General features: G+C 70.5%; 47 protein-coding genes (1 of these 47 running past the window's edge). 24 read left to right on the forward strand and 23 right to left on the reverse strand.

Annotated features, from left to right (window positions below; genetic code table 11):
- From VF139_05265 to VF139_05285, 5 genes are all read left to right on the forward strand, one after another.
- On the forward strand, window positions 1-1,087 hold a 1,087-nt coding region (locus VF139_05265; protein HEX6850798.1), incomplete at its 5' end, for a type II asparaginase.
- A gap of 2 nt (window positions 1,088-1,089) precedes the next feature.
- Complete coding sequence (locus VF139_05270; GenBank protein HEX6850799.1) at window positions 1,090-2,424, forward strand: anaerobic C4-dicarboxylate transporter; 1,335 nt, start codon at window positions 1,090-1,092, stop codon at window positions 2,422-2,424.
- Window positions 2,425-2,449: 25 nt separating this feature from the next.
- On the forward strand, window positions 2,450-2,827 hold the full coding sequence (locus VF139_05275) for a hypothetical protein (protein HEX6850800.1): 378 nt from the start codon (window positions 2,450-2,452) through the stop codon (window positions 2,825-2,827).
- An 11-nt stretch (window positions 2,828-2,838) separates the two neighbouring features.
- Entirely contained in the window at window positions 2,839-3,306 is a 468-nt protein-coding gene (locus tag VF139_05280; GenBank protein ID HEX6850801.1) for a hypothetical protein, read from the forward strand.
- 16 nt (window positions 3,307-3,322) lie between these two features.
- Entirely contained in the window at window positions 3,323-4,678 is a 1,356-nt protein-coding gene (locus tag VF139_05285) for a DUF2252 domain-containing protein (protein ID HEX6850802.1), read from the forward strand.
- 4 nt (window positions 4,679-4,682) lie between these two features.
- Here VF139_05285 and VF139_05290 read toward each other — a convergent pair whose 3' ends face one another.
- The 6 genes from VF139_05290 to VF139_05315 all read right to left on the reverse strand — a co-directional run bounded on the left by VF139_05290 (window position 4,683) and on the right by VF139_05315 (window position 14,689).
- On the reverse strand, window positions 4,683-6,119 hold the full coding sequence (locus VF139_05290; protein ID HEX6850803.1) for an efflux transporter outer membrane subunit: 1,437 nt from the start codon (window positions 6,117-6,119) through the stop codon (window positions 4,683-4,685).
- A 1-nt stretch (window position 6,120) separates the two neighbouring features.
- Complete coding sequence (locus VF139_05295; GenBank protein ID HEX6850804.1) at window positions 6,121-9,285, reverse strand: multidrug efflux RND transporter permease subunit; 3,165 nt, start codon at window positions 9,283-9,285, stop codon at window positions 6,121-6,123.
- A gap of 6 nt (window positions 9,286-9,291) precedes the next feature.
- Window positions 9,292-10,449, reverse strand: coding sequence for an efflux RND transporter periplasmic adaptor subunit (locus tag VF139_05300; protein HEX6850805.1), 1,158 nt, complete (start codon window positions 10,447-10,449; stop codon window positions 9,292-9,294).
- 159 nt (window positions 10,450-10,608) lie between these two features.
- Window positions 10,609-11,922: an esterase-like activity of phytase family protein gene (locus VF139_05305; protein ID HEX6850806.1), complete on the reverse strand. Its 1,314-nt coding sequence runs from the start codon at window positions 11,920-11,922 to the stop codon at window positions 10,609-10,611.
- Window positions 11,919-13,784 (reverse strand): glycerophosphodiester phosphodiesterase, encoded by a 1,866-nt coding sequence (locus tag VF139_05310; GenBank protein HEX6850807.1) that lies wholly within the window; start codon window positions 13,782-13,784, stop codon window positions 11,919-11,921. Before VF139_05310 ends, VF139_05305 begins: the two co-directional genes overlap by 4 nt.
- Window positions 13,781-14,689, reverse strand: a complete 909-nt coding sequence (locus VF139_05315; protein HEX6850808.1) for a transporter — start codon at window positions 14,687-14,689, stop codon at window positions 13,781-13,783. Before VF139_05315 ends, VF139_05310 begins: the two co-directional genes overlap by 4 nt.
- 95 nt (window positions 14,690-14,784) lie before the next feature.
- Between VF139_05315 and VF139_05320 the strand changes: the two genes are divergently transcribed.
- The 3 genes from VF139_05320 to VF139_05330 all read left to right on the forward strand — a co-directional run bounded on the left by VF139_05320 (window position 14,785) and on the right by VF139_05330 (window position 17,227).
- Entirely contained in the window at window positions 14,785-15,387 is a 603-nt protein-coding gene (locus tag VF139_05320; GenBank protein HEX6850809.1) for a hypothetical protein, read from the forward strand.
- Between the two features lie 135 nt (window positions 15,388-15,522).
- On the forward strand, window positions 15,523-16,140 hold the full coding sequence (locus tag VF139_05325; protein ID HEX6850810.1) for a DUF3455 domain-containing protein: 618 nt from the start codon (window positions 15,523-15,525) through the stop codon (window positions 16,138-16,140).
- Between the two features lie 55 nt (window positions 16,141-16,195).
- A complete protein-coding gene (locus tag VF139_05330; protein ID HEX6850811.1) occupies window positions 16,196-17,227 on the forward strand; it encodes an AraC family transcriptional regulator in 1,032 nt (343 codons plus the stop codon).
- Here the strand turns inward: VF139_05330 and VF139_05335 are convergent.
- Window positions 17,219-18,655, reverse strand: a complete 1,437-nt coding sequence (locus tag VF139_05335) for an FAD-binding oxidoreductase (protein ID HEX6850812.1) — start codon at window positions 18,653-18,655, stop codon at window positions 17,219-17,221. The two genes, VF139_05330 and VF139_05335, sit on opposite strands and share 9 nt — an antisense overlap.
- A 212-nt stretch (window positions 18,656-18,867) precedes the next feature.
- Between VF139_05335 and VF139_05340 the strand changes: the two genes are divergently transcribed.
- The 6 genes from VF139_05340 to VF139_05365 all read left to right on the forward strand — a co-directional run bounded on the left by VF139_05340 (window position 18,868) and on the right by VF139_05365 (window position 26,702).
- Window positions 18,868-22,320, forward strand: a complete 3,453-nt coding sequence (locus tag VF139_05340; GenBank protein ID HEX6850813.1) for a protein kinase — start codon at window positions 18,868-18,870, stop codon at window positions 22,318-22,320.
- Complete coding sequence (locus tag VF139_05345; protein ID HEX6850814.1) at window positions 22,317-22,874, forward strand: hypothetical protein; 558 nt, start codon at window positions 22,317-22,319, stop codon at window positions 22,872-22,874. The genes VF139_05340 and VF139_05345 overlap by 4 nt, the downstream gene beginning before the upstream one ends.
- A 6-nt stretch (window positions 22,875-22,880) precedes the next feature.
- Window positions 22,881-23,474 (forward strand): hypothetical protein, encoded by a 594-nt coding sequence (locus VF139_05350; protein ID HEX6850815.1) that lies wholly within the window; start codon window positions 22,881-22,883, stop codon window positions 23,472-23,474.
- Window positions 23,474-25,075, forward strand: coding sequence for a M64 family metallopeptidase (locus VF139_05355; protein HEX6850816.1), 1,602 nt, complete (start codon window positions 23,474-23,476; stop codon window positions 25,073-25,075). Before VF139_05350 ends, VF139_05355 begins: the two co-directional genes overlap by 1 nt.
- Window positions 25,076-25,149: 74 nt before the next feature.
- Window positions 25,150-25,722: a hypothetical protein gene (locus VF139_05360; protein HEX6850817.1), complete on the forward strand. Its 573-nt coding sequence runs from the start codon at window positions 25,150-25,152 to the stop codon at window positions 25,720-25,722.
- A gap of 17 nt (window positions 25,723-25,739) precedes the next feature.
- A complete protein-coding gene (locus tag VF139_05365) occupies window positions 25,740-26,702 on the forward strand; it encodes a DUF481 domain-containing protein (protein HEX6850818.1) in 963 nt (320 codons plus the stop codon).
- An 18-nt stretch (window positions 26,703-26,720) separates the two neighbouring features.
- On the opposite strand, the gene VF139_05370 is transcribed toward VF139_05365, so the two are convergent.
- From VF139_05370 to VF139_05390, 5 genes are all read right to left on the reverse strand, one after another.
- Window positions 26,721-29,402 carry a protein kinase gene (locus VF139_05370; GenBank protein HEX6850819.1) on the reverse strand — a complete coding sequence of 894 codons (2,682 nt, stop codon included), beginning with the start codon at window positions 29,400-29,402 and terminating at the stop codon, window positions 26,721-26,723.
- Window positions 29,403-29,437: 35 nt separating this feature from the next.
- Complete coding sequence (locus VF139_05375; GenBank protein HEX6850820.1) at window positions 29,438-30,088, reverse strand: TlpA disulfide reductase family protein; 651 nt, start codon at window positions 30,086-30,088, stop codon at window positions 29,438-29,440.
- Window positions 30,089-30,113: 25 nt separating this feature from the next.
- Window positions 30,114-30,719 (reverse strand): DUF4382 domain-containing protein, encoded by a 606-nt coding sequence (locus tag VF139_05380; GenBank protein HEX6850821.1) that lies wholly within the window; start codon window positions 30,717-30,719, stop codon window positions 30,114-30,116.
- A 76-nt stretch (window positions 30,720-30,795) separates the two neighbouring features.
- A complete protein-coding gene (locus VF139_05385; protein HEX6850822.1) occupies window positions 30,796-31,953 on the reverse strand; it encodes a protein kinase in 1,158 nt (385 codons plus the stop codon).
- A gap of 18 nt (window positions 31,954-31,971) precedes the next feature.
- On the reverse strand, window positions 31,972-33,195 hold the full coding sequence (locus VF139_05390) for a hypothetical protein (protein HEX6850823.1): 1,224 nt from the start codon (window positions 33,193-33,195) through the stop codon (window positions 31,972-31,974).
- Window positions 33,196-33,371: 176 nt separating this feature from the next.
- Between VF139_05390 and VF139_05395 the strand changes: the two genes are divergently transcribed.
- Window positions 33,372-34,070: a DNRLRE domain-containing protein gene (locus tag VF139_05395; GenBank protein HEX6850824.1), complete on the forward strand. Its 699-nt coding sequence runs from the start codon at window positions 33,372-33,374 to the stop codon at window positions 34,068-34,070.
- A 102-nt stretch (window positions 34,071-34,172) separates the two neighbouring features.
- Window positions 34,173-37,277 carry a multicopper oxidase domain-containing protein gene (locus tag VF139_05400; protein ID HEX6850825.1) on the forward strand — a complete coding sequence of 1,035 codons (3,105 nt, stop codon included), beginning with the start codon at window positions 34,173-34,175 and terminating at the stop codon, window positions 37,275-37,277.
- Between the two features lie 52 nt (window positions 37,278-37,329).
- Here VF139_05400 and VF139_05405 read toward each other — a convergent pair whose 3' ends face one another.
- Window positions 37,330-37,929 carry a DUF1579 family protein gene (locus VF139_05405; protein ID HEX6850826.1) on the reverse strand — a complete coding sequence of 200 codons (600 nt, stop codon included), beginning with the start codon at window positions 37,927-37,929 and terminating at the stop codon, window positions 37,330-37,332.
- 180 nt (window positions 37,930-38,109) lie between these two features.
- Between VF139_05405 and VF139_05410 the strand changes: the two genes are divergently transcribed.
- The 4 genes from VF139_05410 to VF139_05425 all read left to right on the forward strand — a co-directional run bounded on the left by VF139_05410 (window position 38,110) and on the right by VF139_05425 (window position 41,940).
- The gene (locus tag VF139_05410) at window positions 38,110-38,922 is read left to right on the forward strand and encodes an RNA polymerase sigma factor RpoD/SigA (GenBank protein HEX6850827.1); all 813 of its coding nucleotides are present in this window, start codon (window positions 38,110-38,112) and stop codon (window positions 38,920-38,922) included.
- A gap of 79 nt (window positions 38,923-39,001) precedes the next feature.
- Window positions 39,002-40,267 (forward strand): cyclopropane-fatty-acyl-phospholipid synthase family protein, encoded by a 1,266-nt coding sequence (locus VF139_05415; protein HEX6850828.1) that lies wholly within the window; start codon window positions 39,002-39,004, stop codon window positions 40,265-40,267.
- Window positions 40,246-41,328 (forward strand): FAD-dependent oxidoreductase, encoded by a 1,083-nt coding sequence (locus VF139_05420; GenBank protein HEX6850829.1) that lies wholly within the window; start codon window positions 40,246-40,248, stop codon window positions 41,326-41,328. The genes VF139_05415 and VF139_05420 overlap by 22 nt, the downstream gene beginning before the upstream one ends.
- Before the next feature lie 15 nt (window positions 41,329-41,343).
- Window positions 41,344-41,940 carry a DUF502 domain-containing protein gene (locus VF139_05425; protein HEX6850830.1) on the forward strand — a complete coding sequence of 199 codons (597 nt, stop codon included), beginning with the start codon at window positions 41,344-41,346 and terminating at the stop codon, window positions 41,938-41,940.
- On the opposite strand, the gene VF139_05430 is transcribed toward VF139_05425, so the two are convergent.
- The 5 genes from VF139_05430 to VF139_05450 all read right to left on the reverse strand — a co-directional run bounded on the left by VF139_05430 (window position 41,937) and on the right by VF139_05450 (window position 49,984).
- Entirely contained in the window at window positions 41,937-43,844 is a 1,908-nt protein-coding gene (locus tag VF139_05430) for a tetratricopeptide repeat protein (protein ID HEX6850831.1), read from the reverse strand. The genes VF139_05425 and VF139_05430 overlap by 4 nt on opposite strands.
- A 13-nt stretch (window positions 43,845-43,857) precedes the next feature.
- Entirely contained in the window at window positions 43,858-45,306 is a 1,449-nt protein-coding gene (locus tag VF139_05435; protein ID HEX6850832.1) for a histidine kinase, read from the reverse strand.
- Entirely contained in the window at window positions 45,269-47,980 is a 2,712-nt protein-coding gene (locus VF139_05440) for a chemotaxis protein CheB (GenBank protein HEX6850833.1), read from the reverse strand. The genes VF139_05435 and VF139_05440 overlap by 38 nt, the downstream gene beginning before the upstream one ends.
- 188 nt (window positions 47,981-48,168) lie before the next feature.
- Window positions 48,169-48,390 (reverse strand): hypothetical protein, encoded by a 222-nt coding sequence (locus tag VF139_05445; protein ID HEX6850834.1) that lies wholly within the window; start codon window positions 48,388-48,390, stop codon window positions 48,169-48,171.
- 1 nt (window position 48,391) lies between these two features.
- Window positions 48,392-49,984, reverse strand: coding sequence for an AMP-binding protein (locus tag VF139_05450; GenBank protein ID HEX6850835.1), 1,593 nt, complete (start codon window positions 49,982-49,984; stop codon window positions 48,392-48,394).
- A gap of 79 nt (window positions 49,985-50,063) precedes the next feature.
- Here VF139_05450 and VF139_05455 point away from each other — a divergent pair, with 79 nt between their 5' ends.
- The gene (locus VF139_05455; protein HEX6850836.1) at window positions 50,064-51,530 is read left to right on the forward strand and encodes an SDR family oxidoreductase; all 1,467 of its coding nucleotides are present in this window, start codon (window positions 50,064-50,066) and stop codon (window positions 51,528-51,530) included.
- Here the strand turns inward: VF139_05455 and VF139_05460 are convergent.
- The 4 genes from VF139_05460 to VF139_05475 form a co-directional block, all read right to left on the reverse strand.
- Window positions 51,491-53,119 carry an FAD-dependent oxidoreductase gene (locus tag VF139_05460; GenBank protein ID HEX6850837.1) on the reverse strand — a complete coding sequence of 543 codons (1,629 nt, stop codon included), beginning with the start codon at window positions 53,117-53,119 and terminating at the stop codon, window positions 51,491-51,493. The two genes, VF139_05455 and VF139_05460, sit on opposite strands and share 40 nt — an antisense overlap.
- 2 nt (window positions 53,120-53,121) lie before the next feature.
- Complete coding sequence (locus VF139_05465; GenBank protein HEX6850838.1) at window positions 53,122-53,514, reverse strand: cyclic nucleotide-binding domain-containing protein; 393 nt, start codon at window positions 53,512-53,514, stop codon at window positions 53,122-53,124.
- Entirely contained in the window at window positions 53,511-54,911 is a 1,401-nt protein-coding gene (locus VF139_05470) for a hypothetical protein (protein ID HEX6850839.1), read from the reverse strand. Before VF139_05470 ends, VF139_05465 begins: the two co-directional genes overlap by 4 nt.
- 89 nt (window positions 54,912-55,000) lie before the next feature.
- Complete coding sequence (locus tag VF139_05475; protein ID HEX6850840.1) at window positions 55,001-56,308, reverse strand: aminotransferase class V-fold PLP-dependent enzyme; 1,308 nt, start codon at window positions 56,306-56,308, stop codon at window positions 55,001-55,003.
- Between the two features lie 47 nt (window positions 56,309-56,355).
- Here VF139_05475 and VF139_05480 point away from each other — a divergent pair, with 47 nt between their 5' ends.
- Genes VF139_05480 through VF139_05490 form a run of 3 tightly spaced genes read left to right on the forward strand, consistent with a single transcriptional unit; the run spans window position 56,356 to window position 57,670 of the window.
- Entirely contained in the window at window positions 56,356-56,949 is a 594-nt protein-coding gene (locus VF139_05480) for an isochorismatase family protein (GenBank protein ID HEX6850841.1), read from the forward strand.
- Complete coding sequence (gene crcB / locus VF139_05485; GenBank protein HEX6850842.1) at window positions 56,949-57,332, forward strand: fluoride efflux transporter CrcB; 384 nt, start codon at window positions 56,949-56,951, stop codon at window positions 57,330-57,332. The genes VF139_05480 and crcB overlap by 1 nt, the downstream gene beginning before the upstream one ends.
- The gene (locus VF139_05490; GenBank protein ID HEX6850843.1) at window positions 57,332-57,670 is read left to right on the forward strand and encodes a DUF190 domain-containing protein; all 339 of its coding nucleotides are present in this window, start codon (window positions 57,332-57,334) and stop codon (window positions 57,668-57,670) included. The genes crcB and VF139_05490 overlap by 1 nt, the downstream gene beginning before the upstream one ends.
- Here the strand turns inward: VF139_05490 and VF139_05495 are convergent.
- Window positions 57,667-57,671 carry the final stretch of a protein kinase gene (locus tag VF139_05495; protein ID HEX6850844.1) on the reverse strand. The gene runs 2,374 nt beyond the window's last position, so only the last 5 of its 2,379 coding nucleotides appear in the window; the start codon falls outside the window, past its right edge; the stop codon is at window positions 57,667-57,669. The genes VF139_05490 and VF139_05495 overlap by 4 nt on opposite strands.

Raw genomic sequence — 57,671 nt, forward strand, 5'->3', positions numbered from 1 at the left:
AGGAGCCGCCATGAACGTCTCGCGCAAGACCGGGTTCGTGTTGTTGCTGGTTCTCGCGCTCGTCTCGAGTGCTCCTTCGGCCGTGTCCGCGGAGAAGAAGCTCCCGAACGTCGTCATCCTGGCCACGGGGGGCACGATCGCCGGCGCGGCCGCGTCCGGCACCCAGGCGGGGTATACCTCGGGCGCCGTGACGATCGACGCGATGCTCGCCGCCGTCCCGGGAATCCGGGACCTGGCGAACGTCAAGGGCGAGCAGATCTCCAACGTCGGCTCGCAGGACATGTCCTTCGACATTCTTCTGACCGTCGCCAAGCGGATCAACGCCCTGCTGGCGACGAAGGAGGTCGACGGCATCGTCGTCACGCACGGCACCGACACGATGGAAGAGTCGGCGTTCTTCCTGAACCTCGTGGTGAAGAGCGACAAGCCCGTCGTGCTGGTGGGCTCCATGAGGCCGTCCACCGCGGTCAGCGCCGACGGTCCGCTCAACCTCTACAACGCCGTCGGCGTCGCGGTGGACCCCGCGGCGAAGGGGCGGGGCGTGCTCGTGGTCATGAACGACTGGATCCACGGCGCCCACTCGCTCACGAAGACCAGCACGACCGCCGTCCAGACATTCCTCTCGCCCGTTCGCGGCCTCGTCGGGGTCGCCACCTACGGGAAAAACGACTTCTACAGCTCGCCCGGGTGGAAACACACGACCGGAAGCGAGTTCGACGTGACGAACGTGACGAAGCTTCCGCGCGTGGACGTGATCTTCGCGAGCGTGGACATGTCCCCGGACCTGATCGACGCTTCGGTGGCGGGCGGCGCCAAGGGGATCGTGATCGCCGGGGTCGGCAACGGCAACATGAACAAGGCCTCCCTCGAGGCCGCGGCACGCGCCGCGAAGAAGGGGGTCGTCGTCGTCCGCAGCAGCCGCGTGGCGACCGGATCGGTCGGGCGGAACGTGGAGGTCAACGACGACGAGCTCGGCCTTCTCGCCTCCGACGAGCTGAATCCGCAGAAGGCGCGGATCCTCCTGACCCTCGCCCTGCTCAAGCCGCGCCCGCTTCCGGAGCTCCAGAACCTGTTCTACGCGTACTGACCATGATCTGGATCGAGCTCCTCATCTTCCTGGCGTGCATCCTCGTGGGTGCACGCCTGGGAGGGATCGCCCTCGGCACGATCGCGGGGATCGGGCTCGTCGTCTTCGTCTTCGGCTTCGCGCTTCCCCCGGGCGGTCCCCCGGGGGTCGTCATCGGGATGATCCTCGCGGTCATCACGGCCCTCGCCACGATGCAGGCGGCGGGAGGGCTCGACTACCTCGTGGGGCTCGCCGAGCGGATCCTGCGCAAGAACCCGCAGTACATCACCTTCGTCGCGCCGATCGTCACCTACGTCCTCGTCCTGGCGTCCGGCACGGCGCACGTCATCTACGCGCTCCTCCCGGTCATCGCCGAGGTCTCCCGCAAGGCCGGAATCCGTCCCGAGCGTCCGCTGTCGATCAGCGTGATCGCGGGCTGCCAGGGGGTCGTCGCGTCCCCCATCTCGGCCGCGACGGTCGCGATGATGGGCCTCCTGGCCGCGCGGGACGTCTCCCTTCCCCGGATGCTGGCGATCCTGATCCCCTCCACGTTCCTTGCGGTTGTGATCGGCGCGTTGTCCGTCGCGTGGCGGGGGAAGAAGCTCTCGGAGGACGCCGCGTACGGGAAGCTCCTCGCCGAGGGAAAGGTGAAGCCGCCGGAGGCGCTTCCGGAGCTGCGCGGGCGGATGCTCCTCAACGCCCGAGGCTCGACGATCCTCTTCCTCGCGGGGATCGTCGCCGTCGTGCTGATCGGGATGTTCCCCGACCTGAGGCCCGCCTACACCGTCGGCGGGAGCGAGGGGGCGACGACCGACCAGGTGGACATGGGGGCGGCGATCATGATCGTGATGATCGCGATCTCCGGGCTGACGATGGTCCTGTTCAAGGCCTCGCCGGAGACCGCGCTCAAGGGCACGATCATGAAGAGCGGCGTCACCGCGGTGATCTGCATCATCGGGGTGGCCTGGCTCGGGTCGTCGTTTTTCGAGGGGAACAGGCCGGCGATCGTCGGCGGGATCTCGGGGCTCATCGGGCAGTACCCCTGGACCTTCGCCGCCGGGCTGTTCTTCCTCTCGGCGATGCTCTTCAGCGCCGCCGCGACGGTCGCGATCCTCGTCCCCGTCGGGGTGGCGCTCGACCTGCCGACCGCGCTGCTCGTCGCCTTCTACCCGGCGGCGAACACCATGTTCCTGCTTCCGACCTACGGGACCCTGCTCGCCGCGGTGTCGTTCGATCAGACGGGGACGACGCGTATCGGGAAGTACGTCCTCAACCACAGTTTCATGCTTCCGGGTCTCGTCACGACCGTCTCGGCGGTTATCCTTGCGATGGTTCTGAGCTCGCTGCTCCCGCTGTGAGCTCTTCTTCTTCACGGAGGAGACGATGAGACGGTTCCCGAGCTTCCCGGCGGTCGTCGCGCTGGCGGCGATCGCCACCGCAGCCCCGTCCTCGTGGGCGGCGACCGAATGCAAGGCGGAGGTGCGCGCCACGGAGAAGACCGACCAGGTCACCGACGAGGCGATCACCAAGGTCTACGCGGTCGAGGTCGATACCGACGTCGACTGCGCCAAGGTCTACGTGGACTTCACGGTGACCGAGCGGCTCTTCAACGGCGAGGAGATCACGTCGAAGCACCGCGGATGGCGCAAGGTCTCGAGCGAAGGGACGCTGTACAGGGCGGATTACCGCATCGCCAAGGACAGCACGATCAAGGACTGGAAGTTCGAGGTCTTCCGTTGCGTCGTGTGCGGAACGGAGTAGGGGAGAACGCGATGAAGACGATTACCGGAATCCTCCTCGGCGCGCTCGCGCTCGCCGGAACCTCCCTTCCCGCCGCCTCCCAGACCGCGTCGGACATCGCGCTGACGCGGGCGGAGATCCAGACGGCCCGGCAGGCGCTCGTCGCCGAGGGCCTGAATCTCACCGAGGAGGAGGCGCTGGCCTTCTGGCCGGTCTACCGGGACTACCGCGTGGAGATGGCCCGGCTCGGCGACCGCCTCGTCAAGGTCATCACCGAGTTCGTCCCGAACGCCGAGAAGCTGACCGACGAGCAGGCGACGCGCCTTCTCGACGAGTTCCTGGACCTCAAGGGCGACGAGGTCTCGCTCAAGAAGAAATACGTGGGCGTCTTCCGGAAGCTGCTGCCCGCTCCGAAGGTCACGCGCTTCTTCCAGCTCGAGAACAAGCTCGACGCGGTCATCCAGTACGAGCTGGCGGCGACGGTGCCCCTGGCGCGTTGACGGGCGAGGAGTCCTCATGGCGACGTTCAAGGAACGGTACGCGGCGGGGAAGGCGATGCGGGAGGCGTGCCCCCGCGAGAAACACGCGGCCTGGAAGCCTCCGAAGGGGCGGCCGAACCCGGTGGACACGGTGCTGAAGGCGGAGAGGGGACGCCTTCCCGACCTGCTCCCTCTCCGCCACGGACGGATGGTCCGCTCCCCGTTCACCTTCTATCGGGGCTCGGCGCTCGCCATGGCCGAGGACCTCGCGTCCACGCCGACCTCGGGGATCCGCGTCCAGTGCTGCGGGGACTCCCACCTGAGCAACTTCGGCGGGTTCGCGACCCCCGAGCGGAAGGTCATCTTCTCCATCAACGACCTGGACGAGACCCTGCAGGCTCCGTGGGAATGGGACGTCAAGCGCCTCGCGGCGAGCTTCGTCGTCGCGAGCCGGGACAACGCGCTGCGGGACACCGTGGCCCGGGACGCGGCCGCAACCTGCGTCCGAACCTACCGCGAGTCGATGGCCGAGTTCAGCCGGATGAAGTCGCTCGAGCTCTGGTACGTCGCCATGGCGGCGGACGACCTGGTGGCGAACATCAAGGACCCCGCCCTCCGGCGCCGGGCGCTGAATCGGCTCCAGAAGGAACGGGCCCGAAGCGTCGCGGAGGACATCTTCCCGAAGCTCGTCGAGCGGAAGGGGCAGCAGGCCTTCATCAAGGATCAACTCCCCACGATCTTCCACATGCCCGGCCATGCGCCGGGCGAGATCAAGCAGGCGCTCCGGGAGGCGTACGCCGCCTATCGCGAGACCCTCACCCACTCCGCCCGATCCCTGCTCGACCGGTTCGAGATCCGGGACGTCGCGATCAAGGTCGTGGGGATCGGCAGCGTCGGGACGGCGTGCTGGGTGTTCCTGCTCACCGCCGGCGAAGACGACCCGCTCTTCCTCCAGGTGAAGGAGGCGCGCCCGTCGGTCCTCGAGCGGTTCGCCGGGAAGAGCCCGTTCGCGAACCACGGACAGCGGGTCGTGAACGGCTACCGGATCATGCAGCCGGCCAGCGACATCTTCCTGGGGTGGAGCCGGGGTCCGAAGCGCCACTACTTCGTCCGTCAGCTCCGGGACATCAAGATCAGCATCCGCGTGGAGACCTTCGGCCCTTCGGAGATGGGCCTCTACGCCTCCTGGTGCGGCCGGGCCCTGGCGCTCTCCCACGCCCGCTCCGGCGGCGCGATCGAGCTCAGCGGGTACATGGGGAAGAGCGACACGTTCGACCGGGCGATCGCCGCCTTCGCCATGGCCTACGCCGACCAGAACGAGAAGGACCACGCGGCCCTCGCCCGCGCGGTCCGCAGCGGCAAGGTCCAGGCGGTCGTCGAGGAGGCGAAGTAACCGCTCAGGGAGCCGGAGCCCCCTCGGGGGACGCGGGCCAGCCTCCGCCCAGCGCCTTGTAGAGACCCACGAGCGACGTGAGGTTGGCGCCGATGCTCTGCGCCTCGTCGAGCTCCGCGTTGAAGAGGGAGCGCTGCGCGTCGAGGACCTCGAGGTAGTCGGCGACTCCGCCGCGGTACCGCAGCTCGGCGAGCTCGAGGACCTTGCGCTCGGCCTTGACGCGCTCGGTTTGCGCCGCGCGCCCCTCGCCGGTCTTCCGGTACGACACGAGGGCGTCCTCGGTCTCGCGGAAGGCCTTGAGGATCGTGCGTTCGTACGCGTAGAGGGTCTGACGCTGCTGTGATTCCGTCACCTCGACCCGGCGCCGGTTCTTGCCGGCGTAGAAGATCGGCTGCAGGAGATTGCCGAGGATGTTCCAGGACTTGCTGGAACCGTCGAAGAGGTTGTCGAGCTCGGTGCTGGTGTAGCCGTAGGAGCCGGTGAGGGCGATGCGCGGGTAGAGAAGCGCCTTCGCCGCACCGATGTTCGCGGTGGAGGCGGCCAGCGCCTGCTCGGCCTCGCGGACGTCGGGACGGCGGTCGAGCAGCTCCGAGGGAAGGCCGGCGGGTACGGCGGCGGGCAGTTTCTGGGCGTCGAGCGCGCGACCGCGAAGGACCTCGCCCGGGTTCCGCCCGAGGAGCACGGACAGCTCGTTCTCCTTGAGGGCGATCAGTCGCTCCAGGTCGGCGACCACCGTCTCGACCCGGCGGAGCTCCGCCTCGGCCTGGCGGAAGTCGATCTCGGGGGTGATCCCGCCCTCGAATCGGTCCTTCGCGAGCTGCAGGTACTCGCGCCGCGACTCGATCGTCCGGCGGGAGATCTCGAGCCGGCGGTCGTAGTCGCGCAACTCGAAGTAGGCCCGGGCCACGTCCGCGACGAGGGCGAGGACGGCGGCGCGCCGGGCCTCCTGCGTGCCGAGGAAGACCGCCTTCTGGGCCTCCGTGGTCCGTCGAACGCGCCCGAAGAAGTCGAGCTCCCAGGAGATGTTCACCCCGACGGAATAGACCTCGGTGTCCGTGCCGTCGGCGGTGGCGTTCTGGTCTCCTTCCGGGGTGTGCAGGAGGCTGCCCGCGTTGAAGCGCAGCTTGCCGGCCGTCGCGGAAGCGTCGAGCATCGGCCAGTAGTCCGCCTTCGCGAAGCCGTAACGCGCCCGCGCCTCCTCGATCCGCTCGACGGCGATCTTGAGGTCCTTGTTCTCGACGAGCGCGATGCGGATGAGCTCCTGGAGCTGCGCGTCGTCGAAGACCTCCCACCAGGGCGTGTTGGCCAGGCTCTGGGCCTCGGCGGTCGGGATCTCGCGCCACGTCGGAGGGGTCGTGACGGGCGGGCGCTGGTAGTCCGGTCCGAGCCGGCATCCCGCGGCCAGGAGCAGCGAAGCGACGACGAGAAGTCGGCGTTCCATGTCAGTGCCCTCCCTCGTGGGACGGCGCGGGCGTGGGCGGCGGCGCCTCGGTCGCCGCGTGTTTCTTCCTGCGGCCCAGGGACTCGACGAAGGTGTAGTTCCCCGGGATCAGGAACACCCCGAGGGCGGTGGCGACCAGCATGCCGAAGAAGACGGCGGTGCCCATCACGTTCTGGGCGCCGGCGCCGGCACCGCTCGCCTTCATCAGCGGCACGACGCCGAGGATGAACGCGAAGGCGGTCATGAGGATCGGGCGGAAGCGCAGGCGGGCCGACGTCAGCGCGGCCTCCTCGTAGCTCATCCCCTCGTCGTGTTTGGCCTTGGCGAACTCGACGATCAGGATCGCGTTCTTGGCGGCGAGGCCGATGAGCATGATGTTGCCGATCTGCACGTAGACGTTGTTGTCGTACCCGGTCAGCCACACGCCGAAGAACGCCCCGAGGACGACGAGGGGCGAGCCGAGCAGCACCGCCCACGGGAGACGCCAGCTCTCGTAGAGGGCGGCGAGCAGCAGGAAGACGACCACGATCGCGGCCACGAGGGTCGGCGCCGCGGGCGGGGCGGTCTTCTCCTGGTAGGACATCTGGGAGTAGGCGAAGCCCATCTCCGGGGGCATCGTCTCCTTGAACACCTCCTCGAGGGCGGTGAGCGCCTGCCCTGAGGCGAACCCGCGCCCCGGCACGCCGTTGAGCTCGACCGAGCGGAGCAGGTTGAAGCGGTTCGTGAGCTCCGTGCCTCCCTGGGCCGTGACGGTCACGAGCGTCCCGAGCGGGATCATGTCGCCGGTGGTCTTGCTCCGCACCCAGATGTCGTCGATGTCCTCCGGCTTACGCCGGTACTCGGCCTCGGCCTGGACGTAGACCCGGTAAAGGCGGCCGAACCGGTTGAAGTCGTTCACATAGCTGCCCCCCAGGCTCGAGGCGAGGGCCTGGAAGGCCTCGTTCACGGGGACGCCGAGCTTGCGCGCCTTCTCCCGGTCGAGCTCGACTTTGACCTGCGGGTAGCGCGGGTCGAACGACGTGAAGATGTTCCCGATCTCCGGGCGCTTCCGCGCGGCGTCCATGAACTGCCGGCTCAGCTCGCCGAGCCGATCCACCGACAGGCCGCCGCTGCGGTCCTGAAGCAGGAAGTTGAAGCCCGCGGAGGCGCCGAACCCGGAGATCGTCGGGATGTTGAACGGGAAGACCACGGCGTCCGGGATGCGGGAGACCTGGGCGTGGATGCGGCGCATGAACGCGGTGACGTGCATCTCGTCGCCGTGCCGCTCCTCCCAGGGGACCAGGCGCACGAAGATCGTTCCGAAGTTGGGCTGGTAGGTGCTCGTGACCACGCCGTAACCGCCGATCGTCTGGAACGACTCGACTCCCTCCAGCTTCCCCACGATGGCCTCGACCTGCGCGAGCACGGCGCTCGTGCGCTCGAGAGAGGCCGCGGGGGGCAGGGTCACGTTGATCCCGAAGATCCCCTGGTCCTCCTCGGGAATGAACCCGGCGGGGAGCTTCCCGCCGAAGAAGCCCGCGCCGACGGCCACCAGGGCCACGAGGCCGATGGTGAGGACCGAGCGGCGCACGAGCATCTGGGCGCCCTTGACGTAGCCGCTCGTCGTCTTGTCGAAGACCTTGTTGAACCCGCGGAAGAACGCGCCGAGCGGCCCGCGCGCCGGCTTCGCGGGTTTCAGGAGCATCGCCGCCAGGGCGGGGGAGAGCGACAGCGCGCTGAAGGCCGAGAGCAGCACCGAGATCGCGATCGTGAGGGCGAACTGCTGGTACATGCGGCCGGTGAGGCCGGGAATGAAGGCGACCGGGATGAAGACCGCCGAGAGGATCAGGGCGATTCCGACGACCGGCGCCGACACCTCCTTCATCGCCTGGATCGTCGCATCCCTCGGCGTCATCCCGTGCTCGATGTGGTGCATCACCGCCTCGACCACGACGATCGCATCGTCCACGACGATCCCGATGGCGAGGACGAGACCGAACATGGAGAGCGTGTTGACCGAGAAGCCGAGGATCGGGAAGAAGATGAAGGTCCCGATGAGGGAGACCGGAACCGTGAGCAGCGGGATGATCGTGGCCCGCAGGTTCTGCAGGAAGATGAAGACCACGAGGGTGACGAGGACCACGGCCTCGATGAAGGTGTGGAAGATCGACTCGATCGAGGCCTCGACCGCGGGGGTCGTGTCGTAGACGATCCGGTAGTCCAAGTCGGCCGGGAAGAACTCCTTCGCCGTCCGCATCGCCTCGTAGATCCCCTCCGCGGCCTTGAGCTGGTCGGCCCCGGGGAGGAGATAGACCGCCATGGCGCCCGCGGCCTTCCCGTCGAGCCGGCCGAAGGAGTTGTAGTCCTGCGACCCGAGCTCCACCCGGCCGACGTCTTTGACCCGGATCGTTCCGCCCGTCTCCGACTCGCGGATGATGATCTCGGCGAACTCCTCCGCCGTGACGAGGCGTCCCGGAGCGCTGACCGTGTAGGTGAACTCCTGGTCCTTCGGGGACGGGCGCATCCCGATGCGGCCCGCCGGGGCCTGGAGGTTCTGCTCCTTGATCGCCGACATCACGTCGGAGGGGGTGAGGGCGAACTTGGCCAGCTTGTCGGGCCTGAGCCAGATCCGCATGCCGTAGTCGGTGCCGCCGAAGAGATCGACCTGCGCGATCCCGGGGATGCGCAGGAGCTGGTCGCGGACGTTGATCCCGCAGTAGTTGATCAGGAAGTTCGCGTCGTACGTCCCGTCGGGGGAGTAGAGCGAGATCAGCATCAGGATGCTGGGGCTCTGCTTCTTGACGGTGATCCCTTGCGTGATCACCTCCTGCGGGAGCCGCGCCTGGGCCGAGGACACGCGGTTCTGGGTGAGCACGTTGGCCATGTCCTGGTTCGTGCCCACCTCGAAGTTGACGTCGAGCTGCATGCGGCCGTCGGAGGTGTTCGACGACTTCATGTAGACCATGCCCTCGACGCCGTTCACCTCCTGCTCGACCGGGGTGGCGACCGACTGCTCCACCGCCACGGCCGAGGCGCCGGGGTAGTTGGCGGTGACGCGGATGGTCGGAGGCGCCAGGAACGGGTACATCTCGAACGACAGGCCGCGAAGCGAGTTGAGGCCCAAGAGCACGATGAGGATCGAGATGACGATCGCGACGATCGGCCGGCGGATGAAGAAATTGGCCATGACCGGCTACCCTTCCACGATCGTCGTGACCTCGGGCTTGACCTTCATGCCCGGCCTCACCTTCTGCAGCCCCTCGACCACGACGCGATCGCCCGCCTTGAGGCCTTCGTCGATCAGCCAGAGATTCCCGATCCGCTGGCCGGGGGTCACCATGCGGATCTCGACGGTGTCGTCGGCGCCGACGACCGCGACGTTGTAGATCCCCTGCAGCTCCGAGACCGACCGCTGGGAGACCAGGATCGCCCCCTGCTTGACGTCCACCGCCACGCGAACGCGCGCGTATTGCCCGGGGCGCACGATCCCGCCGGGGTTGGGAAACGCCGCCTCCATCAGGATCGTGCCGGTCGCCGGATCCACGTTGCGGTCGACGAACACGAGATTGCCCTTCTCGGCGTGCACGGAGCCGTCGGCGAGGATCAGCTCGAAGGGGTTCTGGACCGGGTCGGCGGAGACGCCGCGCTCCTCACGCCGCCGCGCGTAAAAGAGGTAGTCGCGCTCCGGGATCGTGAAGCGGACGTGGATCGTCTCGACCTGGGAGATGTGCGTGAGCAGCTCGCTCTGACCGCGGCCCACGAGAGTCCCGGGGTATACCTCCGTCTTTCCCACGAGGCCGGTTTCGGGAGCGAGGACCCGCGTGTAGCCGAGGTCGATCTCGGCCTGCGTGACCTGGGCCTTCGCGGCGTCGACCGCGGCCTCGGCCGCGCGCTGTACGACGACCGCCGTCTCGTAGTCCTGTCGCGAGATGGCGTTCTTGGCGACGAGGGGCTCGTAGCGGACCACGTCCTGCGTGGCGCGGGCGAGTTGAGCTTCGGCCTCCGCGAGCGAGCCCTTCGCCTGGGCGAGGGCGGCCCGGAACTGACTCGGGTCGATCGTGTAGAGGAGCTGTCCCTTGCGGACGAGCGTGCCCTCCTTGAAGTCCACGCTCTGGAGGAACCCCTCGACCCGGGCGCGAACCTCGATTTCCGTCGATCCCCGCGTCTGGCCGATCGCCTCGATGTAGATGGGCACGTCCTTCTGCAGGACGGCCGCCACCTTCACGTCGGGCGGCGGCGGAGGCGGAGCCTCCGTCTTGCCGGCGCAGCCGCAAAGGGCGAGGGCGGCGGCGAGCGTGGCGACGGGCGCCGGGCGCGGCCGGAGTTGGCGAGCGTTTGAGGAGGATCGCATCGACTTCACTCCTGGAGGATCGGACCCCGTTCCACGAAAGAGTTCGGACAGCCGGATCGTAGCAAGGACGCGCGGGCAGACCGCTTAACACTCGCACACTGAGGCGACCCCACGGCCTAGGTAATTTTTCGGGGTGGCGCCCGGGAAAACCTCGGGTCGCTACGGCCGGCCCGGCGGCAGCATACGCCGATCGACGGCGAGCGGCGTCCCCAACCGGACGAGGATCATCTCGGTGCCGTCGGCGGCGAGGGGGCCCGTGCGGTCGGCGCTCCGGCTGCGCGAGCGCCCGTTGGAGAAGGGGAAGTTGTTGTCGGAGGCGATCAGCAGGGTGCGCGCGTCGACCACGTGAACCGATTCGATCGTGTAGAAGGGGAGGCGGAAGAAGTCGCCGTCTCCGCCGACCCCCGAAGGATCGGGAATGGCGAGCAGATCGAGGAGCAGGGTCTTCCCGACGCGGCCGTCCCGCGCCGCCATCGACGTGTCGAGCAGGAAGACCTTCTTGAATCGCGGCGCCGTCCGGTCGTCGCCGTGGTTGTCGCGCTCGATCATCAGGAACTGATGCTCGTTCACCGCCTTCAGCTCGCCGATCGAGACCGGGCCGGGTGCGTCGGGAGTCCGGCCCGGCATCTCGAGGCGGACCTTCAGGAACGCCGGGTCGAAGACGCGCCGATTCAGGTCGAAGACGTAGATCCGGAGGTCGCGGGGGTCGTCGCCGGCCACGGCGCCCTCGAGCAGGGCGTACAGCTTCGTCCCGCCCGGGTCGATCGCCAGTCCCTCCGGGCCGCGGCTTTCCGCGAGGTTGGGGCGCTCGCCGGCCTTCAGGAGCGGGTTCTGCGGCGATCGGACCCCCGGGAAGGGAACCGGCGGATCGAGCAGGCGCCCGTCGGCGGCGAGGTGGAGCAGGAACGGGCCGAACTCCTCGCTGACCCAGAACGTCCCGTCGGGGGCGCGCACGAAGGACTCCGGGTCGAAGTCGAAACCCGTGAGGATCCTCACCGCCGGATCCTCGCCGCAGGCGAGCGGCTTCTCCGGCAACGCGGCGGCGCCGTCCGGATCGCAGAGGATCGCCCACGGGACGCGACGGTCGGGATCGCGGAGCAGGACGCTCTCGAGCACCGAGGGGCCCGCGGGGTCGCCGAAACGCGGATCGACCCGGAAGAAGACGAGCTGGAAGTCCGCCGAGTTGGCGCGCCACGCGAAGCCGTTGTCGGCGAGCGCCCACCACGTCGCGCCGCTCGCGGGGATCATGCTCGAGAATCCCTGCACCGGCTGCGCGTCGAGGACGCCGACGCCGTTGCCCTTCGCGGTCTCGCGATCGGCCTTGGAAAAGAACGCACCGCAGGGCGGGGAGCCGGCGCGGTACGTCGCCGCCGGGAGCGTGCTCCGCGCGACGAGCTCGGCCTGCTGCGCGTCGACCGAGGTTACGGCAGGAAGCGCCGCGAACAGGAGGAGCGCGCCGGTCCTCACGGTCACGGCCTCAACGCATCGACCGATTCGAGCGCTTCCGTGCGCGCGCCCAGGCGAACCAGCAGCGCCACCAGGAAACGCTGCCCGTCGCTCATCGCCTCCCGCCTGGCCACCACCTCCCGGGCGAGATCGGGCCTGTCGGTGATCAGCCCGTCCACGCCGCGGCTCATCGCCGTGAGCATCCACGCCGGGTCGTTGACGGTCCATACGTAGACGTCCTGTCCGGCACGGTGGGCGCGGCGGACGAATCGCGGGGTCGCCATCCTCGCCTCGACCGCGAGGAAGTCGGCGCCGAGGGTCGTGAGGTCGCCCCGGGCCGTGGCCACGAGGATCCCGGATCGCCACGACGGGCGCAGGCGCTTCATGTTCCGGACCATCCCGTGGTCGAGCGACATGAACGCGCATGCGTCCTGCATCCCGGCCGCCTCGACGATCGCCGCCACGCGCTCCTCGAGCTTCTGGTCGTGCCCGTAGGACTTCAACTCGACGATCACGCGACTGCGGCCCTTGCACACCGCGAGCGCCTCGGCGAGGGTGGGGACGCGCTCGGCGGAGAACTTCGGGTCCTTGCCGCTGCCGATGTCGATCGAGCGGAGCGTCGCCGCATCGGTCTCCCAGATCTTCCCCGGGAAGCCGGCGAGCTTCATGAGATCGGTGTCGTGCGCGACGAGCACCTCGCCGTCGGACGACTCCTGCACGTCGAGCTCCACGTAGTCGGCGCCCTGCTCGACCGCCAGGCGGAACGCCGCGAGCGTGTTCTCGGGGGCGGCCGCCGAGGATCCGCGATGGGCGATCACGACCGTCGGGCGGTTGCTCCTCGTGACGACGAACACGAGGAGCGCGACGCCGAGCGCCGCGAGGACCGCGACGGCCGCGACGACGGCCCGCGACCTCGGGGAGAGGCTTCGGAACGACGACGCCTCGGAGGCGAGCGCGGACGGAGCCTCGGCCGAGCCTGCGAGGTGAAGGTGGAGACGGCCGCACAGCAGGGAGAACAGGGAGACGTTGGCGATCCCCGCCGCGAGGACGAGGGCGCCCCAGAGGAGGGCCAGCACGGTGAGGAACGCCACCAACCCGGCCACCGAATCGCCCAGCCACGGCGCGGCGGCGCGACCGAGGAGCTCGGGGAGCGAGCCGGCCGCGCTCACCAGCGCGAGCCCCGCCGCCGCCCACGCGGCCAGGATCGCGAGGACGAGGGAGCGCTTGCCGGCCGAGCGGCGGGCGCTCTCGCCGAGGGCGCGCCGCGGCTGCACCCGTTCGAAGAGGACCAGGGGAAGGGCCAGGGCCCACCGGGCGGCGGTGCGCGCGACGAGCGCGGCGAGTGCCGATCCGAGCAGCGCGACGACGGCGGCCGCGACCCAGAACGCGGGCGGGCGTCGCGCGAGGTAGAAGTTGATGTCGTGCTCGCGGAGCAGGAGGAGGTACGCGGCCCCCCCGGCGAGCAGGAACGGCACGAGGCCGACGAGCATGCGGACGACCATGTGCACGGCCAGGCGAAGGACGTTCCAGGCGTTGGCGGCCGCGAACCGCAGCGCGGCCCTCGGACGCAGGAGCCGGCCGTTCGAGGCGGCGAGGCCGATCGCCATCAGGCAGGACACCTCGAGCGCGGTGATGGCGACGAGCAGCGACGAGCCCAGGAGCAGCGTGACGAGGCCGACCCGCGTCGTCACGAAGAACCGCGCGATGTCGGCGTCGGCGAGCACGCGCCCGGAGGTGCCGGAGCGCATCCAGTAGAGGAGTCCCGTCACGGCCGGAGTGAGGATCGCGAAGGCGAGGGCCTTGTAGGCGAGGTCGGTGAGCGCCAGGCTCCTCCAGGAGAGTCGGAGGTCCCGGAGCGCCCCCGTCACGACTTCGTTGAAGGCGCTCACAATCCTCCCCCCCAGCGGTGCTGCCAGCCGCAGCCGAAGAGGTCGTAGTCGTTCCCGGTGCGGGCCGACACGCCGCTGCTGGCGTAGAGCTTGATCGAGTTGCGGCGGTTGACCGGAAGGGCCAGCGTCGCGCCGCCGCGCCAGTTGCTCTGGAGATCGTTCCCCTTCACGCCGTCGAGGGTCGTGCGACCGCCCCGGTAGAACGTGGCGTCGAGCGCGAGCCACGACCCCGAGCGGAAGCCGTAGACCACGTGCGCCTGCCCCGCGTAGAGCGGGTCCTGCTCGCGGGCGATGCCGCCGTAGAAGTCGTCGTTGTCGTCGTAGAGGGTCGCGGCGACGGCGAGCTCGAACGTCCACGGGCCCTTCGCCTTCGAAGCACCCAGCTCCGCCTTCCACGACCAGCGGTTCGTCCCGATGTTGACCAGCCGATCCGGATCGTATTGCCCCACGGGAACGGAGACCTGCAGGCTGGCTCCGACGATGACGTCCGGCGCGTAGGCCTTGAAGTCCTTCACCGGAAGCGCCGGAGCCCCGACGAAGTTGACGGAGAGCCGGACCCTGGGGTCGGCGAAGCCGTCGACCTCGCGCTCGACCAGCTCGCCCCGGTACTTCGCGTTCCCCGAGAGCCACGTATAGGGGACGATGACGTCCAGCTTGGCGTTTTTCCCCCCCATGCCGAACGAGTAGGCGTATGCGAAAAGGGCGGCGGGGGTCTTCAGGTTCGCGTCGGTGAGGGGGACCGCGGGGTCGAAAATGAGGGCGCCGTCGGACCAGGTCACCCCCAGGATCACGAAGTTCACGCCGATCGGCGTATTCGTGTACGCGCGGGGCTCGATCTCCTGAGCGCGGGCGGCGGGGGACCCTGCCGCGAGCGCGAGGGCCAACAGGAGGGGTTTCGCCCGCATGCGCGGACGATACTCCTCTTGCGGCGCTCGCGACCATGGGGATGCATCGGGGTTAGACTGGGCGTACCTGAGGGCACGGAAGGGAGGCATCCTCGATGAGCCAACGGAACCCGGCACTCCTCACGTTCGTGTCCGCCCTGGCGCTCCTCGGCTCCGCGTGCAGCGGGACCGACTCCGTCACCGGCGGCAGCAGCGGCAACGTCCGCATCACCCTCGCGTCGGCCACCCAAGCGGCGACCCTGGCGAGCGGCACGTCCGGGGGCATGACGACCCTCGACGACGACCACGACGACGCGGGGCGGTCGATCACCGCAGCCGCGGTGACCTTCTCGAGCATCCTCGCGCGCAATCTCGCGGGCGAGCTCGTTCCGATCGCATCCGCCCTGCCGGTCACGATCGACCTGAAGTCCGTCCTCGAGGGACGCCAGGTCGATCTCCCCGCGGGCACGCTCCCGCCCGGCAGCTACGATCAGCTCGTCGTCGTGATGACCAGGGTCGAGTTGACGCTCACGGACGGGACGCACATCGCGATCACCCCGCCCGGCGGCGGCTGGACCGCGATCGTGCCGACGGCGCCGTTTTCCGTCGTCGAGGGCGGGATCACGACGCTCGAGCTCCGGCTGCGCGGCGACGTGTTCGACGTGATCGACGGCGACTTCGAGTTCGACCCCGAGTTCGACTGCAGCCGTCGCGACTGAGCGTCAGGGTCCGGCCGCTTCCCGCCGTGTGTTCCTCATGGCGGGAAGCGGCTCGCTTCACCGTAGGAGCGGGAGACGACCCCGGCCGCGGGGTCCGCCCAGGTGACCGCCTCCCTGTCGCAAAAGGAGCACCGTTTGAAGCACCAGGCCCACAGCCCGATCGTCGCCGCCGTCACGGCGGTCCTCATCCTCGCGTCGTCCGCCCCCGCCCGAGCCGACCGGGTCACGCCGCCGCCCGTGCCGGGCGCGATCCAGGTCCCCGAGGAGAACCGCGCGTTTCTCGCGGGACACGCCGTCGGCACCCAGAACTACATCTGCCTTCCCTCGGGCGCCGCGTTCGCGTGGGTCCTCTTCACGCCGCAGGCCACGCTGTTCGCCGACGAGGACCGGCAGCTCACCACGCACTTCTTCAGCCCGAACCCGTTCGAGAACGATCTGGTGCGTCCGGCCTGGCAGCACTCGCGGGACACGAGCATCGTCTGGGGCCGGTTGTACGTCCCCGCCTCCTCGGATCCCGACTTCGTCGCCCCGGGCGCGATTCCGTGGCTCCTGCTCAAGGCGGCCGGAGCAGGCGCCGGCCCCGGCGGCGGCGACGCGCTGACGCGGACGACGTTCATCCATCGCGTCCACACCTCAGGCGGCGTCGCGCCCGCGACCGGTTGCTCGTCCTCCACGGACGTCGGCGCGAAGGCTTCCGTGCCGTACGAGGCCGATTACTACTTCTATTCGGCCGAGGACGAGGCAGGCGAGTAGCCCGCGTGAGAAGCTCCCCGGCGAGACCGCCCGATCGATTCGGCGGGAGGTGGGGATGAGCCAGGACACGTTGTCCGACGTGTTGCGCGCGGTTCGCCTGAAGGGTGCCGTCTTCTTCTACATCGACGGGAGCTCCCCGTGGGCCGCGGAGGCTCCTCCCGCCCGGGAGCTGATCCCCGCGATCATGCCCGGTGCCGAGCACCTGATGGAGTTCCACGCCGTCGCGTCGGGGTCGTGCTGGGCCTCGGTCGTCGGCGAGAAGCCGATCCGCCTGGACGAGGGAGACGTCATCGTCTTCCCGCAGGGGGATCCACACGTCATGTCGAGCGAGCCGGGGCGCAAGCCGACGCGCCCCGGCAAGGAGGTCTTCTTCGCACCGCGCCCGCCCCAGCTCCCGTTCGCGCTCAGCCTGTGCGACGCCAAGGCGACGACGGCGCGGCTGGACGGCGGGGGCGAGGACCGCGCGACCGTCGTGTGCGGCTTTCTCGGGCTCGATGCCCGCCCGTTCAACCCGATCCTCGCCTCGCTTCCGCGCGTGCTGCACCTGTCGCGCGCCGCGGCGGGGACCGACCCGTGGTTCGATTCCTTCCTCGAGACGGCGGTGCTCGAGTCGAATCGGCGTCGCCCCGGCGGCGAGGCGCTCCTCGAACGCATGAGCGAGATGCTCTTCGTCGACGTGCTGCGGCGCTACGTCGACGGCCTTCCCGCCGGCCAGACCGGCTGGCTCGCCGGGATGCGCGACCCGTCCGTCGGGCGCGTGCTGGCGCTGCTGCACGAGAAGCCGGACGCGCCGTGGACGCTCGAGCGCCTCGCGGACGACGCGGCGATGTCGCGCTCGACGCTGCACGAGCGGTTCGTCCACTTCATCGGGCAACCGCCGATGCACTACCTCACGCAGTGGCGCATGCAGGTCGCCACGACTCTCCTTCGCGACACCCAGGCGAAGCTCATCGAGGTGGCGCTCCGCGTGGGGTACGAGAGCGAGGCGGCGTTCTCGCGGGCGTTCAAGCGATCGGTCGGCGTGGCCCCCGGCGCCTGGCGCGCGGGACGACGATCCGACGGCGGCGGCGCGACCGCGTCACCGTGACCCGGCCGCGGGAGCGACGTTCTGATTCGTGCGGAAGAGATTGTCCGGGTCGTACTTGGCCTTGATCCCGGCCAGTCGGTCGTAGTTCGGTCCGTAGGCGCCGACGCGAACCCGCTGCGCCTCGTCTTCCGGCATGAAGTTGACGTACACCCCCCCCGTCGCGAACGGGGCGGCGGCGGCGTAGAGCTGCCGGGCCCATCCGATGCACGCGACGTCCTCCGACGGGTCCGTCCAGCGGGTGTGCACGTTCATCACGAACTCGACGTCTCGATGGGGGTACGCCGTCGCGCCGACCGGAACGCGGTTGATGGCGCCGCCGAGCCCGGCGATGAAGATCTCGCACTGCGGGGAGGGGAGCGTCTTCACCGCGCCGAGCAGCAGGTCGATGAGGCCGTCGGAGATCTCGACGAAATCGTGCGACTTCCAGTAGTTCCGCTCGCCGGGGGTCAGCAGCGGATCGAACGCCTGCTGCCACGCCGCGAACGGTGTCGGCCCGACCACGTCCGCGATCGGCGTCCCGATCGCGCGGATCGGCGCCGCGACCTCCTTTCCGGTCGCGGGGTCCCCGGCGTAACACAGCGCGAGCACGAGGACCTCGGTGCCGTGCACCTCCGGCGGAAGGAACGGGAGCGGCGGCGCCTTCCGCATCACGACCCAGCAGGTCAGCGCGTCCGGCGCCTGCGCGATGAGGCGACGGTAGTTGCGAAGGACGTCCTTCGCGGCGGAGATCGGATGGACGATCAGGCCGGCGAGGACCTCGGGGCCCACCGGATGGAGTCCGAACTCGAACGAGGTCACGACGCCGAAGTTCCCGCCTCCGCCTCGGATCGCCCAGAAGAGATCGGGGTGCTCCGTCGCGCTCGCGCGCACGGGTTCGCCCGCCGCGGTGACGACGTCGGCGGAGACGAGGTTGTCGACCGTGAGCCCGTGTTTCCGGCTGAGCCATCCGAATCCGCCGCCGAGCGTGAGCCCCGCGACGCCGGTCGTGGAGTTGATTCCGAGCGGTGTGGCGAGACCGAAGGCCTGGGCCTCCCGATCGAGATCGGAGAGCCTGGCGCCGGGCTGGACTCGGGCCGTGCGCGCCCTGGGATCGACCTGGACGGAGACCATCCGGGACAGGTCGAGCATCAACCCGCCGTCGCACACCGCGCTCCCCGCGATGTTGTGGCCCCCTCCCCGGACGGAGAGCAGGAGCCGGTGCTTCGCGGCCAGGCGAACGGTCCGGACGACGTCCTCCGCCGACGCGGCGCGGACGATCGCCGCGGGCCGCCGGTCGATCATCGCGTTCCAGATCGTCCGCGCCTCGTCGTAGCCCGCGTGGCCCGGGAGGCACCATTCGCCGCGGAGGCCCGCCCGGAGGTCGTCGACGGACGTTTTCGGCACTGAGACGCTGGTTCCATCGATCGTCCGGATCTCGATTCCCGCCATGGCGAACCTCCGTGGGGAACGTGCACGCGGCACCCGACGCCCGGCCAACATAACGGAACGGCGGACGCTGCGTATGGCCAACCGTCGGAGAATCCTGATCCGGAGTCCGGAGGCCCGACCGGACCGCTTCGAGGCGCCGAAAGTGGGCCGCGACCGAAGTTCGTCGCGCGCTTTCCCCCCGGCACGGGTACCTATACGGACAAGGGGGGCCATTGATCTCCGGAAGAAACGTCCCGACAGGTCAGCTCGCGGGAACGTCGGTCGCCAACTACAAGGTTCTCGAGCCGGTCGGAAGCGGCGGAATGGGGGAGGTGTACCGCGGCTGGGACGACAAGCTCGGCCGCCCGGTCGCCATCAAGGTCCTCCACCCCGCGCTCGCGGCCGAGGAGCGCGCGCGGCAGAGGTTCCTCCGCGAGACCCGACTCGCGTGTCGCGTCGTCCACCCCTACGTCGCCACCGTCTTCGACGTCCTCGAGAAGGACGAGCGCCTGTTCCTGGTGATGGAGTACATCGAGGGACGCCGCCTCGACGACGTCGTCGACGAGGACGATCCGCCGGCCCGCGAGGTCGCCCGGCTCGGGCTCGAGATCGCCGAGGCGCTGGCGGCGATTCACGGCTCGGGGCTCGTGCACCGCGACCTGAAGCCCGGGAACGTGATGGTCACTCCGGCCGGGCACGTGAAGGTCATGGACTTCGGGGTCGCGTACCCGCTCCGGCCCGCCACGCACGTCCCGACGCCCGAGGGGGGAACCCCGATCGCCGAGCCGACGCTCACGCAGGAAGGGCACGGCGTCGGCACCGTGAGCTACATGTCCCCCGAGCAGATTCGCGGTGGGCCGCCGGACGGGCGAAGCGATCTCTTCTCGCTGGGGATCGTGCTCTACGAAGCGCTCGCCCGGCAGCACCCGTTCATGCGCGGTTCTCCCCTCGCGACCGCGTCGGCCATTCTCAACGAGGCGCCGGGGTCGGGGAGCGACGAGCCGCGCACGCTCACCGAGTCGGGAGCGCTCCGGAAGGTCGTCTTCCGGCTCCTCGAGAAGTCGCCGGCCCTGCGTTACCAGACCGCGGGCGAGGTGATGGCCGATCTGCGCGCCGCGATCGACGGACGGCCGCTGGTGACGCGCTCGCCCCGGGCCGTGCGCGCCGCGCGGATCGCGACGGTGCTTGTCGGCGTGGCGGCGGCGGCGGCGGGCGGGGCGTGGTGGTGGTCGCACCGACCGCCGTCGGAACCCGCGGCGCCGTCACGCCCGGTCCTCGCGGTGCTCCCCTTCGAGGACCGGACGGGGGACGCGGACGCCTCGGAGCGAGGGGCCGTCCTCGCGAGTCTCGTCGGCGCATCTCTGGGCGAGCTGGAGTGGGCGCGGCCGTGCGACGAACAGCGGGCCCGGGAGATCCACGAGGCGGTCCGGCGGGCGAATCCCGCGGGCGCCGGAGGCGAGGCGATCGTGCGCCTGGCCGACGCGCGCTGGGTCGTCGACGGGGAGCTCTACCGCGAAGGCGGGAGTTACGAAGGGGTGCTGCGAATCCTGGACGTCGCCTCGAAGGGACCGGCGGTCTCGCACCGCATCTCGGCGGCCAGCCTGGCGGCGCTCGCCGACGTCGCGACGGCCCGCGTCCTCGCCAGCCTCGCGCCGAAGGACTCGGCCGACAACCCGGCCGGCGGCGAGACGGTGTATCGCGACGAAGCGATCCTGCTCGCGGCGAGGGCCCGACGGCTGTCGCGGGAAGGGCGTCTGGGGGAGGCGATCGCCGCCGCCGAGCGGGCCGTCACCATCGACGCCCGCTACGCACAGGCGTGGATCGAGCTCGCCGAAGCCCGCCAGGACGCCGGGTACGGCACGCCTGCGCTCGAGGCGGCCGGGACCGCGGTCCGACTCGCGTCGTCGGCGGCTCCGCCGTTGCCGTCGCGCACGACGCTCGAGATCCGCGCGATCGCCCGACGCGTCGAGGGCGACGTCGCGAAGGAGATCGAGGCGCGGCGCGCGGTCGTCGACGAGGCTCCGGACGACCCCACGGCGCACCGCACCCTCGCGGACGCGCTCCGGGGCGCAGGTCGCCTGCAAGAGGCGCTTCCCGAGGCGGAGCGCTCGGTCGCGCTCGATCTCCTCGATCCCCGCGCGCATACCGCGCTCGGCGCGGTGTTGTCCGAGCTGGGGCGCCACGAGCGCGCGGCCGCAGCGATCGCGAGCGCCGATCGCCTCTTCGAGGAGCTGGGGAGCGTGCCGGGCCGGGCGGCCGTCGCGACCCAGCGCGGCGTCGACGCGTTCGAGCGGGGGCAGCACGACGAAGCGATCGTCGCCTTCGAGGCCGCTCGCGAGGGGTACGAGCGGGCGGGCCTCCACGTGCTCGCGGCGATGGCCTCGAAGAAGTCGGGCGACGTGGAGCTGGCGCGATCCCACCTGAGGCAAGCCGAGGAGCGTTACGCGAAGGCGCTCCCCGTATTCCGCCAATCCGGAAACGTCCGCCGGGTCGTCGATACCCTCGACACGTGGGGGGGGAAGGTCTACCTGCAGGGAGACGTCGAGCGCGGCGAGCGGCTGCTCCGCGAGGCGCTCGCCGCCGGTGCGGAGCTGCAGAATCCGCGGGCGACGCTGTTCGTCAAGGCGAAGCTGGCGAGCGTCCTGATGTACACGCAGAGGATCGGCGAGGGCGCGGCGCTGGCCCGGGAGGTGCTCGACACCGCGCGGCGCCTGGGGCGCGCGGACGTCGAGCTCCGCGCGCTGAACATGCTCGCCGACGCGGCACAGCAGCAGGGCCGCCTCACCGAAGCGCTCGAGCTCTACTCCGACGCGGCGGAGGCGGCGAAGTCGCGGGCGGGGCAGGAGGCGGGGCTCGCCGCCCTGAGAACCGACGTTGCGGCCATTCTCCTGGCCCACGGGCGCGTCGGCGAAGCGTTGACGTCCGTCGACGAGGCGCTGGCGATCGCCGACGCGAAGAACCTGAGGCTGCGTCGCGGGTACGCGTTGCGCCTGCGCGCGCTCATTCGAGCGCGGCTGGGGGCGTTCGACGACGCGGCGGGCGATCTCCGGGCGGCGACGACCCTCGCCTCCGATCCGCAGGGGCCGCTCGGGGATCTCCTTCCCAGGCTCGACCTCACCCGCGGAGTGGTCGCGGCGCTGGGAGGGGACTGGGACGAGGCCGAGCGGCGGGCTCGCACCGCCCGGTCCGCGGCGTCCGGTCGGGACGTCGTCGGCCTCGAGGTGCCCGCCACCACGTTGTTGTGCGAGACGCTCACGGCGAGAGGCAGGCTCGACGAGGCCGTCGCCCTCGGCAACGCCGCGGTCGCGCACGCCAAGGCGACGGCCGTGGAGCGGGTGGCGGCGCGGGTTGCGTATGCCAGAGCCCTGCTGGCCGCGGGACGCACGGCGGAGGCCGGGAACGAGGCCGCGCGGGCGTGGGACGAAGCGCGTCGCCAGCAGACCCCGCTCGCGGCGGCCGAGGCCGCGGCGGTTCTCTTGACGATTCCCGACCCTCCGTACGACCGCGCGCTGGTCCGCGAGGAGGCGCGGCGCCTGCTCGCCGCGTACCTGGAGAGCGCCCCCGAGAAGTTCCGGTCGAGCATGAACGGGCTCGAGTCGATACGTCGGCTCCGCGAGGCCCTGCGCGGCGGATCCCCCGTCGCGGCGATTCGCGGAGTCCCCAACCCTGCCAGGAGGACCTCATGAAGGCGACGCGTACGAGAGCACTGGGATCCGTGACCTTCGCCGCCGCGGTGGTGGCCGTGGCGCTGGGGTCGTCCGACAAGTGCCCGCCGACCTCCTCCCCGCTTCCCCCCGAAGGGCCGGACATCGTCATCGACCCCACCTCGAGCGGGAACGCATGGAAGATCGACGGGAAAACCCCGAACGCGGTCGCCCCGACGGGGAACGAGCTCAATGCGGTCGCGTTCGGGACGAAGGTGGCCTTCGAGGCCGAGGTCGAGATCACGACGTCCACCGGGACCACGGTCGTCTCGACCACGAGGGTCAATCGGATCACCGCGAAGTTCGGCGGGAAGTCCCTGGAGATCAACGCGAGCAGCGGGAGCTTCGAATGGAAGCTCGACGGCACCACGCTGACGTCGCACGACTTCGGCACCGAGACGACGCCGAGCTGGCGATCCGACCTGTGCGTCCCGCTCGACGAGCGGCCCACGGTCAACTTCAAGCTCCTTCAGGACGGGAGCTGGATCGACACGGACGGCGCCGCGAATCACATCAAGCTCAAGGCGAAGCCCTAGGCCGTGATGACCTGCCCGCGCCCCCGTAGGGTCGTCGCGCTCGCCCTGGTCGCCGCCTCCGGTTGGATCGGTGCGTTCGCGGAGGAGCCGCGATCCCCCGAGGCCCGCGCGCTCGCCCGGATCCTCGCCGAAAGCCCGTACTTCGCTCCGCCGCCGATCCCGCAAGCCGCCAAGAGGGCCGCCGACTGGCACGTCCTCGTTCACCTCGACGGGACCGGCAAGGTGCGGGGGAAACCCCTGCTGCGCGCGACGGCCCGTTCCTCCTCCGACTTCGAGCGGGCGGCCGTCCTCCGGCGCACCTCCCCGCCGTCGTGGTGGATCGTGCTCCTCGACACCCGCGGCGTGCCCGTCTTCTGGACGTCGGGAACCTCGACGGAGCGCATCCTCGCCGAGCGGTTCCATGACGACGCCGAAGGGACGATCCGAGGGAGAATGGTCGCGACGCGCGCGCCGGTCCTGCTCGCGCGACTTCCCGCCCTCCCGCGCCACCGGGTGGAGGTCTGGGAGGTGACGGCGGGCGGCGCGGTGGACGTGGTCGCGAGCGAGAAGGTCGGTCGGCGGGTGCCGACCCCGCCCGCCGCATCCGTGCGGAGGCCGTGATGATCCTGCTTCCGGCGCTCGCGCTGCTCGCCGCGTGCGAGGCCGTCACCCTGGACCAGCTGAGGACCGCGCCGGCCTTGCGCTGCCCGCAGACCGAGATCGTTCACGAGGCGACCCTGCCCGTGTCGGCGTGGTCCGGGCACTTCAACATCGTCGTGCTCGCCGACGGCTTCAAGGAGGCGGATCTCGACGTGTTCCGCTGCGCCACCCGCCTGATGTTCGAGCGCGTCTTCGCCACGCCGCCGTTCGATCGGTTCGCGTGCCGGACGAACGTCTATCGTCTCGACGTCGCGAGCTCCTACAGCACCATCGGACTCTCCTCCGACGGGTGCGCGGATGCGGCGTGTACCGCCAAGCGGGTGGACTGGGGGACGCGATCCGCCGACTGCGGCGACGGCTCCGTGCCGGCGGCGCCCGGCGGCGTGCGCCGGACCGACGTCGCGGGTCTTTCGGTCGGGCCGGCCGTCGCCCCCGCGTGCGTCCAGATCGACATCGGCTCGAGCCTGTGTGCCGGTCTCGGACGGGGCTGCTGGACCCTGTGGCCGGAAGGGGACGGCCCCGACGTCGCGGTCGCACTGGCCGATTGCGCGCCGGCGTGGGATGTCGTCGTCGTCCTCGCGAACTCCGGGGCGGGAGCGGCGTCCGCGAGCCTGCCGGACGGCTCCCCTCCCAGCGTGGTCGTCACGTCGCTCGACGCGATCGCCGACACGGACGATCGCGCCAACCGGCTCCTCCACGAGCTGGGTCACGCGCTCGGCCTGCTCGACGAATACGGTCCGGAAGAGGTCGAGCTCGACGATGTGCCGTTTCATCCCGGACGGAACGTGACGGAGGCGACGGAGGGTTTCGTTCCCGACCTCATCCCGTGGAGCCACCTGTGCGCAGACCCCTCGGGCGCCGTCACCAGCAGCTGCTCGCGCGCCTATTGCGACGTCGACGGGTGCATCCACGAGGGCGAGTTTCCGGTCGTCGGGCTGTTCCACGGAGCCCACTACCACGACTGCGAGTACTACCGCGGAACGAACCTCTGCCGCATGAGGACACGCTCGCGCGGGTTCTGCCCGGTCTGCTCGTGGTGGATGGAGGACTACGCGACGCTCGCCGACGTCGTCCCGTGTGCCACAGCCTCCGACGTCGTCCTTTTCGAGATGGAGTTCGATTGGAGCGCCGGGTCGGCGGGCTCGATCCTGAACTATTCGGTTTCCTCGTCCTCCACGGATCCTCCGGCGGGGCCGCTGGACTTCGAGCGTTACGAGCTCGTGAAATTCGTCGCCGACGTGGTTCGCGACGGCGTCGCGGGGCAGGTGGAGGCCGACCGTATCGAGCTCCTCGTCGAGCAATCGCCTCTCGCGACTTCCCACACGCTCGCGTTTGGGCGCCTGCAGGCTCCCGGAGGGGTGTCCTTCAGCGCGACCGTGGACGGGCAACGGCAGCCCCTGGGACGGGCGTTCGAGTTGGCGGTCCTCCATCCATCGGGATCGGCGTTCGAGAAGCCGGGTCCGGTCCGAGTCCGTAAGGCCCTGGCGTTCGATCGCGTCGAGGGGCGCTCCTGGAACGCGACGGGCGTGACGGTCGTGCTCCGGGTCCCCGCCCAGAAGTGAGCGGATCGGGTGCGCGGCCCCCTCCTCGCGATATCCTGCGCGGCGTCGCGGGCCCCCCCGCGAGGAGGACGCCGATGAGACGCTGGATCGTGGGGTTGTGGCTCGCCTTGGTTCCCGTTGCCGTCCCGGCCCAGACCGAGCCCGCGCCCCCGCCTCCCGCGCCGGTCACCGTGAAGCCGATCCCGCCGCGTCCTCCGATGCGCGAGCGCCTGTTCTGGGGCGGGGGCATCGGCCTCGGCACCGGCGACGTGGACTACGTCGAGCTCTCCCCGCTCCTCGGAGTGCGCGTGAGCCCGAAGGTGGATGTCGGCCTCGCGCTGACCTACCGGTGGCGGAACGACGATCGGTACGACGTGAGCACGACCGACTACGGGTCGTCGCTGTTCGGCCGCTTCCGCGTATGGCAGAACCTCTTCCTCGAGGCCGACTGGGAATACCTGAACTGGGAGTACGTCCAGGCCGACTTCAGTGAGAACCGGGAGTCGACGTCGTCGTTCCTCGCAGGCGCCGGTTACTACGTTCCGCTCGGAGGGCGGGCGCAGATGGCGTTCAGCGCCCTCTACAACTTCTCCTACGACGACAACGACCCGCTGCAGCCCTACGGCGACCCGTGGGTGATCCGGGCCGGGTTCGCGGTGGGCTTCTAGCCCGCGATCCGCGCGTCATGCGAGACGGGCGCGGGGTGATTCTCGCGGCGGTGCTGGCGGGCGCCGCCGCGGCGGCGGCGGAGCCCGAGGCGACCGCCCCGCAGAAGGCCTGGTCCAACGAGACCGAGCTCAACGTCGTGTTCACGGAGGGGAACTCGAACACCGAGAGCCTCGGCCTCAAGCACACGCTCGTGCGCCGGTTCAGCGGCGCCCGGTTCCAGGCCAAGTTCGAGGCGTTCCGGGCCACGACCTCCGACGACTGGTTCCTGAGGGTCGACCCCGGGTACACGTGGGAGCCGGGGGAGGATCCCCCGGTGGACCCGACCAGCACGCTCGTGAAGCCGCCCGCCGAGCCCGACGCCGAGAACTACTTCGCGGAGGGCAGGTACGACCGCGACATCGCGAAGGCGTTCCAGTGGCATGCCGGCGCGTCGTGGGACAGCAACGAGGACGCGGGGATCGTCTCGCGCACCATCGCCTTCGGCGGCGTCGGCCACCTCTGGCGCGACCGTCCCGAACTGCGGCTGCAGACCTCCTACGGCCTCTCGTGGACCGACCGCGAGGAGGAGACCCCGGATCCGGAGAAGGAACGGCGCTTCGTCGGCGCCCGCGTCACCCTGCAGTACCGCCAGAAATTCGGCCAGAACACGACCTTCGACAACGACACGACGGCGAACGTGAGCCTTGCCGACCGGAACGACTGGTCGTCCGAGATGACGAACTCCATTTCCGTGTCGATGACCCGGCGGATGTCCCTGCGGGTGAGCCTGCGCCTGCTCTACAACCACGAGCCGGCCCTCGAGGACGTGGACGTCAACGCGCGCGTGGTGATCCGCGACCCCGACGGCGTCCCCGGGAACGGGGACGAATACATCGAGACCGTCGCGGACGGGGGGAGCGAGTTCGAGTTCGACGAATCCCGGGTCCGCAAGGAAACGCTCGACGAGATCTTCAAGACGACGCTGGTGTTGTCGTTCTGAGGCGGTCCGGGCCGGCGGCTACCGCCCCAGCCCCTCCGTCCAGTGCTGCACGAGGGTGACCGGCTCGACGTCCTGCTGCTCGACCGGTCGGTTCACGAGGATGCGCCGCCCGTCCGGGGCGAGGTCGTAGTGCATCCCGACCGCCTGGCGCAATCTCGGGTCGACCAGCCGGCGGGGCACGGAGGCCGAGAACTCGGGAGCGGTCCGCAGCGAGGCCACCATCAGCTTGTCGTCCGAGGACTGGTAGACGATCTCCGTTCCGTCGCGGGTGAAGCGCGGGCGCGTCCCGCCTTCCGTCGAGATCTGCCACTTCCCCCCTTCGGCGCCCAACGCCTGGACGTACACCTCGTTCTGCCCCGACTCGTTGGAGAAGTAGGCGAGCCAGCGCCCGTCGGGGGAGATCACCGGCACGAGCTCGTTGAACGGGGTCTCGAGGAACGGGCGCGCCTTCCCGCTCGCGACGTCGAGCAGCGAGATGTCCCACAACGTGCGCCTGCCCACGTTGTTGGTCATGAGCGTGGCGGTCTTCCCGTCGGCGGTGAAGGCGTGGAGGAGCGTCGTCTCCGGGTCGGCGTACACCAGCTCGTCGGCCCCCGTTCCGGAGCTCGATTTCCGGTAGACGTCCCCGCGTCCCTGCCGGTTCGAGGTGAAGTAGACCCAGCGGTCGTCCGGCGACCAGGTCGGCGTCGATTCGTCCCCCGCGTCGAACGTCAGGCGCGTCGAGGTGCCGCGCTCGAGGTCGAGCACCCAGATGTCCGACTTCTGCGACTTGGGGTCGAGCGCGGCCACGGCGACGCGCCGGCCGTCGTGCGAGAGGGCGATCCCCCGGTAATCGCCGGGTTTCCCGGCGTTCCCCAGCTCGCGGCCCTCCCGATCCACCCAGGCGAGCTGGGAGAGCGTCGAGGTCGCGCCGGCCTGGAAGGCGAGCAGGCCGTCGTCCGAGACGCTGCACGGCGTCTCCCAGCGCGACGTGCGCCCCATGTTCTCCGCGACCGGCACCGCCTCGCCGACGAGCTCGAGTTTCGCCTCGTCCAGGCGCTGCGCGAGCAGCGTGCGATCGCGAAGGAACAACACGTGTCCCGACGGGGCGTAGCGCGCGGAGGCGTTCGTGCCGATCAGCCGCTTTCTCTCCTTCGACGCCGTCGAGCCCACGTAGAGGAGGAACCCGTCCTGGGAGCCTTCCCGCTCCTGGCGGCCCTCCGAAAGGAAAAGGAAGTGCACGCCGTCCCCCAGGAAGTCCGGATGGCGATGCGAGATCTCGCCGTCGGCCGCGTCGAGCGCGGTCACCGGGACGGGCGTCCCGCCGCCCGCGGGCACCTTGTAGATGGGGTCGGAGGTCGACGGCGTGAAGACGATCGTCCCGTCCGTGCTCCACGAACCGCCGCGGCCGGCGGCGGCGTCGGCCAGCGCCTGGGGAGGCCCGCCGTTCGAGTCGATCTTCTTGAGCTTTCCCCCCGCGAAGAACCCGAGGAACCGGCTGTCGGGCGACCAGAAGGGATGGGTGGCCCCCTCGGTCCCGGCCAGCGGCTGCGCGGTGAGCGCGTCGAGGGCCCGGACCCACAACACGTCCTTCGCCTCCGCGTTGCGTGCGATGAAGGCGATGCGGCGCCCGTCCGGGGACAACGTCCCCACCCCCGAGGTCACCTCGAACCTCGTGCCGTCGGGCGGGAGCAGCGACGAGCGGACCACGCGCGGCGGAGCGACCCGCGATTGCATCACCGCGGCGGTGGCGAGGATCGCGACGGCGGCCGTGACGGCGTGGAACGTCCACGCCAGGCGCGTCCTCACCTTCCGCTTCGCGGCGATCGGGGCCGCTTCGCCCGCACGCGAGCCCGCGGCGACGAGGAAGCGCAACTGGTCGGCGAGATCGCGCGTGGTCTGCCAGCGGTCGTCGGGGTCCTTTTCGAGGCACTTCTTGATCAGGTGGTCGAGGGCCGGGGGGGTGAGCGGCGCGACCGCGCTGAGCGGCTGCGGCGATCCCGAGACGATCGCGGCGATCAGCGAAGTGCGGGTCTTCCCTTCGAAGGCGGCACGCCCCGTCGCCATCTCGTACAGGAGCGCACCGAACGCGAAGATGTCGGTGCGGGCGTCGGCCTCGAGCCCCTCGAGCTGCTCGGGGGCCATGTACTGGAACGTTCCGAGAATCGTCCCCGCCTCCGTCAGCGGCTTGTGCATCGTCGGGCTGTCCGGGCTCGCGGGGGCCGTCGAGCCCCCCGTGACGAGCGGTCCGGACTTCGCGAGGCCGAAGTCGAGGAGCTTCGCCCCCGACTTCGTGAGCATCACGTTTCCCGGTTTCAGGTCCCGGTGGACGATCCCGCGACGGTGGGCGGCGTCGAGGGCGGAGGCGATCTCGATCCCGTGGCGCAACACCTGCTCGATCGCGAGCGGCCCGCGGCGCAGACGATCGCCGAGCGACTCGCCCTCGATCAGCTCCATCACGAGGAAGTCCAGTCCCCCCTCGTGTCCGACGTCGAAGAGGCTGCAGACGTGGGGGTGGCTCAGTTGCGAGATCGTCTGCGCCTCGCGCTCGAACCTCTCCTTGAGCTCCGGGTTCGCGGCGAAGTCCGCGGGAAGGACCTTCACGGCGACTTCGCGTCCGAGTCGCGTGTCCCGTGCGCGGTAGACCTCTCCCATCCCGCCGGCGCCGATCGGCGCGACGATCTCGTACGGACCCAGGCGGGTCCCGGCGGACAGGCTCATGGCGAGAATCCCCCCTCAGGAATGCGGGGGGTAGTCTACCGGGGAACGTCCGCGGCGGGAGCGATTCGATCGAGCATCTCGATCAGCGCACGGTAGTCGCTGCGGCATCCGTCATGCGCGGGCCCCCCTCCGTCCTCGTGGTACTCCCCGCCGGGGTGCACGAATCGAATCGCGCCTTCCCCGTCGAGCACCCACGTGATGGAGGTCCACGGCGCGTCGTTCAGATCCTGCCACCAGGCGCGCACCAGGCTCCAGTCCTCGTCGACCGCGACCGGGAAGGTCACGCCGAGCGATCTCACGAAGGCGGCGACGTCCGCCGAGGCCGTCGGAGCCGGCGGCTTCGGGTGATAGACGCCGAGGATCGTGACGCGGTCGCCGTAGCGCTCGTGCATTCGTTGCAGCGTCGGCATCGTGGACGCGCAGAAGGGGCACTCGTTCGTGAAGCTGCGGATCACGACGACCCGCCCCTCGAGCGACGCGAGGGTGCGCGGCTTCCCGTCCAGCCAGCGCAGCGCCGGGAGCGCCGGCGCCGCCATCCCCACGAGCTTCGCCGCGGCGGCCTGGTCCCCCCGGCCGATCGGCCCGGGGCGAGAGACCGCCTTCGCGGGATCGGTCGTCGGGAGCGCTCCGGCCGCGGCCGCGAGGGCGTAGAGAAGGGCGGCGAGGGACGGGGCGAGGGGCTGCATTCGCCGAGGATAACCCGATGCGTCGTCAGGGCATCGCCAATCCGTCGCGCCGCTTCTCCTGCAGCAACGGCGTGAACAGGACGTCGTTCACCGTCGTCCCCGTCGCCCCTTGCAGCACGAAGTTCTGATTCACGTCGAAGTCGACCACGACGATCGTGATCTCCCCCGGGTCGGCGTCGATCGGAGTCGCGAGCTGGACCTTGATCCCCGATTGCATGCCGCTGGGCACCTTCAGGCTGCGGAAGTTGGTGCCGTCCTCGAAGGTCAGCCCCGGAACGAGGGTGACGTCGGCCGATTCGACCACCAGGCGCAGCTGGCCGTAGGTTCCGGCGGGGACCACACGGTCGGCGAGCAGGGCCTCGACGCCGTTCCGGAGGTCGAGGAGGTCGTAGGTCACCGACGGATCGCCCGCCGGCATGACGTCGACGTGCGGGCCGGCGTCCGAGGTGAGATAAACCCGCGAGATCGTCACGTTCGCGGATTCGATGGAGTCCGAAGGAGCGTCGGTGAGCAACACCCGCACCTGGGAGCTCCCCCCCGTGACCTCGTTCGTGCCGCTGCACCCCACGAGGCCTGTGGTAAGAACGACCGTCCCGAGCAAGAAGAACACGGCAAGACGCGGGACCGACATGGGCCACCTCCTCGAGTTCGTGGTGAGGGGAATATCCTGCGATCCGCGTGCCAGCGGGGGATTTGCGTGCGCCGGCTCAGCGCTTCGTCGCGAGGCGCCAGAACTGCTTCTCGTTCAGTAAGACGATTTTCTGGCCTTTCTCGCGGAGGCGCTTGATCTCCATGAGCTTGAGGCCGGCCTCGCGCCCTGCGGCCTGCAGGGGGTTGGGGCGCCCGCGCACGACCACGCTCGTCTTCGCCGAGGGGCCGCCGTGCACGATCGCCCCCGCCCGCTTCGCGGCCTCGGCCGCGTCGCTTCGCGGCTTGCTGAGGATCCCGGTGAAGGCGAGGTGCACCCCCCGGAGCGACCGCAGCGCGCCCGAGCGCAGCGGGGCGGGGCTGCGCTGGAGCGCCTCGATGAGCTCGCCCGCGCTCTCGTAGCGCTTGCGCCGCTCGCCGATGCACCGGTGCACGATCTCCTTCAGCGGGTCGCTGCAGTCGAGGTGGCGGACCTCGCCGGTGCGGATGCGCTTGGAGGCGTCCCCCTTCACCAGCATCGCGAGGAGCTGGCCGACCTGGTAGACGTCGTCGCGCGCCTGCCACTTGGGGACCGCCCCCGCCACGATCTCGCTCGGTGCCATCGCGGGGTTGAGCGTGCGCGCGGGAAGCCCGCGGCGGTCGCTCATCGAGCGCACGATCCCGAAGTCGCCGAGCTTGAGGCGCCGGTCGTCGCAGACGAAGACGTTCATCGGAGTGAGGTCGCGATGGAGGAGCTCGCCCCGGTGCAGCTTTCCGAGGACCTCGAGGATCCCGGCGATCTCGCGTCGGGCGGTGCGCTCGGGCCAGGGTTTCTGCGTCTTGCGCAGGTAGGCGCTCAGGTCGCCGTGGCGCGCGTATTCGAGGGCGAGCGCATACAGCGGACGTTCACGCGGCAACACGAGCGCGAAGCGGTCGTAGACCCGTATCGCGCGCGGGTGCCCCTCGAGCAGCTGGCCGAAATACGCCTCGCGCAGCCAGCCGTCGATGATCGAGCTGACCTTGATGCAGAGGTGCTCGGGGATCTCCTTCGAGCGACCCAGGCGCCTCGAGAGGTAGACCTGACCGAACCCGCCGGAGCCGAGCAGGCGCTCGACTTCGTAGAGCACTCCCGTTTCGGGGCTGTGCAGGACCTGCCCGGCTCTCACCAGCGGCTCCCCGGCTTCGGTCCGCGCCGATCGCCGGGTGCGCGTCGTCGCCTGCGTGGCCCGTCCGTTCACGGGCCCATCATGCCCCAGCTACTTCCTCGCCGGGGTCCTCGTCGCGGCCTTGCCGGGGGACACGCTCGATCCGGCCTCGGGTTTCCCCGGCTGCACCGGGAAGCACGCCCGTTGCCCCTGCGGGGTGCACAGCTGCGTGTCGATCGCGTCCAGTCGCGAGGTCAGGTACGTCGCGAGCAGGTCGATCTGCTGCGCCATCGCGGCGAGGCGGGCCTGGACGTCGTCGAGGGCGGCTTCGGTGTTCCCGGCGGAGATCGCGAGCGCATCGAGGTTCGACTTGAGCTCGGTCGTGCACCGGGTGAGCCGGTCCATCTGCGCGCCGTCGTTCGTGTCCGCGGCGACCTGGAAGCCGTCGTTCACCGCGTTCGCGATCCCGTCGAGGATCGCGAGGACGAGACACCCCGCCTCGCAGTTCCAGCCGAAGGCGTCCTGGTTGCAGACGACCGAGCAGCCGTTGAACGCCGCCCCCGTCACGTTCTTGGCGACCTGCGACGCCTGGAGCGCCACCGGGCCGGGGAAGAGATCGTAGGCGTACTGGTTGCAGTCGAGCGGGGCGCGCGTGGCGGGCATCGCGGCGTACGCCTGACGCATCCGCGCCGTCGTGCGGGTGATCTCGTCCGTCGCCTCGTCGAGGGCGACCGAAAGCTCGTCGATCTCCTGCTCGGCCTCCACCGCCGCCTCGGGGTCGTAGTTGTCCGCGTCGCTCGCCGGCGGCGCCTGGCAGATCTGGACGCACACCTCCTTGTTCCGGCCCTTCGTCTCGCACAGGCCGTCGTCGTCGCCGATCCCGTCGCCGGCGACCTCCTCGCAGACCTCGCCCGCCTCGCACGGCTGGGCGTCGTCTCCCTTCCCGTCGCCGAGCTTCTCCTTGATGTAGCAGTCCTCCTCCGCGGACTTCTGCTTCTTGACCTTCGCGCGGAACAACTGCGCCTGGTGGGCGCGGACCTTCGCGGTCTGCGCGCGCTCGCGGCTCGCGAGCAGCGAGGACACCTGCGCGTCGGAGAAGACCGGCGCGCGGTTCATCGCGCGGCTGGCTCGGTCGAACTCGATCGCCGCGTCGACGTACCGGAACATCGCCGCGTTGGCGTTCTCGGTCTTGCAGTCGATGCGGTCGTTGTACCGCTCCGCCGGGAACTCGGCGTCGCAGTCCCGCTCGACCGGCGGCGCCGCCCAGGCACCCGCCGCGAGCGTCGTGGCGAGGAGGAGGAGGATGAGGATGGGCAGGAATCGGCTGCGCTGCATGACGGCACCTCCCGGGCGCATCGCGCCATCGGACGGGGCCGTGCCACAGGAATACGACCGATCGTTCCCCGCTTCCATGGGGAGTTGTGGTTTTGCCGCAGATCGTTGAATCGTTCAACGGTTGGGACGCTTTCGCCGTATGTGTATTCCGGCCTTCGGGCCGTGGAGAACCGGCGATGCGACGTTTCGTGACCACCGCGTCGATCCTGGCCGTCGTGTCGCTGGCGACGCCCTCGCGCGCGGAGACCGTCCTCGTTCCCGCGGACCGCGACGCCACGCTCATCGAGGATCCCGACGGCGCCCTGGCCAACGGCTCGGGGCCGGTGTTGTTCGCGGGGCGGACGAATCAGGGGGCGGGGAGCGTCCGGCGCGGACTCCTCCGCTTCGACGTCGCGGGATCGCTTCCGCCGAGGGCGATCGTGGAGTCGGTGACCCTCCACCTGACCGCGCTCCCGGGGAACCCCGACCCGTCCCGGTTCCGTCTCTACCGCGTCCTCGAGGATTGGGGGGAAGGCGCCTCGTTCACGACGGGCGGGCGTGGGGCCCCCTCCGAGCCCGGTGACGCGACCTGGCTCCACACCTTCCACGACGACCGGTTCTGGGAGTACGCCGGGGGGCGATTTGTCGGAACGGCAAGCGCCGCGTTCGAGACGGAAGGCCCGGGGGCGTACGCCGTCGCCGGCGATCGCAAGCTGCTCGCGGACACCCGACTCTGGGCCGCGGCGCCGTCGCGGAACTTCGGCTGGATCCTGATCGGGGACGAGACGCGGCCGCAGAGCGTCCAGCCGTTCGCGACCCGCGAGGCCGACGATCCCGGGCAGCCCCCGGTTCTCGAGATCACCTTCCGCGTGGCGGGTGAGCCGCACCCCCGTTGATCGATGTCACGCGGGGGGCGGCGCGATCGAGGCTGCGCGCCGGTACCCTTTCTCCGTAAAGCGGTCGCCGCGTGGTCGGCGCCGTTCTCCGGGGGTCCCGTCATGAGCCGCATCCTTCGCCTCGCCATGGTCGCGGCCTGCTCCGCGAGCGCCGCGTTCGCCGACACCGCGACCCTCTACCCGATCAAGGACAACACCCTCTACGAGCCGATCCAGCAGGACGCGTTCGCGGACAAGAGCGACGGCGCGGGCCCGACGATGTTCACCGGGCGGACCAAGGATGCGCTCAACCAGGCCGGCCAGGCCGCGGTCCGGCGCGCGGTGCTCGAGTTCGACGTGGCGGGGGCGATCCCGGCGGGGGCGACGATCCAGAGCGTCCAGCTCACCATGTACTGCGACAAGGTGAAGGCGAATACCGGCTTCAACGTCACCCTGCACCGGCTGAGCGCCGAATGGGGGGAGGGGACGTCCAACACGGGGAACAGCCAGCAGGGGCGCGGCGAGCCCGCGACGACCAACGACGCGACGTGGCGGCACACCTTCTACCCGAACGCGTTCTGGACGACCCCCGGCGGCGACTACGCGGGGACCGCGAGCGCGACGCGGTCGGTGGGCGCGGTCGGGTCCTACACGTGGGGCTCGACGAGCGGCATGGTCGCCGACGTCCAACTGTGGCTGAACACGCCGTCGCAGAACCACGGCTGGCTGGTGAAGGGACTGGAGACGCAGACGGAGACGGCCAAGCGATTCGGTACCCGCGAGAACGCGACGACGACGTCGCGGCCCAGGCTCGTGATCGACTACACGCCGGCGACGGTGAGCGGCGCCTGCTGCGAGGGGTCGACCTGCTCGATCCGCACCTCGGCGGGATGCGCCGCGGTCTCCGGGACCTACCAGGGGGACGGGACCTCGTGTTCCCCGAACCCGTGCGTGGTGGCCAGCGGGGCGTGCTGCGCGGCGAGCGGCCTGTGTTCGGTCGAGACCCAGGCGGCCTGCCAGGGAGCCGGGGGCACGTACCGGGGAGACGGCTCGACGTGCGGGGCCGTCGAGTGCTCGATCGTGCTCACGCCGTTTCTCGACCCGCTCCCCCGTCCCGCGGTCGCGACGCCGACCTCCGGCCAACCGGGGGGGGCGGCCGGCTACACGCTGACCATGAAGGAGGTGCAGCAGACCCTGCACAGCCAGCTTCCCGCGACGACGGTGTGGGGATTCGACGACGGCACGCACGGCCCCGGTTACCCCGGTCCGACGATCGAGGCGCGGCGGGACCAGCTCGTGACCGTGAACTGGGTGAACGACCTGCGCGTCGGCGGGACCGGCCCTCTGCGGACGACCCACTACCTGGCGGTCGACCAGGACTGCATCATGGGGGCGGAGAACACCGCGAAGACGGTTTTCCACCTGCACGGCGCCCACGTCCGCGAGCAATACGACGGCTACCCGGAGCTCACGTTCCTCCCCGGGTTCGACGCCACGTATGAATACGAGAACCACCAGCAGGCGGGGTACCTCTGGTATCACGACCACGCGCTCGGGATCACCCGACTCAACGTCTACATGGGGCTCGCCGGGCTGTACCTGCTGCGGGATTCGGTCGAAGACGCCGTGAACCTCCCGGTCGGCGAATACGAGGTCCCGCTCGTGATCCAGGACCGCAAGTTCAATCCCGACGGCACGCTGAGTTATCCGTCCGAGTGGATGGACCACTTCTTCGGGGACAAGGCGCTCGTCAACGGGAAGGTGTGGCCCTACCTCGATGTGAAGCGGGGCAAGTACCGGTTCCGCCTGCTCAACGGTTCCGGGTCGCGCGTCTACACGTTGTCGCTGGCGCCTCCGACCGGGACCCTCAACTTCACCGTCATCGGGACCGAAGGCGGGTTGCTGGAGGCGCCGGTCCACGGCGTCGGCCAGCTCACGATCGGCCCCGGGGAGCGCTACGACGTCGTGGTCGATTTCGCCGCCTACGCGAACGGCACCGAGATCCTCCTCACGAACAGCGCGGCGGCGCCTTTCCCCAACGGGACCCCGAGCCTCCCGCAGATCATGAAGTTCCGCGTCGGAAGCCTGGCGGGGGACACGGATCCGCTCCCGGCCACGCTCCGGCCGATCGCGCGGCTGCAGCCCGCGGAGGCGGTGCGCTCGCGGGACTTCCGGCTCAAGACGATGACGGACGGCTGCGGCAACTCGAAGTGGGCGATCAACGACCTCGGCTGGGAGGACATCACGGAGTATCCCGAGCTCGGCACCGTCGAGATCTGGCGCTTCATCAACGACTCCGGCGTCTCGCACCCGATGCACATGCACCTCGTGAACTTCCAGGTCCTCGACCGGGACGGCTTCACGAAGGGGGCCGGGGGTGAGATCATCCCGAACGGGAACCCGCAGGCGCCGCCGGCGGAGGAGAACGGCTGGAAGGACACGGCGATGGTCGCACCGAACGAGATCCTGCGGGTCATCGCGAAGTTCGAGAGCTACAAGGGGCGCTACGCCTACCACTGCCACATCCTCGAGCACGAGGACCACGAGATGATGCGGCAGTTCCAGACGATCCAGTGCGGCGACGCGGTCCTCGACCCGACCGAGGAGTGCGACGACGGCGAGAAGACCTCCCTGAACGGCTGCGACGCCTCCTGCGACGCGGAGGAGTTCGTGACGCTCAGCGGGACCGCCGCGGGGGGCTCCGTCTCCGTGACGGTCGGCGGCGAGGTCGTGACGGTCACGACGACGCCGGGGCAGACCGCCGAGCAGGTCGCCTCCGCCCTCGCCGCGGCGATCAACGCCGACCCGGAGCTCCAGGCGGCGGGGGTCGCCGCGACCGCGGTCGGTCGCCGCGTCGTCACGAACGGCGACGTCACGAACGTCACCCTCGCCGACGCGGGACTCGACGAGGTGCTCGACCTCCGCGTGGAGAAGACGCGCCTGTGGTGGGGGACGATCGGCGGTGCGACGTCCTACGACGTCGTCCGGGGGCGGCTCGATCTGCTCCGAGCCGGCGGCGGCAACTTCGCGGACCCGTTCGTGACCGAGGCGTGTCTCGCCAACGACCGGGCGTCGACGTTCTGGGAGCACACGGAGAATCCCGCGACGGGGCAGTCGATCTGGTACCTCGTCCGGTCCCAGCCGGGGGGAACGTACGACAGCGGGGCGCCGACGCAGTCGGGATCGCGGGACGCGGAGATCGCGGCGTCCGGGCAGGGATGCCCCTGAGCGGGGATCGCGGTCGCGCCCGGACGACGCGGAAGAAGGCGCTGCGGGAAACCTACTTCTTGGTGTAGGTGATCTCCATCATCTTCATTTCTTTGCCGTCCTTGCCGGGGGCGAACATCTCGAAGATCTCCGTATTGGGGCCGGTGGGGCGGCTGACCATGCGCGCGGTGACCGGACCCTTCTTGATGGGGTCGTTCCAGCTCCCCGTGAACTCGCAGCGGTGCTTCGCATCGCACGTGCCGGTGCTGAGCATGATCCCGGTGGACATGCTGTCGGTCCACGTCGACCAGTATTTCCCGCTGACGTTGTCGAAGCCGGTCATCCCGGTGCCGGTGAACGGCATCCCCATCATCGTGCAGTTCATCCGCTCGACGACGACGCGGCCGTCGAGGTCCACGGTGCGGGTGGTCGTGCCCTTCTCCACGTTGGGCGGCGCCTGCGGGTCGCTCCAGCTCTTGACGACGACGTCGTAGTTCCCGGCGCCGGCGGCCAGCAGCTTGTGCGGCTCGCCGGGGGTGCCGGCCTTCATGTAGGCCTCCATCTCCGCCTTCTGCTCGGGGGTCATCTCGGGCATGCCGCCTTCGGGTTGCGCGAGGGCGGCCATGGGGAGGAGCGCGACGATAAACAGGGCGAGGGCGATCTTCGACTTCACGGGGACCTCCTTCGTGGACGGAACGTGGATGCCGAAGATCCTACTCCCTCCGGTGACGGCGGAACCTCCTTCACCGTGCAATTCGTACCGGCTCCCCCGGGGTCGGGCGCGGAACGACGCGCGGCGATGCGGCGGATCGCCGTGGTACGCGGGTTGCTGTGGCCCAGGCCGGGAGGCAGGGTGGGCATCCCGATCAGGGAACGCGAAGGCGGCGCCGAGGTGCTCGATCCGGCGACGGAGCGGGACCTCGCGCTTCGGGCGCGCTCGAGCCGCGAGGCGCGGGACAGGCTGATCCTCGCGAACCTCCACGTCGTCGCCCATGTGGCCCGGGAATACCGGGGGTGGAGCCTCGCCTTCGAGGACCTCTGCCACGAAGGCGTGCTGGGCCTGCTGGAGGCGGTGCGGCGTTTCGAGCCGTCGCGCGGCACGCGGTTCTCGACGTACGCGACGTGGTGGGTCCGGAAACACGTGCTCGCCGCGCTGCACGACCACCCCGCGCCGCTCCGCGTGCCCGATTACCAGCGGCGGCAGGAGCGAAAGGTCGTGCGCGCCGAGCGCGACCTGCGCACCGTCCTCGGCCGCACGCCCCGCCGGGACGAGATCTCGGCGCACATGGCGATCCCGCTCGAGAGCATCGACAGGATGATGCGGGAACGCCCGACTCCGGTGAGCCTCGACGCGCCCCGATCCGACTCCGACGCGTCGACCCTCATCGACCGGCTGGTGGACGCGAGCTCGCCGCCGCCCGATACCGGCCTGATCGCCGAAGAGTCGCGCCGGGCGCTGCTCGACGCGTTCGCGCGCCTTCCGGCGAGGCACCGGTTCGTGATCGGCCGTCGACTGGGAATCGACGGCGCACCGACGCTCACGCTCCAGGAGATCGGCGTGCTGCTCGAGGTGAGCCGCGAGCGTGTCCGGCAGGTGGAGCGGGAAGCGCTGGCGCGCCTTCGCCGGCAGGTGACGCGCTCCCTGCATGCCGCGCGCGGGGCTTGAACCGGGCGCGAATCTCGGGGTTGGAGCGGGCGGGTGACGGCGCTACAGTGACGTCACGGTTTCCCGGAAGGAGGGCGTCATGGGTACGACGGCCCGGCCTTTTTCGCTGTCCCGCCGGATGCCGTTCCGCGTCGGTGCGGCGGTCGAAGGTCGGTTGCTCCGCGCCGTCGCCTCGCGACTCGGGCCGGCCGACGTCCGATTCGCCGTGGGGGCGACGGCCGCATCGGCCTCGCGGAATCCGCCCGTGGCCACCGTGCGTTTCCGCGACCTGCGGACGCTCCTCGCGCTGGCTCTCGATCCCGCCGGCCGATTCGGCGACGCCTACGCCGAGGGTCGCGTCGAGGTCGAAGGCGACCTCGTCGCCGCGATCGAGTCGGTCTACCGCGCGATGGCGACGAAGGGGCGTCCCTCCCTGCTGCGCAGGCTCGGCACGTACGTGCCGCACACGCTGCCGCGCGACCGGCGCTGCGTGCATCACCACTACGACCTCGGGAACGACTTCTACCGGCTCTGGCTCGACGCGCGACTGCTTTACACCTGCGCCTACTTCGAGTCCGAGGCGCAGTCCCTCGAGCAGGCCCAGGTCGCGAAGATGGAGCACGTGTGCCGAAAGCTGGGACTGCGCTCCGGGGAGACCGTGATCGAGGCGGGGTGCGGGTGGGGGGCGCTCGCGCTGCACATGGCCCGGCACCACGGCGTGCGCGTGCGCGCCTACAACGTCTCCTCCGAACAGATCGCCTGGGCCCGGAGGCTCGCGGACGAGGAGGGGCTCTCGGGCCGCGTCGAGTTCCTGCACGAGGATTACCGGCGCATCGACGGGCGCTGCGACGTCTTCGTCTCGGTCGGGATGCTCGAGCACGTCGGACTCGCGAACTACCGCGAGCTGGCGCGGGTCCTCACGCGCACGCTCGACCGGGAGCGCGGTCGCGGCCTGCTCCACTTCATCGGGCGGGACTACCCGCAGCCGCTCGACCCCTGGATCCGTCGGCGCATCTTCCCGGGCGCGTACGCGCCGACCCTCGACGAGGCCTGCCGGGGCGCGCTCGTCCCCGCGGGGATGAGCGTCGTCGACGTCGAGAACCTCCGCCCCCACTACGCCCTCACCCTCCGGCACTGGAGGGAGCGGTACGAGCGCGCCTGTTCCGAGTCGCGCGTCGGATTCGACGAGCGGTTCCGCCGGACCTGGAGGCTCTACCTCGCCGGATCGGAAGCGGCGTTCCGCACCGGCTCGATGCAGCTCTTCCAGGTGGTCTTCGCGCCCTCCGGCGCGAACGGCGCCCCATGGACCCGGGACGCGCTCTACCGTTCCGCGGACGGACTCGTGTGGAACGCGCCGACGTCCTGATCGTCGGAGGAGGGCCCGCCGGCTCCGCGTGCGCCGCCGCGCTGACGAAGGCGGGGCGGGACGTCCTCCTGATCGACGCCGCCGCCTTCCCGCGCGACAAGCCCTGCGCGGGGTGGATCACCCCCGAGGTCCTCGACGAGCTTCCGTTCCCCCTGGCGTCCTACGCCGAGCGCCACGTCGTGCAGCCGATCTCGCGTTTCCGGGTGGGAACGATCGGGGGGCGATGCGTCGACGTGGGTTACGGCGCCCCGGTGAGCTTCGGCATCCGCCGCGTCGAGCTCGACGCCGAGCTGCTTCGGCGATCCGGGGCGAGAGTCGTGGAAGGGGAGCGCGTCCGGCGCGTCGAGCGCCGGGACGGGGCGTGGGTGCTCGACGGGAGATGGAGCGCGTCGACGCTGGTCGGAGCCGGCGGCCACTTCTGCCCGGTCGCCGGGCATCTCGGCGGGACCGCGGACGGGACCCCGGTCGTCGTCGCGCGGGAGGTCGAGTTTCCCCTCGGCCCGGGCGATCGCGAGGGGTGTCGGGTGGAGGAGGACCGGCCGGAGCTCTACTTCTGCCGGGACCTCCGGGGATACGGCTGGTGCTTCCGCAAGGAGGGCTGGCTCAACGTCGGGTTGGGCCGTCTCGATCCCCACGGCCTGCCGGGTCATCTCGACGCCTTCCTCGCGTTCCTTCTCGCGACACGGCGCCTGCGCTCGATTCCGGAGGACGGTTGGCGGGGGCACGCCTACCGCGTCCGCGCGGGCGCGCCGCGACGCCTCTGCGGCGACGGGTTCGTCCTCGTCGGCGACGCCGCCGGACTCGCGTCCCCCGCGAGCGGCGAGGGGATCCTCCCCGCGCTCGTTTCCGGACGCCTGGCCGCGGAGGCGATCCTCGCATCGCGCCTTCGGGAGTACCCGGGCCGGCTCGACCGTGTGCTGGGAGCGCCGGGCTCGACGCGGGTCCTTCCCCGCCGCATCGCGCGGATCGTGGGCCCTCCGCTGTTCGCGATACCTTGGTTCGCGCGCCGCCGGGTTCTCGACCGCGCGTTCCTGCACCGGACCGCGGCGGCGCGAGCCTGACCGAGGAGGAGCCCCATGCCCCGACCGTTCCGCCGTTCCGTCGTCGGTATTCTCGCCACGTGGTTCCTGCGCGGCCTGATCGTCACCGTTCCGATCACGGCGATCGTGGCGGCGGTGTACTGGGTGTTCGTCGAGCTCGACACCTGGATCAACCTCGAGCCGCTGCTCGATCGCCGGGTGCCCGGAGCGGGGATCGTGGCGACGATCGCCGTGATCACCGTGGTCGGCTTCCTCGCGTCGAACTTCGCGACGCGGTGGATCTTCGCCGGGATCGAGGAGCTGCTCGAGCGGACGCCTCTCGTCAAGCTCGTCTACTCGTCGATCAAGGACCTCGTCGGCGCGTTCGTCGGCGAGAAGAAACGGTTCAACCGCCCCGTCCTCGTCGCGCTGACGGCGGGATCGGACGTCGGCACGGTCGGTTTCGTCACGCGCGCCGCGCTCGGGGAGATCGGGCTGCCCGGACACGTCGCGGTCTACGTCCCGCAGGCCTACAACATCGGCGGAAACGTCGTCGTCGTTCCCAAGGAGCGCATCACGCCGCTCGACGCCGATCCCGGCGCCGTCATGACCTTCGTCGTCTCCGGCGGGGTGGCGGGGGAGATCGCGCCCTAGCGGCGAACCCGTGCGAGCGCCCGCCTCGCCGCCTCGTTCTCCGGCTCGAGCCGCAAGGCCTCCTCGAAGTGGCCGGCCGCTTCGCTTCCCCGTCCCTGTTTCGCGAGGAGGACGCCGAGGTTGAGGTGGGCCCCGGCGTCGCGGGGGTTCAGGCGCAACACGGCGAGGAACTCCCCGGCGGCCTCTTCGGCCTTGCCGCCCATGGCCAGCAGGATCCCGAGATTGTTGTGCGCCGCGTCGAATCGCGGGTCGAGCCGGATCGCCTCGCGGTACGCCGCCTCCGCCTGAGCGTACCGGCCCGCTCCGCGCAGCGCGTTGCCGCGGTCGAAGTGCGGGCGGGCCTCGGAGGCCTGCGCGGGGCTCGCGGTCGAGGGCAGGCGCTCGAGCGCCTGCACGATCGAGGCGATCGTCGCGTCGCCGGGTTTCAGCCGCTGCGCCTGGCGGAACGCCGCGATCGCGCCGGCCCGGTCGCCGTCCTTCTGCAGGGCGTCGCCGAGATTGAGCCACGCCTCGAGGTGGCCGGGCCGGTGCTTGAGCGCTTCGCGGAACAGCGCGATCGCCTCACCGAGCTTTCCCCGGGAGGCCGAGGCGACGCCGAGGTTCGAGAGCGCCGCGGCGTATTCGGGGTGGATGCGCCGCGCCGCCTCGAAGTGCGCGACCGCCGCCTCGACCCGTCCCTCGCGCATCCGCACGCCGCCGAGGTTGTTGTGCACGACCGCGTTGTCGGTCGTGACCGCGAGGGTCCGCTCGAACAGCGTCGTGCTGTCGCGCCAGAAACCGATCTGCCGGATCGTCAACGCGGTGCACGCGAGGAGGGCGGTCGCCGCGAGGGCGGCCTTGGGGAGGGGCCGCGCGCCGAGCAGGTCGTGCGCCCCCCAGGCGAGGATCGAGAAGATGCCGATCAGCGGAACGTAGGTATACCGGTCCGCGGAGGACTGCACGCCGACCTGGACGAGACCGATCACCGGGACGAGGGTGCCGAGGTAGAACAACCAGCCGAGCAGGACGTAGGGGGCGCGGCGCCTCGCCCGCCAGGCCGCGATCGTCGCGGCGGCGAGCACCGCCGGCGCCCCCACGATCTTCCATGCCGGGATCGACGCCGGAAGCGGGTAGAGCACGCCGAGATCGACCGGCCAGCACATCCGGAGCGGATAGGTGACGTACGCGACGGCGGCGTTGGCCGCGCGTGCGGCGAAGGGCAGGGCGTCGAGGTCGGAGACGGCACCCCCCGCGCGCTGGACGAGCCAGGTCACGAGCGACGAGGCGGCCGCCAGCGCGAACAGCGGCGCCTTCTCGGCAAGGTTCCATCGCTTCAGCGGTCCGGCGTCGAGCAGGAGCAGCACGAACGGGAGGGTGACGAGCATGGGCTTCGCCAGGAGGCTCAAGGCGAACAGGGACGCAACGAGGACGCGGCCTGCGGTCGTGGGGCTGGCGACCCTGCGCAGGTAGGCGAGCACGGTGAGCAGGCCGAACAGCGTGCTCAACACGTCCTTGCGCTCGGAGGCCCAGGCGACGGACTCGACGTGCAGCGGGTGCAGGGCGAACAGCGCCGCGACGAACGCGCTCCGCCACACCGTTCCCGTCAGCGCGTGGAGCACGAGCAGGAGCAGGGCGGCGTTGAGGGCGTGGATCCCCGCCGACACGAGGTGGTGGCCCGAGGGGTCGACGCCGAAAAACGTGACGTCGAGCGCGTGGGAGAGCCAGGTGAGGGGATGCCAGTTGCTCTCCTCGCCGCTGGTGAACGCCCACGCGACGGTGTCGAGGGTCAACCCGCCGCGGACGTGCGCGTTCTGCGTGATGTACGCGGGATCGTCGTAGTCCACGAACCCGTTGCGGGCGACGCCGGCGTAGACGCCGAGGGTCAGGAGCGAGAGCAGGGCGGCGAGGATCGCGGGTCGGCTCACGGGAGCGCCGAGTCTACCCGCGGTCGGCGTCCTTCGCCGCATCCGGCGTCGGTCCGGTCGGGACCTCGGCGTGGATGGTCGTCCCCTTGCCGCGCAGCGATTCGATCCGCAGGCTGCCGCCGACCATCTCCATGCGTTCCTTCATGCCGAGCAGGCCGAGGTGCGTGCCCTTCGGCGAGTGCGTCACGCGTTTCGCCGGGAACGACTTCCCGTCGTCGGCGATCGTCATCGAAACGAGCTTCGCCGTCTTCCGGATCGTCACGTCCACGCGGCTCGCGTTCGCATGGCGGGTGACGTTGGTCAGCGCCTCGTGCGCGACGCGATAGAGGACCGTCCTCAGGGAGATGGCGAGCTGTTCGGTCGACGCGGGGGCCGTCAGGCGGGTGCGCAGCCCGTACTGCTTCGAGAGCTCCTTCATGAAGGCGTGAAGGGCGGGGATCAGCCCCAGGTCGTCCAGGAGGGTCGGTCGCAGCTCCCGGGCGAACCGACGGACGATCTCCACGGAAGCTTCGACCCGTCGCCGCGTCTCGGCGATCTTGCGGCGCAGGGTCCGAGGGTCGGCGGTCACGTGCCGGGCGAGGTTCGCGAGCTGGAGGTTGATCGTGACGAGGGTCTGGGCGATCTCGTCGTGAAGCTCGCGGCTGATGCGCTTGCGTTCCTCCTCCTGCGCGTGGAGGATCTGGTGGGACAGGTGTCGCAACTGCTGCTGCAGGTGTCGCGACTGTTCCAGCAGGCGGCCGAGCTGCCGCTCGCTGGCCTGCAGGGCCTTCTCGACCTTTCGCCGTCGCTCGATCTCCCGCTTCAGCCCGACGTTCGTTGCGGCCAGGGCGTCCAGGCGGCGCTGCGTATCCGCGGCCTCCCTGCGTGCGGTGATGTCGGCGAACACGAGCCGGCACGAGGTCCCCGTGCCGTCGGGGCCGGCCGCGGCCGTCGCGCGGAAGCTCGCCCAGAACCCCCCGCCCCCCTCCTTGCGCACCTGCGCCTCCCAGGTCGTCTCGTCGGACGCCTCGAGGGCGCGCTTCAGGAACGCGACGAAGTCGGAACGGTTCTCCGGAGCCACGAACGAGTCCAGGCGTCGCCGGATCAACCGGGATCGCACGACGCCGAGCAGGGCGGCGCCCGTGAGGTTGGCCTCCAGGATCGCGCCCGTGCCGGCGATCGTGAGGTATCCCACGGGGGCGAAGTCGTAGAGGTCGATGGAACGCGCCAGCGCATCCTCGAGCTGGTTCCGGACGCGGAACAGCTCGGCGTTCTGCATCTCGAGCTCGATCTGGTGCACTTCGAGCTCGTGGAAGATCCGCTGCGCGTTCGGGTCGGGGTCGGAGGTCCGGTGGGCGTTTCGCTCCCGCAGGCGCGCTTCGGCGCGGCGGCGAAGCTCCGCCGGATCGTCGGCGAGGCTGCGTGCCGCCGGCTTGCCGCCGCCGCTACTTCTTGCGGGGCGTCGCGGGGTTCGTTTCGCCATTCCGGGTTCCTCTGCGTTCGATCTCCGCGGTCTGCCGGGCGACGTGTTCCTCCAGGCCGGCCTGCCTCGCCCGGAGTTGTGCCTCCAGGGTCTTGGCCACCGTGATGTCCGTGAAGGTGATCACCACGCCGTCGATGCGGTCGTCCAGAGTCCGGTACGGCATGATCCGCACGTTGAACCACCGCCCGTCTCGGGTCTCGACCGGTCGCTCCGCGAATCCCAGCTTGCGCAAGACCTCGCGCGCGTCCGAGGTCAACTCCGGGTAGAGGACGTCGGAGGCGAGGTCGGTGATGGGCCGTCCCACGTCTCCGGGAATGAGCTTGATCAGGGTCGTCGCCTGGAGGGTGAACCGGCGCACCTGGAGGTCGTTGTCCAGGAACAGCGTCGCGATGTCCGTGCTGTTGAGCAGGTTCTTCATGTCGTTGTTGGACCGGGACAACTCGTCGACCTTGGCCTGCAGCTCGACGTTGACCGTCTGGAGCTCCTCATTGAGCGACTGCATCTCCTCCTTGGAGGTCGTGAGCTCCTCGTTCGTGGACTGCATCTCCTCGTTGGCGGACTGCATCTCCTCGTTGGCGGACCGGAGCTCCTCCTGCGAGGTCTGCATCTCCTCCCGGGTGGTCTGCAGCTCCATGCAGACCTGCTGGTGCTTCCGTTCCAGGGCCGCCAGTCGGGCCACGTGGGTCGAGTGCGTCCCGCGTTTCCCGGCTCGCGGGGTCGCCGGGCTCTCCGGCTTCGCGGCGACGTCGGTGAACACGATCATCACGAGCCCCTTCAGCGGCTCCGGTTCCTCGAGGCGCCGGACCGTGAGGTCGACGAGGTGTTCCTCCGCCTGGATCGCGAACCGGAGGGCCTTGAGCGCCACGGTACCGTTCTGCCGGAGCACCCGGTAGAACGCCTGGGTCAGCTCATGGCGCAGGCCCTCGCGGGCCATGACGAAGATGTTCCAGTTGGCCTTGCCGGCCGCCGGCTCGAGGTATTTCCCCGTCCGTCCGCTGATGTAGAGGATGTCGCCCTTGTCGTTGACGAGCACCGCGGGGGGGGCGTACTGATCCAGGATCACCTGATCGGCCAGACCCTGGAGAGTCGGCGGCGGCGTCCCTCCACGGCGCGCGGCGGTCCCGGCGGGCACCGGGGGGGCGAAGGTCAGGGGAAACTCCAGAGGCTCGGTCCGCGCGGTGGACTCGGCTCGCCGGTAGAGCCTCGACTTCCCGCCGAGGGAGGTGAACAGATCGGTGAATCCGCCGACCGTCTCGGCGCTGCCGAGGAACAGGATGCCGCCGGGGGTGAGGCTGTAGTGGAACAGCGGGATGAGCTTCTTCTGCAGTTCCGGGGCGAGGTAGATCAGCAGATTGCGGCAGCTCAGGAAGTCGAGCTTCGTGAACGGCGGATCCATGACGACGCTCTGCGGGGCGAATACGACGAGCTCCCGGATCTCCGCGCCGACGCGATAGCCGCCCTCGACCTTGGTGAAGAACCGGTTCAGCCGAGTTTGCGAGACGTCGGCGGCGATGTTCTCCGGATAGGCTCCGTGGCGGGCCTTGTCGATCGCGTCCTTGTCCAGGTCGGTCGCGAAGACGCTCAGTGTGAACTTCCTCGGCGGCTTGACCTTGGCCATGGCTTCCTTGAACACCATGGCCAGGGAATAGGCCTCCTCCCCGGTGGAGCACCCGGGAACCCACGCCCGCAGCGCGTGACCGGACGGCCGCGAGGCGAGGAGCGTGGGGAGGACGCTCGTCCGCAGCTGCTCCCAGGCGGCGCCGTCACGGAAGAAACTCGTCACCCCGATCAGCAGCTCCTTGAACAGCAGGTCCAGCTCGCGCGGGTTCTCCTGGAGGTAGCGGACGTAGGCCGCGATCCTGTCGATCTGGTGGATACCCATCCGGCGCTCGATCCGCCGGTGGAAGGTGTTCTTCTTGTAGAGCGAGAAGTCGTGGCCGGTGTGGGCGCGCAGCAGGATGATCGCCTTGTCGAGGGCGCTCTGTGCCTGGTCACCGAGCCCCGCTTCGGCGGCGTGGACGAGGGGCGCACGCGTCAGGTAGGCGGCGATCCTCCCGGGCAGCTCGTCCACGGGGGCCACGATGTCCGCCACCCCCGCGTCGATCGCGCTGCGCGGCATGCCGTCGAACTTGGCGGTCGCCGGATCCTGGACCAGAGCCAGCCCCGCCTTCTCCTTGATGGCTCGCAGTCCCAGCGTGCCGTCGGAGCCCATCCCGGAGAGGATGACGGCGATGCTGTGCTCCTGGCGGTCCTGCGCGAGGGAGCGGAGGAAGAAGTCGATCGGAAGGCGCAGGCCGCGGGGAGTCGCCGGCTCGAGCAGGTGCAGGACACCGTGCAGGAGGGACATGTCCTTGTTCGGGGGGATGACGTAGACCCGGTTCGGCTGGACCAGGGTGCGATCTCGGACCTGGATCACTTTCATCCCGGTGGCCCGCTGCAGCAGCTCGGGCATGAGGCCCTTCCGCGTCGGGTCCAGGTGCTGGACGATCACGAATGCCATGCCGCTTCCCGTCGGCACGTGCGAGAGGAAATGCTCCAGCGCTTCCAGCCCCCCGGCGGAGGCGCCGACGCCGACGATGGGGAACGGGCGGGCTGCGGCGGGGGGCGACGCCTTCGGGCGCGGGGGAGCGGCCGGCTTCTTCCGTCTGCGCGTCGCGGGAGGTTTCTTCTTCATGCGGTCGTTGCCCCACGGTTCGTCGCGTGCCGTCCGCGATTCGGGACTTTCGCCGGGCAGTCTACTCCCGCTACGGGAGGGGGACTCGCTACGGCTTCCAGGAGGGGGTGTAGCCGTCGTAGTCGTGGTCGGCTGCGATCCCGGACGATGGGGTGAATCCCTCATCGCGGAGGGCGCTCCGCCCGCGCTCACGTGGGGGATCGCATCCTCACGTCCGGCGGAGCGAGGTGCGTGGCGGTCTTGTGGTGAAGCGTCGGACATGGGGCGGGTCCCCGCCGCGGTGACCCGAGCGTCGACAGGAAGAGTCTCCGGCAGCGCTCGCCGCAGAAGCAGAAGGCCGCCTCCTCGCCCTCGGGCGGGACGGAAACCGACTCGTCCACCGTCCTGCCGCAGATCGGGTCGATCGGCACGTCAGTCCTCGGATCCGCCGACTCTCGCCTGAGCGGCGTGGTCCCAGATGCGTTGTTTGGCGATCTTCCCCGACGCGGTCTTGGGGACCGACGACAGGAACGTCACCCACTTCGGAACCATGAACGGTTCCAGCCGTTCGGCGCAGTGCCGGATCACGTCCGCGGAGGTGTAGGAGGTCCCCTCGGCGAGCACGACGAACGCGCGGATCGCGAGCCCGAGAAGGTCGTCCGGCTGGCCGACGACCGCGGCGTCCTGGACCCCGGGGAGGGCGTACAGCACGTTCTCGACTTCCTTCGGCGCGACCTTCTCTCCCCGCGTCTTGATGATGTCGTCCTTCCGGGCGATGAAGTACAGGAAACCCTCCTCGTCCGTCTTGAAGAGGTCGCCGGTCCAAAGCCACGTCTCATTGGGGATGTCCGGCGAGGGCTTGAGCCACTCCGCCGTGATCCCGGGCTTCTCCCAGTACCCGCGCATCACGTGCGGCCCGCGCACCACGAGCTCGCCGATCTCCCCGGGCGCGGCCTTCCTGCCGTCGGGCGCGACGACGAACGCCTCCGTGCCGGGAATCGCGATGCCCACGCTCGTGGGCTTGTCCGCGATGCGTTCCGGGGGCAGGTAGGACACGCGCTTGCACTCGGTGAGCCCGTACATGGAGTAGATGCGCGCCTCGGGGCACAGGCGTGCGAGCGTCTCGATGTGCGCGGGCGAGAGGGCCGCGGCCGAGCTCGTCACCCATCGAACTCCGGGAAGGCGCACGCCCCTGGCCTCGTACGCGCGCAGCGTGGACGCGATCGTGGGGACGAGCGGCAGTCCGGTCACCCTCTCGTCCGCGATCCGCTGGATCGTCGCGGCCGGGTAGTTGAACGAGGATTCCAGCACGAGCGTGCCGCCGAACTGGCAGACCGTGAGCCACTGGTACAGGCCGTAGTCGAAGGACAGCGGGAGCACGTTCAGGACGACGTCCTCGGGCACGTTGCGCAGGTAGGCGGTGATCGACTCGGAGGCGGAGACCATGTTGTGGTGCGTGAGCATCACGCCCTTGGGGATCCCCGTGGAGCCCGACGTGTAGAGGACGGCGGCGAGATCGAGAGGGACGTTGCGGGCGGGCGGCCACGCGCAGGACGCCGACGCGAGCGCGGCGGCGAAGTCGTGAATCGAGGTCGAGCCGATCGCACGCTCGGCCTCCGGGTCCACCACGAGCGCGTGCTCGAGGTGACGGGCGGCCTCGAGGGCCGGAGCGTACCACCGCTCGAGCCGCGGCCCGGCGATCATCACGCGCGCGCGACAGTCGTCGAGGAGATAGGCCAGCCGGTCGGTCTTGGTCTGGGCGTTGACGATCACGACGATCGCATCCGCCGCGAGCACGCCGTAAACCGCCGTCGCCATCTCGACCGAATTGTCGAGGTAGAGCGCCACGCGATCGCCGCGCCGCACGCCCAGCGAGCGCAGCGCGTTGGCGGTGCGCCCGACGATCGCGTGGATCTCCCGCCAGGAGAGCCGCCGATCCCTGAACACGAGCGCCGTCTTGTCGGGGTGCCGCTCGGCGCTCCGCTCGAGGTACTCATGCAGCAACGTGACCTGGGAGACAACCATAGGCCACTAATGCCTGCCGGTACGGGGGAACCACCATGGGGTGAATCCCTACCGCGGGGCGGTGCACTAGACTGACGGCGTGCCCGACGACCGCGGACTCGTCCTCGTCACCGGCTCCACCGGCTACATCGGGGGACGACTCGTCGCGAGGCTGCTCGACGAGGGATGGCGGGTGCGATGCCTCGCGCGCGACCCCTCGCGACTCGGCGGCAGGCCCTGGACGCGCCGCGTCGAGATCGTCGAGGGCGACGTCCTTCGCCCCGGGACCCTCGTCGAGGCGCTGCGCGGGGTCCGCTTCGCCTACTACCTGATCCACAGCATGGCCGCGGGGGAGGACTTCCACGAGCGGGACCTCGCCGCCGCGAGGAACTTCGGCGCCGCCGCGCGCTCCGCCGGCGTCGCGCTCGTCGTCTACCTCGGCGCGCTCGGCGATCCCGACGCGGACCTCTCGCGCCACCTGCGGTCGAGGCAGCAGACCGGAGAGGCGCTGCGCGAGGGGGGCGTGCCGGTGACCGAGTTCCGGGCCGGGGTGATCGTCGGCTCGGGGAGTCTCTCCTTCGAGATGGTCCGCTACCTGGTCGAGCGCGTTCCCGTGATGGTGTGCCCGAGGTGGGTCCACACCAGGATCCAGCCGATCGGCGTCCGCAACGTCGTCGATTACCTGACGGCCGTCCTCGGGCGGCGCGAGGCGTGGGGGCGCATCCTCGAGATCGGGGGGCGCGACGTCCGCACCTACGCCGAGATGCTCACCGACTACGCGCGCGTGCGCGGGTTGCGCCGCTGGCTGGTCCCGGTCCCCGTGCTCACCCCGCGCCTCTCCTCCGTCTGGGTGCACCTCGTCACGCCGGTTCCGGCGTCGATCGCGCGGCCGCTGGTCGAGGGGCTGCGCAACGACGTCCTCGTGCGGGACGACGCGGCGCGCCGGCTGTTCCCGGAGATCGAGCCGGTGGATTACGAGGAGGCGGTGCGCCGCGCGCTCGGGCGGCTCGAGGCGGGGGACGTCGAGACGCGCTGGGCCGACGCGCTCGCGACGAGCCAGGGGGACGTGACGCCCGTCGTGCTCGGGGACGTCGAGGGGATGCTCCTCGAGCGGCGGCAGATCGTCGTTCCGGCCCCGCCCGGTACGGTGTTCCGCGCGTTCTCGCGCCTCGGAGGAGAGGTCGGCTGGCTCTCGTGGGACTGGGCCTGGCGGCTGAGGGGCCTGGCCGACCGGCTCGTCGGCGGCGTGGGGCTTCGCCGCGGGCGACGCGATCCCGACGAGGTTCGCGTGGGCGACGCGGTGGACTTCTGGCGCGTCGAGGCCGTCGAGCCCGATCACCTGGTGCGGCTGCGCGCGGAGATGAAGGTGCCCGGGCGCGCCTGGCTGCAGTTCAAGGTGTCGCCGCACGGGGCGGACGCGTCCGTCCTCACGCAGACGGCCTTCTTCGCGCCGAAAGGGCTTGCGGGGCTCCTGTACTGGTATTCCCTCTACCCGATCCACGCCCCGATCTTCAGCGGGCTCGCCCGTCAGATCGGCCGTCGCGCCTCGGAGCCCGGCGACAGATAGCCGCACGGGCAGAGGTCGACGCACTTGCCGCACGACTCGCAGCGCTCGAGGGCGATCGCGAAGTAGGTGCCCGGTGCGGGCTCCGCGACGCGCGTGAATCCGAAGCCGTTGCAGTAGGTCCAGCAGTGCTGGCATCCGAAGCACAGCCCGCAGGAGAAGCAGCGGGAGACCTCCGACAGGAACTGCGCCTCGTGGATCGTCCCTACCGCCTCACGGTCCGGGTCGGCGAGCCGCGCCTGGACGTCCGTGACGGGGGGGCGCACCGGCCGCCGTTCGGGGTAGTACTCGGGCTTCACCGCGCCGGGGTCCAGACGGGGGCGGGACTCGGCGGCGGGCTCGCCTTCGATCCCGCGCAGCCGACGGTGGGCGGCCCGGGCGGCGGCGCGGCCCTGCGCGATCGCGGCACCCGCGATGCCGGGCCCCCGTGCGTCGCCCCCCGCCCACACGCCCGTCGCGATCTCGCGGTCCACTTCGCCGGAGACGAAGACTCCGTCGGGGCGGAGGGCGTCGAGCCGGCTCCAGTCGGGCTCCTGCGAGACGGCGGCGAGGACGGTGTCGGCCGCCACGGCGAAGACCGCTTCGGGGATCGGGATCGGCCGGCGGCGGCCGGACTCGTCGGCGTCGCCGGGACGCATGCGCTGCGCCTCGACTCCGGTCACGACGCCCTCCTCGCGGACGACCCGGATCGGCACCGCGAGCTCGAGGATCTCGACCCCCTCGGCGGCGGCCTCGTCGACCTCCTCCCGGAGCGCCGGCATCTCCCGCCGGGAGCGCCGGTACATCACCGTGACCCGGGCCCCGAGCCGGCGCGCGGCACGTGCGGCGTCGATCGCGGTGTTGCCGCCGCCGACCACGACGACCCGCGCTCCCACGTCCGGAGCGTCGCCCCGGTTCAGCGCCGCGAGGAAGTCGATCCCGCCGAAGACGCCGGGCCCTTCTTCGCCGGGGACGTCGAGCCGCCTCCCCGTCCGCGCGCCGATCGCGACGAACAGCGCCGCGTGCCGCGCGCGGAGCTCGCCCGGCGAGACGTCGGCGCCGACCACGGTCGACAGCCGCGCCTCGACGCCGAGGTCCAGGATGCGCGCGATCTCCGCTTCGAGGATCCGCTCCGGCAGGCGGTGCTCCGGGATGCCGTGGAACAACATGCCGCCGAGGCGCGGGGAGCCCTCGTAGATCGTCACCCGGTAGCCGCGGCGCGCCATCTGGTAGGCGAACGACAGGCCGGCGGGTCCTCCTCCGACGACGCCGACCGACTCGCGCTCGGGAGCGTCGCGCTCGCGGCGGAGGGCGAGGCCGGCGCGCATCCCCCAGTCGCCCAGGAACCGCTCGAGCGCGTGGATGGCCACCGGCCCGTCCTTGTCGCCGCGGCTGCACGACGCCTCGCAGGGGTGGGGGCAGATGCGCCCCATCGTCGCGGGGAACGGGTTCGCCTCGGTGAGCCGCTCCCACGCACGGCGGAAGGCGGTCTCCTTGTCGACGCCGGTCTTGTGCCGCTGGGCGATCTCGGCGATCCAGCCGCGCACGTCGTTGCCGTTCGGGCACCCGCACTGGCAGGGCGGGACCTTCTCGAACGGCGACGGCGCGAACATCGTCAGGACTCCGGGTCGGCGGCGCGAAGCCGCTCGCGAAGGCGAGCGACCTCGATGTCGAGCGTGCGGATCCGCGACGACAACGCCTTGAGCACGTTGAAGGCGAGGGAGGGGTCCTCCTGGACGCGCCGCAGGAACGTCCGCTTGTCCACCGTCAACGCGCGCACCTCCCCGATCGCCCGGACGGTGGCCGATCGCGGCTGCTTCTCGCACAGCGCCATCTCCCCGAACATCTCGCCGGGGCCGAGTTCGGCGATGCGCACCGTCCGCGCGCCCTCCTCCCTCAGGACCTCGACCGTCCCCATCAGGACGACGTACATGCAATCGCCGACCTCGCCCTGCCGGACGATCGCCTCGCCGTCGCCGTAGAGCCGGCCGAGCGCGCCGCCCGTCATGCCGTCGTCCCTGCGCCGCGCGGCGGCACGACGGAGGCGGCGAGGTGCCCGGCGAGCGGGGCGAGGAACCTCGGGTCGAGGCTGCGCACGAAGACGTCCCGGTACGGGGCGCTCCCCGTGAAGACGTCCCACAGGATGCCGCTCATGCGCCGGACCCCGGAGGGGTCGCGCTGCTCGCGCGCGGTCATCCGCAGCATCGCGCGGCGGGCGAACCGGACGCGTCGGAACACCGTCGTGACGCCGAAGACGACGCGCCCGAGGGCGTTGTCCGCCGAGATGGCGCGACAGGCCGGCAGGAAGTGGTCGCGGAAGTCGGCGGCCCCGACGCCGCGGAACACCGCCGTGCGCGCGGCGGCCTTCGCGGTGCGGTAGGCCGAGCCGATGCCGTCCTTGTAGAGACGGGCGACGCCGCTGTCCCCGACGAACACGATGCGGTCGGCGAAGGGCGGATCGGCGGGGCGGACGTTGATGTGCGGAAAGCAGTGGCAGACGGGGCCCGGCACCGCGCCGCCCGGAAAGCAGCTCCGGACCTCGTCGGTCGCGAGGAACGCCCGCACCAGCGACTCGTCCAGGTCGTCGCCGAGCAGGCACAACGTGACGAACTCCTCCTTCGGGATGATCGCCGCGAACTCGAGGCGGGGGAGGTCGAGGAGGAACACGTGCATCGACGTGCCGAGGGACGACTCGACGGCGTCGCGGCCGAGGCGGAACTCGCAGATGAAGGTCTTGGTCTTGCCGGGCAGGCGCAGCCCGGGGAGGTCGGAGGCGATCGATTCCGCCAGCCGGCTGTTGACCCCCGCCGCGAAGGCCACGAGGTCGTAGGTGTCGCGGGTGCCGTCGGGGCACACGACGGCGGGTCGCCCCCCCGTCCAGTCGATCCGCTCGACCAGCTGCCGCCGGATCCTGGCGCCTCGCGCCGCCGCGAGCTCCTGGAGGTGGCGGTCGAGCCCGGCCACCGACGAAGGCTCCGAGGTCCGCGGGCCGTTTCCCCGGTACAACGCGGCGATTCGTTTCTCGTGGATCGGCGTGTCGATGCGCACGCTCCCCACGTCGGTGTGAACGACGTACGAATCGATGCCGCGGCGCACCACCCCGGGGGGGAGGCGGATCCCCTCGGTGGCCAGGAGCTGAACGAGGGACTCGGAGACGATCCCTCCGCAGTGGTTGCACCCGGCGGGGCCGCTCTGGGAGAAGAACCGCGGTTCGTAGATCTCCACGTCGACGTCGAGGTCGATCGTGGCGGCCATCTGCTTCAGGAAGTAGGCGAAGAAGGACCCGGCGGGGCCGCCGCCGAGCACGGCGACCCTCGCGCCGTCCTCGAGAACCGGACCGTCGTGCCGATGCTCGAGGGCGGCCGTCCACTGGGCGACCAGCCTTCGCCGGGCGGAAGCTCGCATGGCGAGTCCTCGCAGCCGGCCGGAATTGTGCGGCGAAACGGGGGAGAGACCCCCAAAGAAATGTCAAGCGGGGGTATGCCGCGGCGCCATCAAGCCGACGCCGCACCGGTCCGAATCGCCGCCTCCACCGCGTCCCCGAAACGATCGAGCTCGTCGAGGGAGGTGTACAGGTTCGGGCTGATCCGCAGCCCTTCGAACGCGTCGTGCTTGATGGCGACGGTGAAGATCCGGTGCTTCGTCCAGAGATGCTCGCCCAGCGCCGCCGTCTCGATCCCCTCGACCTGCACGCAGCCCAGGCCGCTCGAGAACGCGGGGTTCAGGCTCGTGTGCAGGCGCACCCGGTCGCTCGCCGCGAGCAGGCGCTTCGCCCACGTGTCGCGCAGGTAGCGCAGGCGCGCCTGCTTGACCTTCGGCCCGATCCCGTCGTGGAAGGCGAGGGCGTCGGCGATCGCGAGCGCGGGCGCCGCCGGGTGCGTGCCGATCTCCTCGAACTTCCGGATGTTCGCGTCCATCTCCGCCGGAGCCGCCATCAGCGGCCACACGTCGCGGATCCGCTCCCGCTTCACGTAGAGAAGCCCGGTCCCGATCGGGGCGAGCAGCCACTTGTGCAGGCTCGCCGAGTAGTTGTCGCAGCCGAGCTCGTCGCGCGTGAACGCGAGGTGCGCGAACGCATGGGCGCCGTCGACGATCGCCGCGATCCCGCGTCTCGCCGCGAGCGCGCACAACTCGCGGACGGGGAGGATCTGTCCCGTCAGGTTGATCACGTGGCTGACGAGGATCGCGCGGGTGTTCGGTCCGATCCGCTCCTCGTATCGCCGCACGATCTCGGCCGGATCCTCGCAGGGGACGGGGATCGGGAACGTCTCGAGGACGATCCCCTCGCGCCGCTCGCGCTGCCGGAAGGTCGTGAGCATGCGCGGGTAGTCCTGCGTCGTCGCGAGGACCTCGTCGCCGCGCTTCAGGTCGAGGCCGAGCTGCACGGTCTCGAGCGACTCCGACGCGTTGCGGGTGATCGCGACCTCCTCGGGGTCGCAGCCGAGAAGGCGCGCGAGCCCCTGGCGCGCGGTCTCGCGCCGGGGCTCCTGCAGCTGCCACATCACGTAGGCCGGCAGGGCGTTCGCGGCGTCGAGGTTCGCGTGGAGCGCGGTCATGACCGCTCGCGGGGACGGGCACACCCCGCCGTTGTTCAGATTGATCATCGAGCGGTCGACGTCGAACGCCTGGCGCACCTCGAACCAGAACGCCTCGTCGCGGGCGATCTCCTCCGGCGGGCGGGAGCCCGCGTCTCCCGCGATCGCGGCCAGGGCGCGCATCATCCCGTTCGGGTCGAAGGCGGGAAGCGCCAGGGAGACGGCGGGCCAGCTCAGGCTTCCGAGGAATGCGCGGCGGGTGGGCATGGCCTGCGGATCATAGGCGATACCATGCGGACGACGCGGGAGGAAACATGGGCGAGCTGCTCGACCCGAACCGGAGCGCCGTGGTGGTGATCGACCTCCAGGGCAAGTTGATGGAGATGGTGGTCCGCCCCGACCGGGTGATCGCGGCGACGAACCGTCTCATGAAGCTCGCCGGGATCTTCGGGCGACCGGTCGTGCTGACCGAGCAGTATCCCGAGGGGCTCGGCCCGACCCACCCCGACGTGCGCGCCGCCTACGACGCCCTCGAGGTCGCCAAGCGCCACGTGACCAAGGTGGCCTTCGGCTGCTGCGGCGAGCCGGCGTTCGCGCGCGCGCTCGACGAGGTCCTTCCCGGAGTGCCCGCCGACCGGCGGCAGGTCGTCGTCGCGGGGATCGAGGCGCACATCTGCGTGATGCAGACGGTCCTCGAGCTCCTGCGGGAGGGGAACGCGGTGCACGTCTGCTGGGAGTGCGTCAGCGGCCGCGGCGAGGAGTACGTGCGGCACGCCCTCGAGCGCATGCGCGGGGCCGGGGCCCGGATCACCAACCACGAGTCGGTCGGCTTCGAGTGGGCTCGCAGCAAGGACCACGACGCGTTTCGCGCGATGAATCGCCTCTTCCGCGAGGGGCAGATCGTCTGATGCGTTTCCTTTGGGTGTGCTTCGGCGGCTTCCTCGGGACCGGCGCGCGTTACGCCCTGAACGGCTGGATCGCGCAACGGTACGGCGAGACGTTTCCGGTCGGCACCCTCGCCGTGAACGTCCTCGGCTCGTTCGCGATCGGGGTGATCTACGCCGCGACCGGGCCCGACTCGAGATGGGTCGTCTCCCCCGACGTGCGGCAGTTCCTGATGATCGGGATCCTCGGCGGGTTCACGACCTTCTCGTCGTTCAGCCTCCAGACCCTCGCGCTGCTGCGGGAGGGGGAGGTCGGCGCCGCCGTCGCGAACGTGGTCCTTTCGGTGGTCCTGTGCCTTCTGGCCGCCTGGGCGGGCGAGGAGCTGGTCCGGGCCGTGAGGTGGTGATGAAGCTCGAAGGGGAAGGAACGCTCCTGCGGATCTTCGTCGGCGAGTCGGACCGCTTCGAACATCGACCGCTGTACGAGGCGATCGTGCTCGCCGCCCGCGGGCGCGGCCTCGCCGGGGCGACGGTGCTCCGCGGCCCGATGGGGTTCGGGGCGAGCTCGAGGATCCACACCGCCAAGATCCTGCGCCTGTCCGAGGACCTGCCGATCGTGATCGAGATCGTCGACCGGGAGGAGGCGATCCGTGCGTTCCTTCCGCTCCTCGACACGATGGTGTCCGAGGGGATGATCACCCTCGAGGAGGTGCGGGTCGTGACGTATCGGCACCGGAGCGGCTAGG

It is taken from the genome of Candidatus Polarisedimenticolaceae bacterium (assembly GCA_036376135.1).
Taxonomy (GTDB): Bacteria; Acidobacteriota; Polarisedimenticolia; order Polarisedimenticolales; family DASRJG01; genus DASVAW01.

Excerpts from the sequence above, each read along its gene's own strand:
- VF139_05365 (HEX6850818.1), top strand. The coding sequence starts at position 25,740 with ATGCGAGACGGGCGCGGGGTGATTCTCGCGGCGGTGCTGGCGGGCGCC.
- VF139_05270 (HEX6850799.1), top strand. The coding sequence starts at position 1,090 with ATGATCTGGATCGAGCTCCTCATCTTCCTGGCGTGCATCCTCGTGGGT.
- VF139_05480 (HEX6850841.1), top strand. The coding sequence starts at position 56,356 with ATGGGCGAGCTGCTCGACCCGAACCGGAGCGCCGTGGTGGTGATCGAC.
- VF139_05350 (HEX6850815.1), top strand. The coding sequence starts at position 22,881 with ATGACCTGCCCGCGCCCCCGTAGGGTCGTCGCGCTCGCCCTGGTCGCC.
- VF139_05395 (HEX6850824.1), top strand. The coding sequence starts at position 33,372 with ATGCGACGTTTCGTGACCACCGCGTCGATCCTGGCCGTCGTGTCGCTG.
- VF139_05475 (HEX6850840.1), bottom strand. The coding sequence starts at position 56,308 with ATGCCCACCCGCCGCGCATTCCTCGGAAGCCTGAGCTGGCCCGCCGTC.
- VF139_05470 (HEX6850839.1), bottom strand. The coding sequence starts at position 54,911 with ATGCGAGCTTCCGCCCGGCGAAGGCTGGTCGCCCAGTGGACGGCCGCC.
- VF139_05415 (HEX6850828.1), top strand. The coding sequence starts at position 39,002 with ATGGGTACGACGGCCCGGCCTTTTTCGCTGTCCCGCCGGATGCCGTTC.
- VF139_05290 (HEX6850803.1), bottom strand. The coding sequence starts at position 6,119 with ATGGAACGCCGACTTCTCGTCGTCGCTTCGCTGCTCCTGGCCGCGGGA.
- VF139_05425 (HEX6850830.1), top strand. The coding sequence starts at position 41,344 with ATGCCCCGACCGTTCCGCCGTTCCGTCGTCGGTATTCTCGCCACGTGG.
- VF139_05320 (HEX6850809.1), top strand. The coding sequence starts at position 14,785 with ATGAGCCAACGGAACCCGGCACTCCTCACGTTCGTGTCCGCCCTGGCG.
- VF139_05280 (HEX6850801.1), top strand. The coding sequence starts at position 2,839 with ATGAAGACGATTACCGGAATCCTCCTCGGCGCGCTCGCGCTCGCCGGA.
- VF139_05465 (HEX6850838.1), bottom strand. The coding sequence starts at position 53,514 with ATGACGGGCGGCGCGCTCGGCCGGCTCTACGGCGACGGCGAGGCGATC.
- VF139_05380 (HEX6850821.1), bottom strand. The coding sequence starts at position 30,719 with ATGTCGGTCCCGCGTCTTGCCGTGTTCTTCTTGCTCGGGACGGTCGTT.
- VF139_05300 (HEX6850805.1), bottom strand. The coding sequence starts at position 10,449 with ATGCGATCCTCCTCAAACGCTCGCCAACTCCGGCCGCGCCCGGCGCCC.
- VF139_05335 (HEX6850812.1), bottom strand. The coding sequence starts at position 18,655 with ATGGCGGGAATCGAGATCCGGACGATCGATGGAACCAGCGTCTCAGTG.
- VF139_05355 (HEX6850816.1), top strand. The coding sequence starts at position 23,474 with ATGATCCTGCTTCCGGCGCTCGCGCTGCTCGCCGCGTGCGAGGCCGTC.
- VF139_05375 (HEX6850820.1), bottom strand. The coding sequence starts at position 30,088 with ATGCAGCCCCTCGCCCCGTCCCTCGCCGCCCTTCTCTACGCCCTCGCG.
- VF139_05330 (HEX6850811.1), top strand. The coding sequence starts at position 16,196 with ATGAGCCAGGACACGTTGTCCGACGTGTTGCGCGCGGTTCGCCTGAAG.
- VF139_05435 (HEX6850832.1), bottom strand. The coding sequence starts at position 45,306 with ATGGCGAAACGAACCCCGCGACGCCCCGCAAGAAGTAGCGGCGGCGGC.
- VF139_05490 (HEX6850843.1), top strand. The coding sequence starts at position 57,332 with ATGAAGCTCGAAGGGGAAGGAACGCTCCTGCGGATCTTCGTCGGCGAG.
- VF139_05460 (HEX6850837.1), bottom strand. The coding sequence starts at position 53,119 with ATGTTCGCGCCGTCGCCGTTCGAGAAGGTCCCGCCCTGCCAGTGCGGG.
- VF139_05345 (HEX6850814.1), top strand. The coding sequence starts at position 22,317 with ATGAAGGCGACGCGTACGAGAGCACTGGGATCCGTGACCTTCGCCGCC.
- VF139_05275 (HEX6850800.1), top strand. The coding sequence starts at position 2,450 with ATGAGACGGTTCCCGAGCTTCCCGGCGGTCGTCGCGCTGGCGGCGATC.
- VF139_05285 (HEX6850802.1), top strand. The coding sequence starts at position 3,323 with ATGGCGACGTTCAAGGAACGGTACGCGGCGGGGAAGGCGATGCGGGAG.
- VF139_05295 (HEX6850804.1), bottom strand. The coding sequence starts at position 9,285 with ATGGCCAATTTCTTCATCCGCCGGCCGATCGTCGCGATCGTCATCTCG.
- VF139_05360 (HEX6850817.1), top strand. The coding sequence starts at position 25,150 with ATGAGACGCTGGATCGTGGGGTTGTGGCTCGCCTTGGTTCCCGTTGCC.
- VF139_05315 (HEX6850808.1), bottom strand. The coding sequence starts at position 14,689 with ATGCGGGCGAAACCCCTCCTGTTGGCCCTCGCGCTCGCGGCAGGGTCC.
- VF139_05440 (HEX6850833.1), bottom strand. The coding sequence starts at position 47,980 with ATGAAGAAGAAACCTCCCGCGACGCGCAGACGGAAGAAGCCGGCCGCT.
- VF139_05450 (HEX6850835.1), bottom strand. The coding sequence starts at position 49,984 with ATGGTTGTCTCCCAGGTCACGTTGCTGCATGAGTACCTCGAGCGGAGC.
- VF139_05390 (HEX6850823.1), bottom strand. The coding sequence starts at position 33,195 with ATGCAGCGCAGCCGATTCCTGCCCATCCTCATCCTCCTCCTCCTCGCC.
- VF139_05370 (HEX6850819.1), bottom strand. The coding sequence starts at position 29,402 with ATGAGCCTGTCCGCCGGGACCCGCCTGGGTCCGTACGAGATCGTCGCG.
- crcB (HEX6850842.1), top strand. The coding sequence starts at position 56,949 with ATGCGTTTCCTTTGGGTGTGCTTCGGCGGCTTCCTCGGGACCGGCGCG.
- VF139_05400 (HEX6850825.1), top strand. The coding sequence starts at position 34,173 with ATGAGCCGCATCCTTCGCCTCGCCATGGTCGCGGCCTGCTCCGCGAGC.